The organism is Rhodococcus sp. IEGM 1379 (assembly GCF_030056815.1).
GTDB lineage: Bacteria > Actinomycetota > Actinomycetes > Mycobacteriales > Mycobacteriaceae > Rhodococcus_F.
Window position 1 is genome coordinate 4,692 of sequence record NZ_JASHKR010000035.1, and the last position, 42,117, is coordinate 46,808.

The following is a 42,117-nucleotide window of genomic DNA, read 5'->3' on the forward strand; positions in this document are numbered from 1 at the left end:
GTCGAGGTGGGTGAGGTCGATGCCTGAGCGATGAGCCGTGGTCATTTCTCCATCCTTACACGATCATCACATTCCGCTCAGTCTCACTACCGTGACCCGCTCAGAGCTTGGGCGATCTGGGCCACCACCATGTCCGGGGTGAGCGTCAGCTGATGCCACGTGAAGCGCAGAACATGCCAGCCCGCGTTCACCAACGTGTTCTGACGGTTTGCGTCGGCGTTGAACCGATCCACGTCGCGGTGCCAGGCCCAGCCGTCGACCTCGATTGCGAGGCCGTGAGCGGCAAATGCCACGTCGATGACGTAGCCGCAGCTGCGGTACTGGGCAGTCCAACCCGAAATCCGGTGAAGCCGCAAGAGGTGGTGCAAAATCCGTTCCGCTTCGGATTCACCGCCCTCACCCGCGGCCTTCAACAGTCGGGCTGCAGCGGCGCTTCCCGTGCGGCCGAGGTTACGTCGGTGTGCTGCTTCGAGCGCCGGGAGCGAGGTGTGGCGTTGGAGCGCTCGGTCCATCAACTCCGTTCCCCCTTCGATGGAAACCGCTGCTTCCAGCACAGATAGCGGCAGGCTGGTGACGAGGAGAGAACGGCGGTTGTCGATGTCTCGCCGGTCGAGGTCGCGTCGGCGCACCCGGACGCCGGCACACGTGACGGATCGAGACAGCGGAACTGTCACCGAGTGTTGGCGCGGCGGCTTCGTGAGTAGTCCGTGCCACCAGGCAGCGGAGGAACCGTGCGCGCATCCGCCGCTGCTGTACACGGCGCTGCGCAAATCCACTTCGGGTGTTCGTTCGCGATCCTCGCGTAGGTAGACCCCGGCCCGGAGTGCGGTCCATTCGCCGGAGATGAGGCGTCTCGAGATTGCGGCGGGGCTGAGGCCACTGGTCATCGCCTGCTCGCGGGTGATGACGCCGTCCTGAGCGGCCATGAATTTGTTGGTGTTCATGTCTTCTTGGACGCGGCACAAGGCAGCAGGTTCCATGCGCCTGCTGATCGTGAAGGATTTCGCTCGCTCAGCGAACGAAATCCTTCAGAATCAGATCAGCTTCCGTAGACGAGCGCGGGGAGCAATGATGAACCCATCGATGAACCCACGGCCGCGGACCCAACGCCGAGCGGAACGAGTAGAGACATCATGTTCTGGTAGTCAACAGCCTCGATAGGCGGAAGTCCCGGGATCGGATTGGGAACCGGAGCGTGACGTACCCAGGCTCCGCAATCGTCGGTGGTGAAACTTGTGTCGCCCCACATCACTTGGATTGTTTCAGCGCCGCCGCCGAAATTGTTGTCGATGATGTCTCGGCCGTAGCCCGTCCGCTCCCAGTAGCAGTAGCGGCCACCGGAAGTGCTCCACAGGCCTGGCAACATCTGGCCATCACCGCCGCCGACGCGGAAGGTTCCATCGGTGCCGGCGGGGATGTAGGTGCCGGCGGCGTTGGCGACACCGCCACCCGCGAGTGCCAAACCGACGGCCGATGTAGCGCACAACAGTGCCCCGACAAACTTCTTCTTCACTGATTCTCCCAATGCTCGCAAACTTGACTAGCGAACATTATCGGACCAGTCGGTCTAAATTTGTGGAGCCCTCTGATTGTGAAGGATTTCACTCGCTCAGCGAACGAAATCCTTCACAATCAGGTCAGGCGTCGATGCCTAGGTTGATGACTGCGAGGTAGGTGCCGTCCGACTGCTTTTCGACGGTCATGATCCCGGTCTGGTCGAAGATCCCGTCGCTGGCGTTGGTGGTGTTGCTCTCGCGGCCGGTGTGCTCGCTGTACGGACTGGTTGAGTACACCTCGTCGAGGAGGGTCTCGTCGAAGAAGGTCTGCGTCGTGAGGACGGTCTTCTTGTCGATATGCACCTTGACGTGAATGTGTGTGGTGCGGCCCATGTACCAGCCCGGGAAGATAGTGGTGAACTGGGCGATGCCGTTGGCGTCGGTGGTCTGGGCGCCGCGAAGGTAGGTGCCGTCGTCAGTGGTGGCGGCTTCGCTGTCGCCGACGCTGTAGGAGCCGTCGGAAGTTTCACCGGAGCCGCCCATCGAGCCACCCATGCCTCCGCCGCCTGACGGGGGTTGGCCCATGCCGCCGCCTGACGGGGGTTGGCCCATGCCGCCGCCTGACGGGGGTTCACCCATTCCGCCGGTTGGGGGAGTTCCGCCGCCACCGCCCATTGCGCCGCCACCATTTGCGCTGACGGATCCGGATTCGAAGCCGGAGTACACGCCGCCGGCGTCGCAATGCCAGATTTCGACAACCGCGTTGCTGACGGCACCGATACTGCCGTCGACGTTGCACTGGCTGTTGTCCTGCACACGCATGGCGACCTGCAGGGTGGTGCCGGGGCGGTCTTCGCGGATGTCACTGCGGATGGAGTCGACGTCGAACCAGTAGGGGCCCTGAGTTTCTTCCTTACTCATGACGCACTGAGGTGCCTTGGCAAGTAGAGCGGTGACCGAGCTACTGGAGGCAACTGCTGCGGCAGAGGAGCCGGAAGCGGTGGTTGTCGATGCCGCCGCAGTGGTCGACGTGGTGGTACTGCCACTGTTTCCGCCGCATGCGGCGATGAGGCCGCCCAAGCTGATGGTTCCGCCGAGGGCCAGGGCCCGACGACGGCTCACTCGTTGTCGGCTCGCTTCGATCTCTTTGTTCACGCGTCTACCTCCATTGTGGGCTGTTGCTTCAATGGTGGACGACCGACCTGGTTCGCACCTGCCTACTGGCTGTGAGCTTCCTGGGAGAGCATTTGGACGCTGGAGGTAGCTCGGACATAGACCTGGCCGGTGTGGTCGACGATGCGCGATTCGATGAGTGCGAGCCGTCGACCGGAGCGGATGACGTCGGCTTCGGCGCGCATGACGGGGCCACCGATGCCGGGGGAGCGCAGGAAGTCGATTTTGTGGTCGAGGACGCGGTAGTCCTGGGCGGCGTTGGTCAGGGTCTGGGCGGCGAGTCCGGTGATGGCATCGACGGCGGAGATGAGCACGCCACCCTGCACAGCACCGAGGGGATTGGCCATCCATTCCACCGGTGCGAGTTCGCCGACGACGGAACCGGGGGTCACCTCGGTCAGGGTGAGGTCGAGGAGTCCGGCGAGTGGTCCGCGTTTGATTGTTCCGGCGAGGATTCCCTCGACGACGGCAGATCCGCTCAGGCCGATCAAGTCGCTGGTTTCTTCGGGCGCCGGCACCTCGAGGGCTGGGCCGGCAATGTATTCGTCGGGTGCGACGACGGGCGCTCGCGAGACGATCATGGCGCGCCCGGCCATCACTGCCAGTGGGATGTTGTCTTCGCTGCGGAGTTGTCCCGACGCGAGCCCGACGCCGTCGTCGAGGTGTATGAGTTCGCCTGTGGCACTGACGGATCCAGTGGTGGGGATATCGGCGGCGGCACTGACCGTGACCTGTGCGAGCACCGACTGATGCCCCGAGGTGAGTCCCGAGTACACGGCTCCGCCCATGGCGCCGTCGATCATGACTCCGAGGGATCCGAGTACGGTACGGCCGCGATGATCGTGGAATCGGCCACCGATGGTCTGGACGAATGCCAGGTCTCCGGGTGCTATCGAGGCTGCACGCACATTCATCAAGGTGTTGAGGGGATCAAGTTTGACGGTGGGTGCGGGGCTGTCGATGCTCATCAGTCGAGTATTACCGGCGTGCTGGGCGCCGACTGCGGCAGGTCTCAACCACCGATACGGGCGTGCATTTCCCAGACGAGGACTTCTGCTCCGGTTTCGGAGGTCAATTGTTGTCCGCCGGAGGAGGTCAGGCGCACCGCGTCACCTTGATACAGCGTCCCGACGCCTTCCATTTCTACGGTGCCTTCGGCGACGAACACGTGCAGGAATGGTGCGCTCGGAAGTTGCACAGCCTTACCGGGGTGCATACGAGCGACGTGCAGAGCCGCATGTTTGTTGTTGATGCGGATGGCCGAATGATCCTTGTACTGAGGCATTCCCGAAGCGACGGGGATCAGGCCGCCGCGCAGGAGTTCGTCGTCGATTTCGAGTTGTTCGTATCCGGGGGTCAGACCGCCCTCGTCGGGGACCACCCACATCTGGACGAAATGCACGGGATCGGAATGCTGTTGGCCGCCGAGGCGCCAGGAATCGTTTTTTTCGCTGTGCATGATTCCGCGGCCGGCGCTCATCCGCTGCGCGAGCCCGGGATAGATGACACCGGAATGGCCGATGGAGTCCTGGTGGACCAGTGAACCGCGGAGCACCCACGTGACAATTTCCATGTCTTTGTGTGGGTGCGTGTCGAATCCGCTTCCGGCGAGCACGGTGTCGTCGTTGTTGACGAGGAGAAGGCCGTGGTGGGTGTTGTCGGGATCGTAATGCTGTCCGAAGGAGAAGGAGTGCTTCGAATCCAGCCAGGAGATGCGGGATTTCAAGCGATCGCCGGATCGGTGTACGTCGATGTGTGGGGTTGCGAGCGCCGGCATGGCGTTTCTCCTTCGGGTCTGGATCACGTCAGCCTACGAGGTGTCACCGAAATCCGGCGTGCATCTCCCAGATCAGGACTTCGGCAGATTCGGTTGCACGCATGCGGTGACCTCCGGTTCCCTTGATTCGCAAGGAATCTCCGGTCGATAGCAGGCCGATGTCTTCGACGGTTGTAGAACCTTGGGCAATGTAGGCGTGGACATACGGAGCGTCCGGCAGAATTATCGAATCGCCGGCGTCGAGTCGTGCGACGTGTAGCGCCGCGTACTTGTTATGGAGTGTGATGGCGCTGTGGTCGCGGTGCGCGGGCATCCCCGACGCCAATATGATCAAGCCACCAGCGTCGAGTTCGGCATTGACATCGAGCTCCTGATAGCTCGGGGTGATCGCGGATTCGTCTGGCGGAATCCACATTTGGACGATATGGACCGGTTCAGTGGCGCGGGTACCGTCGGCGCGCCGGGTGTCGTTGCGCTCGGAATGCAGGATTCCGGTTCCCGCGCTCATTCGTTGCGCGAGTCCGCGGTGGATGACGCCGGTGTGCCCGGCTGAATCCTGGTGGACCAGGGAACCGCTGAGCACCCACGTCACGATTTCGGTGTCGAGATGTTGATGGGTGTCGAAACCGTTGCCGACGCCGATGATGTCGTCGTTGTTGACCAGCAGAAGTCCGTGCGCGTACGCGGTGTGGTCGAAGTTTCCGGCGAAGGGGAAGCTGTGACGCGACGTGAGCCAGCCGTAGTTCAGGTGCGCACGTTCGTGCGCACGCTGAACCACTGCCGATGACATGTCAGCTCAGTGTTTCGTGAGCTGCCGGGATGGAGCCGAGGCGTCCGGCCTGGTAGTCCTCGAAGGCCTGCATGACCTCGGACTTGGTGTTCATGACGAACGGTCCGGCCATGGCGATGGGCTCGCGGATCGGCTTGCCGCCCAGGATGAAGACCTCGAGCGATTCGGTCCGGGAGTCCTGGCGATCGGAGGCTGCGATGGTGATGGAGTCGCCGCGTCCGAAGACGGTTGTCTGTCCGGCGCGAACGGGCCGACGCTCGGCGCCGACGGTACCCTCACCGGCAAGAACGTAGACGATGGCATTGAAGTCCGGGTTCCACGGCAGGGTGACGCTGGCGCCGGGTGCAATCGTCGTGTGGGACAGGGCGATCGGCGTGTAGGTCGAACCAGGTCCGGCATGTCCGGCGATTTCTCCGGCGATGACGCGTACGAGTGCGCCGCCGTCGTGGGACGAGAGCAGTGCAACCTTGCTGCCGGTGATGTCCTGGTAGCGCGGTGCTGCCATCTTGTTGTCTCGGGGCAGATTCACCCACAGTTGGACGCCGTGGAACAGGCCGCCGCTGAGGACGAGGTGCTCCGGGGGAGTTTCGATGTGGAGGATGCCGCCGCCGGCGGTCATCCACTGAGTGTCGCCGCCGCTGATCACGCCGCCGCCGCCGTTGGAGTCCTGGTGCTCCATGATGCCGTCGATCATGTAGGTGACGGTTTCGAAGCCGCGGTGCGGGTGCCACGGGGTGCCCTTGGGTTCACCGGGTGCGTAGTTGACCTCGCCCATCTGGTCCATGTGAATGAAGGGGTCGAGTGCCGAGAGATCGATGCCGGCGAATGCGCGGTGTACGGGGAAGCCTTCGCCTTCGTATCCGACCGGCGCGGTGGTGATGCTCTTGACTGGGCGGTCGACTGCCGACGCTGCCGACTCGTCGAGGCGGGGCAGGGCCAGGATGTTCTCGACTGTTACAGCAGGCATGTCGTTCTCCTCGTGCTCAAGTAGTTGACTGTTCAACTATCTCATGAGGAGTCAACAATGTCGAACAGAAGATATTCCCGGCGACGATTGTGAAGGATTTCGCTCGCTCAGCGAACGAAACCCTTCACGATCAGGTCAGAACTTGATACTCAGCACCCGCGTCTCCAGGAAATCGTGGACACCGGCCTCGCCACCTTCGCGGCCGAAGCCACTACTCTTCACGCCGCCGAAGGGGAGTTCCACCTCCAGTGCGTTGTGGGTGTTGACCCACACCTGGCCTGCGTCGATCTGCTCAGCGATCTCGACGGCGGCGGACTGCTCGCCCCAGACCGAGGCGCCGAGACCGAATTCCTGGCTGTTAAGGGTTGCGACGACGTCGTCGACATCGGTGTAGGCGACCACGGGGAATGCCAGGCCGAACTGTTCGAACTTGACGATGTCGCTGTTGTCGTCGACCCCGCGCACCAGCGCAGGCTCCATGAAGTAACCGGGCAGGGTGGTGATCCGTTCGCCGCCGGTGATGTCGGCTCCGTCGGCGCGGGCTTTGTCCAGCAGTCCTTGCACGTATTCGAGTTGCGCTGCGTTGTGCAGGGGGCCGACGGTGGTGCCGGGTACTGCGCCGTCTCCCACCACCATCGTCGACATGACGGCGGCGAAGGTGGCACAGAAGGCGTCGACCTTGTCTGCGGGAACGTACGCGCGTTTGGGTGCGATGCACATCTGCCCGCTGTTGAAGAATGCGGAGTGCGCCAAGAAGCCCGCAGCGTAGTTGATATCTGCGCTGTCGAGAATGATCGCGGGATCATTGCCGCCCAATTCGAGGGTGACCGGCGTGATGGTCTCGGCGGCCTGCTTCATGATTGCCTTGCCGACGCCGGTGGAACCGGTGAACGACACCTTGCGCACGGCGGGATGCTCGATCAGGGCCTTGCCCGTATCGGGTCCGCCGTAGACGATGTCGAGGACGCCTTCGGGAAGAATGGTCTGCAGGATGCGGACAACCTCGCCGACAACCAGTGACACCGACTCGGCCGGTTTGACCAGCACCGTGTTACCGGCGGCCAGTGCGGGCGCGATCTTGGCCATCATCAGGAAGATCGGAAAGTTCCACGGCACGATGGCTGCGACGACGCCCAAGGGCCGGTGCTGAATTCGTGCTTCGCGGATCGGCGATTCTGGTGCTGGTGATTCGTCGGCCCAGTCGAGACGAGCGAAGTGCGCGAGGCAGCGGGCCGAGATCCAGACTTCACCGCTCGAGTCGCTGAGGGACTTACCCTGCTCGGAGGTGAGGAGCGCCGAGATCGCGGAACTCTGCCGCATCAGTTCGTAGGAGCACGCGGCGAGCATGCCCTGCCGGACGCTCCGCGAGGTGCGCCAGCTCTGGAATGCCGATTGGGCGGCAACAGCTTTCGCGTCGAGTTCGGCCACGGTGGTGACCGGGGTGCGTCCCACCTCTTCCAGCGTGGCGGGGTTGATCGAGATCAGGTCGTTGTCGATGCTCATGAGAAGTGCTCCTGACTAGGCGGTGGTGCCGGCGGCGGCCATGGCTGGTGCGATGTACGAGCGGAAGATCATGGCGCTGAATCCGCCGTCGATGGGGATATCGGCCCCGCTGATCCACGACGCGTCGGACGAGGCGAGGAAGATGATGGCGTCGGCAATCTCACCGGGCTCGGCATGACGTCCGGCCCAGGTGACGGCGCCGGAGATTGCCGCGTCACCCATGGTGGCGGTGAAGTCCTTCAGTAGCGGTGTCCCGACGGTGCCGGGGGAGACAGAGTTGGATCGTAGGCCGATGTGCTTGCCGTCGACGGCGAGGTTACCGGCATTGATGATGGCAGCTTCCTTGGACAGGTTGTAACAAACGTCCTCGACGCCGGGGAAGTCTGCGAGTGATTCCAGTGCTTCGTCCCAGTTGTCAATGGCAAGAAAGGTATTGAGTCGCCCGAAACTCTGCTGCCACATGAATCCGGCTTGCGACGCGGTGGTGACGACGGCCGGGTCGAGGGAGAACTTGGGCAGGAGTAGACGGGTGAGGTCCCGCGGTGCCAGCGCATTGATCGACATGACTGTGCGCCATGGCAGTGTGGCTGCGACGCCGGCGTTGTTGATCAGGACGTCGACGGGGCCGTTGATCTGCTCGGCGATTGCCGCGACGCCTGCCTGGGTCGAGAGATCGCCGACAATCATCTGGCTGATCGAGGCGTCGGTCGAGGCAACGCGGTCGACTCCGATGACGTGGGCACCCAGAGCGGCGAGCTTGGTGGCAGCCTCGGCGCCGATGCCGGACGAACATCCGGTGAGGACAACGGTTTTGCCGGTGAAACTGATCATGCGTAGTGCTCCTGAGGTGAGGGGTGGGCTACCAGGTGACGGGAAGGGAGAAGACGCCGTTGATTCCGGACCACATCTTGAACTGCAATTCTTCCGGTTCGACGGCGAGCTTGAGTGTCGGTACGCGGCGAGCGAGGGTTTCGAAGATGATCTGCAGTTCGAGGCGGGCCAAAGCTTGGCCGATGCACTGGTGGACTCCGTAGCCGAAAGCGAAGTGATCGCGCGCTTTTCGGTGGATGTCCAGTGCGTCGGCGCCGGGGAAGTGGGCGTCGTCGCGGTTGGCGGAGAGGTTGAGTGGAATGATGGCCTCGCCGGCGGGGATGGTGACGCCGCCGATTTCTATGTCCTCGGTGGAGCATCGGAGGATGACCAGGTGAACGACGGTCAGGTAGCGCAGGAGTTCTTCGACGGCGTTGCGGACCAGTGCCGGGTTCTCCTGCATCTGCGCCCACTGCTCGGGGTGCTGGAGCAGGGTGTACATGCCGAGGGCGGTCATGTTGGTGGTGGTGTCGTGGCCGGCGATGATGAGCAGGAAGCCGGAGTTCTCGACGTCCATCATTGTGATGGTTCCGGCGCGCTCGGCGGCAACAAGCTGACCGATGATATCGTCGCCCGGATCATCAAGCTCTGCACGCTCGTTCGCGATCTTGCGAATGTAGCCGCGTAGATCGTTCATGGCGGCGATAGCGCGGCCCATAGCGTCGGGGTTGGTGAGGTCATTGGCCATCAAGGCCTCGTCGGCGGCCTTGTTGAAGAATGCGCGGTCTTCGGCGTGTACACCCAGGATCCAGCTCAGAACGGTGCTGGGGATGGGGAGGGCAAGCGACTTCACGAAGTCCGTCTGGCCTTCGGGCTGAGCGAGCATCTCGTCGATCGTGGTGTCGACGAGTTCCTGCAATGCCGGACGGATCTTCTTCATAGCGGTGAGGGTGAAGTTCTTGGAGAGCAGATTTCGGAAGATCTCGTGCTCGGCGCCGTCCATGCGCAGGAAGAGGCGCTGGTCTTCGGGTTCTTGTGGTGCGCCGAACCGGGGGTATCCGGGGTTGCGGCTGTCTGCACTTACGCGAGGGTCGGACAGGATGGAGCGCACGTCGTCGTAACGGGTGATGAGCCAGGCCTTTTCGCCGCCGATGAGGTCGACGCGGGAGATTGGGGCGTTTTCCCGCAGCCACTGGTACTCCGCCGGCGGGTCGATCGGGGGACGCGGCCACGGGAACGGGGCGGCGGGGTGTTCAGTGACGGGCGGCGCTGTATTGGTCACGGTGATTCCTTTGACTCTGGTTGAACCGCACGGTTGTGTCGAGACGCCGCGGCGGGCAGTGAGTGAATCGAAATATCTAGGTGCAGTGCAGATTTGCAACTTCCCGGATGTGAATAGTGGAGAGAAAACCGCATTTGACGCAGCGGCAACATGGGCATTCCCGGTGAGCGGGACTGAGGCTTTTCGAGTGGCGGACGGGTCGAATCCAGCACTATTGACACGTGTCAAAACTGTGCCTACGATGTGGTCTGGCTCACTTGACTGGTCTGATGAAGGTGGAATGTGGATTCGGCAGTGCGAGACGGCGTTGAGGCCGGGAGATCAGACAAGGGTGAACTTCGTCGCGAGTCTATTCTGCGTGCCCTGGAAAATCTTTTGGAGACAACAACTCTCAACGAACTCAATGTCCGCGACATCTCCAAAGCTGCCGGTGTCACACGATCGGCGTTTTACTTCTATTTCGAGAACAAAGCTGCCGCCGTCAGCGAACTCAGCAAGGTTGTGGACGAAGAGGTGGCAGCGGCGTCTGCCATCTATTCCGGTGGTGCTGCCGACCCGGCCGGACAGGTCGAACAGATGATCTGCGCGGTTCGGGATACCTGGATGCGTCACCCACACCTGTTTCGGGCGATGCGAGATGCCCGGGCATCCGATCCCGGGGTCGATGACCTCTGGAACAACGGGCTGGAGGGTTTTGTGGAACCCGTTGCAGCAGTGATCGACTCGGAACGTGCAGCGGCGCGGGCCCCGGTGGGCGCGGACAGTCGGATGGTTGCCCTCATTCTCCTCGAGAGCATCGTCCGTCTGGGTAATCGCTACTGGATCGGTGATCAGAAATCGACCGACGTGGCTGCGGCAACGCAGGCCCTGAGTGAAGTATGGGTGGGTACGATCTATGGACGTCACTGAGCAGCAACAACGTTGGAGCAACGACGATGCGGCGGTGGTGCTTCGCCGTTACGCCCCGGAGGCGTCGGAGATTCTGCATCGCATGATCTTCACCAGTCCGGGTGTTCTCGGCACGCTAGCCCGCACAACGTGCGCCGAGGCCCTGAGGCTGTAGGCTTTGCCGGTACCGTCGCCGATCGAGATCGCGCCGGATTCGTCTGCGCGGGGCTTTGCGGAACAGTTCAGTATCGACGTCTCGAACGTCGACGACGCCTTGCGCGCGGCAATGATGAACGAGTTAGGCGGCGCAGCCAAGGAATTCGTCTTCGGTGTGTATGTTGCGGACTGGGTTCCGCGACTGCTGCACGTTCTGGAACTGTTGTTCGGTCCGCCTGCTGAGGTATGGCCGACGCCGCAGGAGTGGCTAGAATCCGAATTGTCGGTGGAGACCGCCGTTTTCTCACGCGGCGTGGCGCGGTTGCGGAATCTCGATCCTGTCACCACGGAACTGGTGCGATTCCGCCAAGCCCGCCAGCATAATTGCCGGTTGTGCAAATCTCTTCGAATCAACTACCCGGCCCTGAAGGGCCAGGTTTGCTGCTCACCAACCTAACTGGATGCTAGGGCGGTGGCTGCTATAGGCCGGTTGACTGAGCGACCCAATACTTCTCATGCCCGAGCGCGGCAATGTTGAGGGCAGCATTATGGTCCGCATGCCCCGCCCACCCACACTCCCGGCACACGAACACCGATTGACTGCGACGATTCTTGACATCACAGAACCCACACTGCGAGCAGGTACGGGACGTGTTTCGCGGGTTGATCACCGCCACCGGCACCCCCGCCATCTCCGCTTTGTAGTCGACGAAGTTGCGCAACTGGGAGTATGCCCAGCTATGCACCTGTGCTCGTTGTTTCTTGGCCAGCCGTACCCGATCGCGGATCCCCGATAGGTCTTCTATCGCGATACCGCGGTCGGTGCGTTGTGCCTGAGCGACAATTGTTTTCGACAGTTGATGGTTGATGTCGGTGGCGAACCGATGTTCCTTCCGTCGCCGAGTCTTCAACTTCCGCTTCGCGGACTTCGTTCCGACCTTCTGCAGGGCCGTCCGCATCACTAGGTTCTTCTTACGGCGCGCGGTGACCGCGCCGCCGGACCACCGGACGTCGAGCTCAGCAGGGTCGTCGTCGGTGGTGACCGCGAGGTTCACGATCCCCAAATCCACTCCCACCCAACCAGCCACCGGATCTTTCGCCGGTACGACAGGTGTCGGGGAGGGTTGATCAACGGTCGCATACAGATAGAAATTGCCGTCGCGGAAAACGAGATCGGATTCGCCTTTGCGGTCCGTCAGAAGTTTCTGTTGCCAGGGCGCGCATGCGAAGGGCACACCCTTCATCCGGCCCGAGGTGGTCCAGATGGAGACGGTCGAGGAATCGAGTTGCCAGGACAGGCACCGGTCGTCGAACGGTTGCGCCGACAACGGCCGGAAGTGAACTGCGGTATCCGCCACTGACACATACCGTTTCGACCCGACCCGTCCGTAGTTTCCGGCTTTGAGATTCGCCGACCGCGCGGTGTAGGCGTCGGACACCTTTTTGATCACCCGGACCGCTGGCTGCGCCGACAACCCGAGCAACTTGATCTGGGTGTACACCGAATGGTGCAGCGTGAACGCGCGACGATCAGAGGATTGTTGAGCGACATCGGAAACGAAATCTGCTGCACGGTTGCAGGTGAGCAGTGTCTGCTTCAAGGCGGCAGCTTGCTCGTCGGTGACGGCGAGTTTGATCATCACGATCCGCTTCACTTTCACCACCACCCCAAAAAAGTGTTCGCACCGGACCCCACAACCCGATACGACAGATCATTGCATGGGGGTCCGACGCGAATCCGAATCCGACACAGTCGCAGTTGTGTCTACGTCCCACGAACAGCACGACACCCCGAACCAGTCACACCCGCACCCCGCGGTTTCTGCGCAATCCCGAGCGGCTTCCTCCCGGCCCTGAAGGGCCAGGTTTCCGCCGATCTTGCTGATGAACTCTGCGCTGGAAGCCGGCGCGGATGAGGCGCTCTTCGACAAGGTGGACAACTATGCGAACAGTGGTTTGTCGCCTCGTCACAAGGCTGCACTTTCGTTGGCCGATGCGATGGTGTGGCAGCCCGGCTTCGTCCCGGTCGACGTGATTGCTGCAGTACGTGAACAGTTCTCGCCTGCGGAGGCCGTCGAACTTGTGCTGGATATGACCAGAAATGCAAGTTCGAAGGTGGCAGTCGCATTTGGTTCGGATACCCCGCATGTTGCCGAAGGCGTGGAAATCTATGACGTGGACGTGGAAGGAATCGTCACCTTCGGGTTGGATTTCCGCGAGAGGGTCTAACGACCAAGGCCAGAACCGCTACGGCGACCAGCGCGATCAGCACGGCCGCGTCCAACCATGCCGTGGCGTTGTCGGAATGTCCCAGCTACATCCGGGCGATGCCCGCACACAGGAGTTCGACCAAGCGCCGATAGGTGCGGTCGGGATCGGCTCCGGCGGGATGGCCTTCTTGAGCTTCCAGTACACAGAAGCCGTGGAGGGCGCTGCGCAGGGACCACGCGGCCTGCTCGGAATCGTCGTCGCTCAGTCCGTAGCCCGCGATGACGCGGTTGATGACGTCGACCACCTCGCCGACGGCGGCCACGAGGTCGGCGTGCGGGGCGGTGGGGTAGCGGTCGGTGATGGCGTACAGGCCGGGGTGGGTGCGGACGAAACCGCGCCACGCGTCGGCGAGCGCGAAGACCGCGTCGTCCTTGGCGAGTCCGACGGCAGCGGCGCGGAGGTGTTCGGCGAGCATGTGACGCGCGAGCAGGCTGAGTCGATGTTGGACGTCGTCGACACCGTCCACATGCTTGTAGAGAGCTGACTGACGGACGTCGAGAGTTTCGGCGAGTTGACTGAGAACCAGGGCGTCGGGGCCGCGACTGTCCACGAGTTCGGCGGCGGTGGCGATGATGCGTTCGCGGGTGACCGGGATTCTCATCAGTACATCTTCCCTTGTGGGGGCAGCGGCATCTAGGTGATAGTTTATCACCATGAGTGATGATGTATCTTCGGGGGCTGCTGCCGCTGGAACCGGCGATTCGCAACGGCGCCGAGATCTGCAGGTAGTTGTCACCGGCGCCACCATCCTGGGGATGACGTCAATCCTGTACGACCTGTCCGGCACTTCGCCCGCGACCGGCGCGTTCTTTCGGTGCCTTTACGCCTTGATCCCGCTCGTGATCGTGGTCCTCGTGCAACGACGGCGCCCGTCGGCACATCCGTCGAGTGGCGGGTGGGTGATCAAGGCCGTAGTTGCCGGAGTATTCCTGGGAATCGATCTGGTTCTCTGGCACGAGGCGATTCACTCGATCGGCGCAGGTTTGTCGACGGTTCTGCTGAACCTGCAGGTGGTATTCGTGGCTATCCTCGGGTACGTGGTTCTGCGACAGCGCATCACTCGGGAACTCCTGACGAGCATGCCTCTGCTCTTTGTCGGCGTTGCACTTGTCGCGGGAATGAGTACCTCGCTGACTGGAGCCAACCCGGCGGTCGGTGCTTCCTTTGCTGTCATCGCGGCGGGAGCCTATGCCGTGTACATCTTCATGATGGGCTTGGCGACGCGTGCTGCCGGTAGGACTGGGCTGCCGATGCTGGTCTCCACTGCGGCCACCGGTGCGACGGCCGGATTGTTCGGTGTGGTCACCGGAACTCTTGATCTTGCACCACCTTTGGCGGCGCAAGGTTGGCTCATTCTGTTGGCCTTGGTTTCTCAGGTAGTGGGCTGGCTGTTGGTAGCGAGTGCCAGCCAGCGCCTGCCGGCGGGAAATATCGCTGCCAGCCTGGTATTGCAATCGGCGTCGGCATTGCTGTTCGGCGCCGTCCTTCTTTCTCAGATTCCCAGCATCGTGCAGATTGTGGGTGCGGTGTTGATTCTTGCCGGAGTGGTTGTCGCGACGCGCCAGCCTGCAGTGAAATCGCCGACGCCTGGTGTCGGACAACGAACGGAGATAAAGGCATGACTTTGGCGGCCGACCGTATCTACATCAACGGCAACATCAAAACCATGGACGACGACACCGTTGGTGCGTCGACGGCTCTTGCCGCCAAGGACGGCAGATTCGTGGCGCTCGGATCCGACGCCGAGATCACTGCATTGGCCGGCCCTGACGTACCGGTTGTGGATTTGGCCGGGGCAGTGGTTGTTCCCGGATTCATCGAGACGCACCTGCACCCGATCATGTGGGGGATGATGCTCGGTGACGTCGAAGCGACGACGGGTGCGTGCCCCACGATCGAGGCGGTCGTAGCCGCGCTGAGTGCGCGTGCGGCGACAACGCCGGCCGGCGAACTTGTCCAGGCGTGGGGATTCGACGACAGCCTGGTTGCCGAAGACCGGGGATTGACAACGGCTGATCTGGACCGGGCGTCGACGAAGCATCCGATCTTGGTGCGGCACTTGTCTGCCCATGGCGTCTATGTCAACTCCTTCGCTTTGGAGAAGTCCGGTATCGATGCTACGACGGTCGATCCGGAGGGCGGTGTCATCGTCCGCGACGCCGACGGCGTTCCGACCGGCGAACTGTGCGAAGTGCCGGCAATGTCCCTGGTGCATCACCTGACCCCGGCCATGGACGGCGATGCTTCCAAGCTCGCGGTACTGCGTGCTCAGAGCGTCATGGCATCGGTGGGCGTGACGAGCTTCCACGACATGTATGTCACGGCGGAGATGTACGACACCTACCGTGAACTCGACGAGGTGGGTGAGCTGCGTCTGCGTGCGCGCTTGTACCTCGGTCATGGGGTGCATGATCAGTTGGGTGAGATTCCCGAACCGACCGCCTTGGTGAATGTGGGTGGTGTGAAGCTGATTTCGGACGGTTCGATTCAGTTGCACACTGCGGCATTGACCAAGCCGTACCACGATCTGGGTGGTTGCCATTGCGGCGGAATGGCTATTCCGTCGGGCTCACTCAATGTGCTGGTTGACGAGCATCATGCTGCGGGACGGCAGGTCGCTATCCACACGAACGGTGATCAGGCCATCGACTTTGCGCTCGACGCGATTGAGGCGGCACAGGCTGCGCACCCTGAGATTGATATCGCGCATCGCCTCGAGCACGTACAAACGCTGCGTGACGATCAGATTTCTCGGATGGTCGAATTGGGCGTCGTGGCATCGATTTTTGTCAATCACGTCTACTACTGGGGCGATCGCCATCGTGATCGTTTCCTGGGTCCGGGGCGCGGCGAGCGGATCAGTCCCGTGGCATCTGTTGTTGCTGCCGGTCTTCCCTTTGGCCTGCATTGTGATTGCCCGGTTACTCCGGTCAATCCACTCTTCACCATGAACACAGCTGTACACCGGGTAACCCGTGAAGGCCACGTTCTGGGCGCCGATCAGCGGGTGAGCGCGTACGTTGCGTTGTCCGGCTACACAAGTTCCGCCGCGCGTATTACGGGTGAGGCAACCGACAAAGGTCGGATAGCCGTAGGACTTTTGGCGGATTTTGTTGTGCTCGAAGGAGATCCGTTGGACGGTAATGAAGGTGACCTTTCGGCACTGAAGGTTCTTCGTACTGTTGTCGGCGGCGACACGATCTTCGAGGCGTAGTTCCTCGCCCTTCTCCTCGGGCGTGATAATTGCCGCGCCCGAGGAGAACGCGTCGGCGGCGATGGCCGCATTTTAGCCCGAGATGGACAATCGTGGCAAATGGCCGAGTGTTGACACTTCGGACAAATCTGTTGGTGGAGTGCAGATTCCGTAAGGACGATTCCTGCAATCGTCCTGTGTGCATTGTCAGTGCGCGTCGCCGGTTGTGGGGCGATCCCACCCTGGACGTCGACACTTCTCCGTCGATAAGCTCGAATTTTCCGTACGTGGCGATGTGCTTCGACGGCGAGACTTGTCGATTCGATCTGGCCATTGAATCTGATGCTCAATGGAATTGGCTATTGGTCGAATGAGGTTCGCTAAATTGCGTTTATCTTCAGGCTAATTGGAGTCAGGGTAATTCTTCGATCGTGAATCATGGCCGCATGCAATTGAGTTGCGAGTGTTGCCGGTAGTCGTCTGCCGGAGGCCGTGTGCCGCTACGACTACGCGGCAGCGTGCTGTGACAGCGAAGACGCGTAGGTAGTGCCGGCCGGCAGGGGTGCCCTGGTAGGCGTCAGTTCGACGGCCTGTCTGTTTGCTGAAATGTCGCTACGCTCGGGATTGAAGTACGGACTATGTCATTGAAACAAACCAAAAGTTTGTTAACTGTTCGATTATGTCAATCGAAACGGCGACTCGGTTCGTTACCGATTTTTCTTTCTTCGGTGAATTAGTTATGACGCATAGCTAACTATTTCTTACCTTCCTGGTTAGCGGACTGAAACTCCCCGCGTCGGTCATTCGCAGGGCAACTGAACATCTGACCAGAAAAGCTGACACATAAGTTGAAACGTGTGGTAGAAATTGATCCGATGCAAATTGCTGGCTATGTATGAGCGAGGGCATACAGGGATAGTGGTTCGGCTCGAAAGCTTTCCGCAACGTGTTTGGCACTAACGACAGGCGCCTGTTCTCTACCCCCGCTCCGGGGCGTACGTGAACTGGATCTGGCGTCTTTCAATCCACATGCCCGGTAACGGGACAGACGAAATGAGTCTTCACATGTCTCGATTCTTCCCGGTCGGGGGCGGACGCGTAGCCCGTCTTCCTCGGCGCACCGCGGCGGTGTTCACCGCGCTGCCGGCTGCACTGCTCCTCGCGGCCTCGGGTGCACTGCTCGCACCCAGCCTGGCCTCAGCCGCTCCGGGTGACGACATCACCGACACGTGCCTGCAGATGTCCCAGAACGGCGGGGCCTGGGTCGCTCCGAGCGCCTTCGGCCCCGTCGGCACCGGCTACATCCCGGTCCCCGGGGACTCCGGCACAGTGCTGACCTTCGATGTTCGCAACATCTGCGACGTACCCGCGACCCTCACCCTCTTCAGCCAGGGCTGGTCGGTTACCGACGGCGGCACCGCGACCGTGCAGGGTCAGATCGGCAGCCAGAAGGGGCAGCAGGTTCAGATCGGTCCCGGTGTGAACTCGGCAACTCGCATTGAGTTGGCGAAGAAGCCTGTCACGACGAACGTCGGTGTGCAGGTCGGTTTCATCCTGGGCATTCCCGGTGGTGAGGTTGTGCAGGGCAACCAGATCGACGGCGGTTGGAACCTCGAGCTCATCGAGGACGAGCCCGTCGTGGTGGTGGCACCCGCTGCTCCCACCGGCCTGACCCTCGACGCGGCCGAGGTCGAGACCGGTACTCCGGTCACGGTTTCCGGTACGGCTGAGCCCGGCAGCACTGTCACCGTGACCGGCGGCGGCAAGAGCTGCACCGCCACGGCGGACACGAACGGCAACTTCAGTTGCCAGCTGACGATCACCGAGGTCGGTAGTCATCCGATCACCGCTACCGCGAGCAACGCCGGCGGCACCGGCCCGGCGTCGACTCCCGTCACCGTGACGGTCGCGGCAGAGCCCACCGATCCCGGCGGCAGCAGCGGCAGCAGCACCGGTTCCCTCGGCAGCTTGGACGTCTTCGGTAGCTTCGGCAGCTAGTCGTTCACGACTCGCCGGACTTTCGGCATTACCCGGACAGGGGCGAGAGCCCCTGCCCCCCAAAAAACTTCAGCTGATGCGCCCAGGCGCGTTGCACAGCTGACCCGACCCGCGCAATCGGGTTGGACCACGAGGCACGGCCGATTGGTGGCCGGAACTCTCGATGTACCGACAGTGCACTTCCGCACTGGCGTTGGTTGTTCAAGTAAAGGACACATCAGATGAACAAGACCACCAAGGGCGCCATCGCTGCCGCTTCCGCCGCACTGCTCCTCGCCGGCGGCGCGGGCACCATGGCCGCATGGAACGCGTCCACCGCCACCACGGGCGCCGGTACGGTGACCGCTGGCTCCATGGCCGTCTCGGAGACGTCGGCCGGCACCTGGAAGTGGGTCAACGGTACTAAGGCCGGCGCGGCATACGTGCCCGGCACGGACCTGCTGGTCCCCGGCGACAAGGTCTCCTACACCTCGGTGTACGCCGTGACGCTCAACGGCACCAACCTGAAGGCCAACCTCACGCCCACGCTCGGCAACCTGACCGGCTCGCTGGCGACGACCCCGGGTCTGCTCGCCGTAACCGCGTCGAACACCAACGTCTCGCCGATCACCGCGTCCGGCCCGATCTCGTTCACCACCGAGGTGGAGTTCAAGCCAGCTACCGCCGGTCAGGTCGGCGCCGGCGGCACCGCCACCATCGGTGCCGGAACGATCGTCCTCGAGCAGGTCATTACGCCTGTCACCCCGTAGTTAATCCGTAACCAGAAGAAGGTCACGTGAAAACCCAGTACAAATGGGCGATCGCAGCGTCGTCGGTTTTGCTCATCGGGTTCGTCTCGGTGCAGCAGACCGGCGCGCTGTGGCGCGATTCAGTTGAATCACCCGGCGGCGCTACCATTACAGCCGGTCTGCTCGACATTTCCGCTGGTACCAGCGGGGTCAAGCAGTTCAACCTCGCCGGATTCAAGTTGGAGAACAAGGGCCCGGGCGACAGCATTCAGATGCCGCTGCCGGTAATCAATTCCGGCAACGTGCAGATGAGTTACTTGCTGGATGATGTGGCTCTCAACAGTGCTACCCCGCCGCCGCTGACCCTGCGGGTTGCCAAGGTGACTACCGAGGCTGCGTGCACGGCAACCGGCAATGTGGGCACCGAGCTCTACAACGGTCCCATGGATGGGGCGGCCTTCACCGCGCAGCTCGTCCCGGCGGGGCAGATGCAGGTGCTGTGCCTGCGGGCCACGCTGGGTTCAGCTGCGGCTGCCGCTCAGACGAGCGACGCCACGTTCACCTTCGCTGCAAGTTCGGTTAGCCAGTAATGACCATCACCGCGAGAAGTCGCCGCGCGGGCGAGCATGCCGAGGGATCTCCTCGGCATGCTGCCCCCGCACGAGTACCTGATCGGCAGGAGCACCCACGAGACGATGCAGATGAGAAGGCCACGATCTGGTGGTGGACTCGAACCATCGTCTCGTGGGTGCTCCTGCTGCTGATGGTCGGGCTTCTCGCGGTGATGGTCGTTATCCCCCGGCTCACCGGCTCGACCGCGTACACGGTGCTCACCGGCTCGATGGAACCGACGATGCCCCCAGGCACGCTCATCGTCGTCAAGCCGACTGCCAACGAAGACCTGAACACCGGGGACGTGATTACGTTCCAGCCGGTTTCCGGCGAGCCAGCAGTGGTGACTCACCGCATCGAGGGCATCTACTACACCGGGGAAGGCGAGCGTCGCATCCACACCCGCGGCGACAACAACCCCATCGCAGACTCGTGGTCGCTTGTGCCGGAACAGATTCGGGGTCGAGTCATCTATTCGGTGCCGCAGCTCGGTCGGGTGAACACGGTGATCAACGGCCAGTCGCGGTCGATTCTCATCACGGGCGTTGCGGTGGCCTTGGGTGGATACGCGGTGTGGATGGTGATCAGCGGGTTGCTCGACAAGCGCCGTGAGAACGGTGTGGACGGGGGACCGGCCGATGAACAGGGTTCCGATGCAGACGACTTGCAGGCTCATGCCATGCCGGTATCAACCACTGAAACGAAAATAGGACACGAGAATGTCTAACAACCAGCAATCGCGCGATAATGCGCGCTTCGGGTCGGGGATGCGCGGCCGTTTAGGCGAAACCGGCTGGACCCGTGCGCGTGCCGTTCTCTCCCTCGGCATGGTCTTGGGTCTCGGTGCGGTGGGAACGATGGCGGCGTGGTCCGACAGCGCTACTGCTACTACCGGTATTTTCAGTACGTCGTCGGTCCAAATGAAGGTCGACAATCAGCGGCCGACGCACCAGTTCACCGAACTCAAACGCAACAGCATGCTGCCAGGCAGCAGTGAGGCTGGCTCCCTCACTGTTCAGAACACCGGAACGGTCTCCTTCAACTGGGCGGTCTCCGCCGCCGCCACCGGTTCTCCCGCGCTGATCGGCAAGCTCAAGGTTTCCCTCTATCAGACTGGAGCCAACAACGGCACCACCTGTTCGGGACCGATCATCGGTACGGAACAGGCTTTCTCCGGCAACCCGACGCTCGCCTCGGGCAGGACACTCGCGGCCGGTGCCTCCGAGCAGGTGTGCGTAAAGGTCACCGTTGATTCCACCGCAGGTGCGACCGCGCAATTCAAGATCGCCAATCTCGGCTTCAACTTTACCGCCGAAGGGCTGTGATTATCGAGATGGTCAGCACTGATGAGGAGGTGACGGTGGGGCGTAGTCGTGGCAAGGAGATCACGCTGAATGTAGCTGCGGTCGCCGGACTCATCTGCATCGTCGCCACTCTCGCTTCACTTGTGTTCGGCATCAAACCTCTGGTGTTTCGCTCCGGTTCGATGGAACCGGAAATCTCCACCGGCGCATTGGCTTTGGCTAAAACCGTCCCCGCGACAGAACTGGCCATCGGCGATGTAGTCAGCGTCTACAACGACCAGGGCGTGCGGATCACCCACCGCGTGGACAGTCTCGAGCCGACCGGTGGGGAGCAGGTGGTTGCCACGCTCAAGGGCGATGCCAACAACGCTCCCGACCGTGTGCCCTACACGATCACCGAAGCCGACCGCGTGTTCTTCAGCGTTGGAGGACTCGGCTACGTCGTGGCTTGGCTGTCCAGCCCGCTCGCGACCTTCCTCGGCGGCGGATTGGTAGGTGCGGTGCTAGTCATCGCATTTGGACGAACTAAAGACCGGCGTCTGGAAAATAGCCGCGCCGCCACTACAAATGATGCCCGCGTCGATGCTGACGAAACTCGCGGGGAGCTTCAGGAGGCTAATAATGGTTGAAATGCGACGGGCTCGCACCCGCATGAAGTCGCTGCGGTCGTTGATCGCTATCGGCGGCGCTGCCGCCATGGCCCTCGGAGTTGCCCAGGCCACGGGGACGATGGCCAATCCGGCTGACGCGGTCAACTCGACCGGCGCGCAGGTGGCGACGGGCAACTTCTACCCGACGCCACTGCCATCAACCGCATCGTGTGGAAACAGCGGAACCGCTGGTTTTCGCAGTGCCACCATTTCTTGGCCTAGTGCTGGGGCAGGCATGAAATACAGGGTTGTCGTGGTGCGCAACAACAATGAGATTATGTCAGATACCTTCGAGACTGGCCTAAACAAGAAATTCAATTTTAGTAGGACTGCTCAAACGTTTATCGCGCGTGTCTACACGGTGAATATCGCCAGTGGTGCAACAGATGCAACTAGGAAGACGTCTTCCGGTTGGATTGGGCAAGGGATTTATACTTCGACAACGTCGGACACCTATTGCTCGGGCGGACTCTCCAACTGGGCGGTCAACGAGCTGTGGGAGGACACCAACATCTGGGATCCGACTACCCCGGCCCCGAACGGGCAGTCGCCTCTGAGCAGGTCGCAGCCACCGACCGAGGAGGACGCGATCGGGGTAGACAAGTCCACTTCGCAGGCCCCGTCCACGAGCGAGACGGCCGAACCGACCACGTCTACGGAGCCGACCAGCACCACGACTACTCCCGGAACGACTACTCCCGGAACGACTACTCCGGACGCGACTACTCCGGACGCGACTACTCCGGACGCGACTACCTCGCCGGAGACCACTCCGACCGAAGCGCCGAAGCTGGTGCTGACGGACACCGTCGAGAGTGGCGGTCTCACTGCCGGCTGGACCGTGGGCGGGAACAAGGTCGCAGTTGTCGACGCTGACGGCAACGAGTTGGCCAGCGGTCGCGTCGAGGCCGGCTCCACCCTGCACTGGAACAACGGCCAGCTGTGGATCGTCGGAGGCGCCCAGGTGTACCGCATCATGGAGTCGCCGCAGGATGGCAAGTGGAAGTTCTACACGGACAGCGGGCAGAACATGCCTGACTTCGGGTAGCAGCTCACCGCTGGACCCCTCGGCTGTGCCCCCGAGTCACTCGACCCGGGGGCACAGCCGTACGTCGGCTCGTTCCCGGTGGTTCTCGTTGTCGGGGACGGTGGTGTTGGCGCACACTCGTATCTACGGATAAGTCTCGGCGGCGACACGCAGATCACGCTTGAGGACCTTGCCGGCAGCAGAAAGCGGCAGTGCGTCAACGAACTGGATCGATCGCGGTGCTTTGTAGCCGGAGACAAGGGATTTCGCGTGTGCACGAAGCTCGTCGAAATCTGCCCGGGCGCCCGGGTGTAGAACAACAACGGCGTGTACTCGTTCGCCCCACTTCGGATCTGGCACGCCCACAACGGAACAGGCGGCTACGGCGGGGTGCTGCGCCAAGGCATTCTCGACCTCGGTGGAGTAGACGTTCTCGCCACCGGTGATGATCATGTCCTTGATTCGATCGACGATGAACAGATACCCGCGCTCGTCGAGATACCCGGCATCGCCGGTGTGCATCCAGCCGCCGGCGAGGGCCACAGCCGTCTCATCCGGCAGGTTGCGGTATCCGAGCATCAGATGATCACCGCGAGTGACGATTTCGCCCACTGTTCCGGATGGAACTTCGTCTCCGGCCGGGTCGACAATCCGCACTTCGCAATGGGGGAGTGCACGGCCGGCCGATCGCAGCAGATCGCCACCAACGAGGTGATCGGCGGCGCTCAGTACGGTGATATGCGCGGTCTCGGTCATTCCGTAGCCCTGCGTGAAACCACTACGAGGGAAAGCCTTCATCGAACGTTCCAGTAGCGCCGGTGAAATGGGGGAGGCCCCGTAGCGAACCACCTGAACACTCGAACGGTCGTAAGCATCGAGATCGGTTGCGGTAACCAACATGTGAAGCATGGTCGGAACGACGCCCACCGTGGTGGGCCGGTGCCGGTCGATGGCCTCGAGCATTGCCTGCGGTGAGAACACGGGGAGAAAGACCTGCGTGCCTCCCATCATGTTCTGCGCCATCCAACTCGCGATGCCGGCGATATGGAACAGCGGATTCGCAAGCAGGTTGATACCGTCGGCGACGGCAGGCTTGCCGGCGGCGAGTGTTCCCAGCGTCGACGTCATCAATCCCTTGTGGCTGACCATCACGCCTTTGGAGCGCCCGGTTGTTCCGCCGGTGTAGAGCAGAAGTGCAACGGCGTCGTCGCCGATCCTGAGATCCGGGACAGGCTCCGATTCGGCAATAAGCTTGTCGTAGTCGATCATTCCCGTCGGAACCGTTCCGGAACCACAGAACACGACGCGCCCCAGATCGGGGCAGAGTTCGCGTAGTTCCGGTACCAGTGGGGCTGAGTTCTCGTCGACGATCAGAATGGTTGATCCCGAATCGTTGAGTGCATACGCTATTTCCGCGGCAGACCATCGAGAGTTGAGCGGGCTGACCGTGGCACCCGACCACCAGCCGGCCAAAATTGTCTCGTGACAGCGGTCTGAATTCAACGCAAGAAGCGATACGCAGTCGCCCGTGCCGCTGCCGAGTCCGCTCGCCAACCGCGCCACACGATCGACGGACTCGGCCGTCGTGAACACTCGATCTCCGAAGACGGTCAGGGGAAGTCCCGGTGATTCGCGCAGGGCACGATGAATGAACTGGGTCAGAAACACGACTGTCCTCCGGAACTGTGAACGAACTACTCCAGAATCATCGCATCAGCACGGAATGCGCTGCTTCGAGGATCAAAAGCGAACTGGTCAAAGCGACCACCTGATGGCCGCTGACGTGCGAAAGTTCTCGGGTGCGCAGATTAGGTGTGGTGTTGCTCGGTGCCCTCGTCCTCCCTCTGGCGGGATTCGGGGTGGCTATGGCAGTACCCGGAGAGACATCGTTTGGTGATACGACGTCTGTCGGCGTGCACAACTCCTACGAGAAGTCGACCTTCCCGTATTTTGCGGACGCTCTCGACTCGGGAGCATCACTCCTCGAACTTGATCTGTGGACAAACGGTGGTGGTGTGGACTGGCGGGTTTCGCACTCGAATCCGTTTGCCAGTGAAAGCAACTGCGTCGGCACGCAGGATGCGACGGGACCGCGAGCAGGGAGCAGTGGGAGCAGCAGCAGCGGTCAGGGTTTCGCGGGGTGTCTGGAGGACATGCGTGCCTGGCATGATTCCCACCCCGAGCATCCGCCGGTGATGATCAAGCTCGAACTCAAAGACGGATTTACAGCCGGGTACGGCCGGGGGCCGGCCGATCTCGATGCGCTGATCCTCAACACGCTGGGCGACGCCGTCTTCACCCCCGCCGATCTGGTGGGCGATCAATTTGCGACACCGGACGACGCAGTCACGCAGCGAGGTTGGCCTTCGGTGAACGCGATGGCCGGCAAGTTCATCTTCGAGCTGATTCCGGGAACCATCGAGGAAAAGAATCCGCTCGATACGTGGTGGACCGATGTCGAGTACGCGACGCACCTGCGCGACCTCGCTGCTGCGGATCGGCTCGGGTACGCAGCGGCGTTTCCCGCCGTGCACGGCGCCGAAGTCGGTGATCCGCGCATCGCCCGGTATGCGGATCCATCGGTGCGACCGTGGTTCGTGATCTTTGACGGGGATGCAGCTAAATACGTAAGCGGCGCAATAGATCTGAACTGGTACAACGAACGTGGGTACCTGCTGATCATGACGGACGCTCAGAACGTGACGCCCGCAATCGACGGGACACACGCGTCGGAAGGCGAGGCGCAGGACCGACTTGATCGCCTGGCCGGCGATCATGCCAGTTACATCACCTCGGATTGGTCGAGACTTCCGAGCGTGCTGGCCACGGTGGTTCCGCGCCGGTAACTTTTCATGCCCGGTACTCCGGTTCATGGCGTCGCACAATTTGGTATACATTTTTGTATGCCAAGTCTGCATTCCGGCAATTCGACTGATCGGAGACGTTCATGCGTTTCGACGCAACAGAATTGACGGCCGAGGAACTCGACCTTCAAGCTGAAGTACGCGAGTACCTCGACAAGCGGCTGACGCCCGGAAGCTATCCGCTCGGACTCGGAATGTCAGGAGCAGTGGATCCCGAGTTCTCCCGAGATATCGGAAGCCGCGGCTGGCTGGGTATGTCGCTGCCGCAGAAATACGGCGGCAGCGGACGCTCGGCAGTGGACCGCCTGGTCGTCGTCGAAGAACTTCTCGCCCGGGGAGCGCCGGTCGGCTATCACTGGATCGGTGACCGCCAGTCCGGTCCGAGTATCGCGGCCAACGGAACCGAAGAGCAGAAGCAGTACTTCCTGCCCGGCATCGCGCGCGGTGAGTTCTCGTTCTCGATCGGCATGAGCGAACCCGATTCCGGCTCGGACCTAGCGTCACTGCGAACTCGCGCCGAACGCGTCGACGGTGGCTGGAAAGTCAACGGCACCAAGATCTGGACCACCGGCGCGTTCCACGCGACGCACATCCTTTCGCTGCTGCGGACCTCCGCCGATAAACACAGCGGGCTCACCCAACTGATCATCGATCGTCACAGTGAGGGCCTGACGGTCTCACCCATCCCGTTCATCGACGGAAGCGAAGACTTCTGCGAGGTGTCGTTCCAGGACGTCTTCGTTCCCGACTCACGTCGCCTCGGCGACGTCGGAGCGGGCTGGGGTCAAAACACCGGAGAGCTCGCACTCGAACGTGGTGGCGTCGACCGGTGGATGTCATTGATGCCGGTGCTCGAGCATTGGGCAGCCAATCAAGCCGCTGCCGGCGGCCCGGCCGCACTAGCCGATCTGGGTTCGATTACCGCGCGCTGCTGGGCTTTCCGCGGAATGTCGCTCTCGATCGCCCGGATGGTCGACGACGGCCGCTCGCCGGTCACGGAAGCGGCGTTGATCAAGGAGATGGCAACACGATTCGAGCAGGACTGCGTCGCGACGGTATCGCGGCACCTTGGCAGAGCCCCCGACTTGGCGTCCGAAGATCCGTACGAGTCGCTGCTGGCCCGCGCGGTACTGGTCGCGCCGTCATGGTCGATCCGCGGCGGTACCAACGAGATACTCCGCACCGTGATCGTCAAGGGGTTGAACCGATGAATTCTGTACCACAGCACAATGATTACGCATGTGATGCCGATCTCGAAGCGATGGTCGAGCAATTCTTCGCCGAGAAGTCCGACGCCGATGTCGTTGCCAAAGCTGAAGCTGACGGATTGCCCACCGGATTATGGGACGCGGCGCTTGAACTGGGCCTGCCGCTGGTCGGCCTTCCCGAATCCGCCGGCGGCTCCGGTGGTTCCATCCTCGACGTCGTGACCGTGCTGCGCGCCGCAGCGCGTCACGCAGCGCCGCTGCCCCTGGTCGAGACCTACCTGGCCGGCCGCTTGGCGGTCGCATCAGGGCTGCCGGTGCCGGCCGGCATAACCACAGTGGCACCGGGATCGCACTGGGACACTGCAACATTCGACGGCACAGTCTCGGGAACCTTGTACGACGTGCCGTGGGGCAGTGCCGCGGCAGTAGTGGCAGCGATACTCGGCGACCGAGTGGTGCTCCTGAATGTCAGTGACGCCAAGATCGGTGCCGGAACCGATTTTGCCGGACAGCCGCGACAAAGCCTGACCTTCACCGGCGCACCGGCCGTGATCGGTGATACCCCGGTGGATACGCGGCTGCTCAGTAGGCTCGGTGCGTTCCTGCGTTCGGTGCAGATGGCCGGAGCCATGGAAGCCGTCTCGACGCTGACGCAGCGCTACGTATCCCAACGAGTCCAATTCGGCAGTCCCGTCGCACAGTTTCAGGCAGTGCAGCAGCACATCGTCACACTCGCCCAAATGGCGTCCATGTCGACGCTGGCCGTTGACCGCACGGCATGTGCTCTCACTGCCCGCGAAGCCGAATTCGAAGTGATCGCAACAAAACTGGTGGTCTCGCAGAATGCACTGCTCAGTGTGCGCGCCGCACATCAGGCTCACGGAGCCATCGGCATGACGCAGGAATACCGCTTACAGCAGCTGACCCGTCGCCTGCACGCGTGGCGATGCGAGTTCGGAGACGAGATTGCACTGGCGACGCAACTCGGGCGAGGCGTCGCCGCCGCGCCGTCACTGGCACGTTTGATCACCAATCCGAAACCGATTTTGGAGCTGACCTCATGACTGATGCCGTTCGCGTTGACATTGACGGACACGTCGCGACCATCGAGTTTTCCCGCCCGCCCGCCAACTTCTTCGATCAGGACCTGCTCAAGCAGATTGCCGATGCAGCAACAGAACTCGTCGAAACCAGCGACATTCGGGCGATAGTTCTCGCGTCGGCCGGCAAGCACTTCTGCGCCGGAGCAAACTTCGGCGAGGGTGGGCTGGGACCGGACCGCGCAGATATCGTGCGCGACATCTACACCGAGGCCCTGCGACTGTTCGAGATCCCGGTTCCCGTGATCGCCGCAGTGCAGGGATCGGCAGTGGGCGGCGGCCTCGGATTGGCTTGCGCCGCAGACTTCCGAGTGGCCGGACCGTCGACTCGGTTGCATGCGAACTTCGCCGCGCTGGGTTTCCATCAGGGATTCGGACTCAGCGTCACTCTGCCTCGCGTCGTGGGAGCTCAAACCGCAGCCGATCTGCTGTACACCGCGCGGCGGCTGACCGGCACGCAGGCGCACGAACTGGGCCTGGTGGACCGCCTGGCGGAAGACGCGAACATTCGTGAGCAGGCGCTGGCTTACGCCCACGAAATCGCTGCCAATGCACCGCTGGCCGTGCGCTCGATGAAGGAAACACTGCGCGGCGGACTGCGCGACGAGGTGGCCGCGGTGCTGGGGCGTGAGTTGGCCGAGCAGGTTGTGCTGTGGGGGACCGAGGACTGCGTAGCGGGCATCGAAGCCAACCTTGCGCGGCAACAACCGCAGTTCCACGCCAAGTGAGCATGGTGACACCACTATCGTGTTCACCGTGAAGGAACCCACTGGTGCGCAACGATGCTTGCAACAGATCCGGCAGATGATCGTCTCCGGTGAGCTTCTGCCTGGGCAAAAAGTCCACCAGGCAGAGCTCGCCGAGAGATTGAACGTCAGCCGAATCCCGGTGCGGGAAGCGCTCTCGACCTTGCAAGCCGAGGGTGTGCTCGAACATAAGTCGAATACCGGCTACGCCGTCGCCAGGTTCAGCAGTGAGGATCTTTTCGAGCTGTATCTGATGCGGCGCCTGCTCGAAACGGAAATCCTGGCCTCGATCGACCTGAGTAGCGTCGACGTGGCCGAGTTGGAACGGATTCAGAAGCAGGTCGACGGGGCAGAACCGGCCGAGGAGGGTCCGGAGTTTCAGATAGCCAACCATCGGTTCCACTTCCGGCTCTTCGAATATTCACCTCTGCAGCGAGTACGGCAGGAAGTGGAACGCCTGTGGTACATGTCCGACTTCTACCGGGCGCTCTACATTCACGAATCATCCTCTCGCCAGCAGATTTCCGAGGACCACGAGCGGATTCTGCAAGCTGTCCGCGACCAGGATACGGCCGAGCTGATCCGAGCGAGCGACGAGCATCGATCTGTTACCGAAGTTCTTGTCGTGACAAGGTTGGGCCGCTCTCGACCACGCTGACCCCCCAGTCCTCCAACAAGAAATGCGCGGTATCCGAGAGAATTCGGATACCGCGCATTTGCCGGGCTTGTGTGTGGGGCGTGCGGGTATTTTCGTCCACTAGTTGGTTTTGTGTGTGGGTTCCCGTGCGTCGGAGGAAGTTGTGTGCGCTCAGGCACGGATGTGGCGGCGTCGACGTGCCGTGATGGAAGTTCGGCCCAGAAGTTGGCTCGGCGCGAGCGGAGGCTGGAAGTTCGGAAACGGAATCGACTGTTGCAGCGGTTGATACGGGTGTGTGCGAGGGTGCTGATGCGCGACCTTGCTGAGTCCCCGACGTGGAATAACCGCGTGGGTGGGATGCTTCGCGGACCCGAAGGTGTCGACGACCCCGTTCCGTCGGATCTTCTGTGTGGGACGAAAGCGGTGACTAACCGGCTGTCACGAAGCCTTCCGAGACCATCCAGTCGCGGGCAACTTCGGCAGGCTCCTTGCCTTCGACATCGACCTGTCGGTTCAGTTCCGTCATCACCTCGTTGGTGAGACGCTCCGAAATTGGTGCCATGATCTCGGCTACCTGCGGATGTGCGTCGGCAAAACTCTTCTTCATCACCAGTGCCGGATTGTATTTCGGGAAGAAGGAAAGATCGTCGTCGAGCAGTACGAGGTCGAGGGCGATGATGCGGCCGTCAGTGGTGAATACTTCGCCGAACTTGCACTGATTTCCGTCGGCGGTTGCCTGATAGATGATGCCGCCCTGCAGAATCTGTCGCTGCGCCCGGCTTGCATCGAATCCGTATTTGGCTGCCAGGCCGGGGTATCCGTCCTGGCGTACGTTGAATTCGGTTTCCACACAGGTCACGGCAGCTCCCGGATCTGATTCGACCAGTCGTGCGTAGTCCGAAATCGTTTTGACTCCGGTCTTTTCGGCAGTTTCCTTGTTCATCGCCAAGGCATAGGTGTTGTTCATCGGTGCCGGATCGATCCAGACCATGTCGTTCTTGGCCAGATCTTCATCTCGCACGGCATCGAACTGTGCCTGCGGGTCGGGTAACGGGATCTCGTTGCCGAGGTGATTGATCCACCCCGTGCCGGTGTATTCGTAGGTGAGGTCGATCTGCCCGTTCAGTTGGGCATCCCGGGTGCTGTTGCTGCCCTGAATATTTGTGAGGTCACGAACGTCGGCGCCGGCTGCAACCATGGCGAATTCGATGATGTATCCCAGGATTATCTGTTCGGTGAAATCCTTGGACCCCACGGTCATCTTCACACCCTCGAGTTCCGGAACCGGACGGATGGTGCCCGGGCCCACTGCCAGGGGAACTGCGCCACCGGATTCGAGACCACACGATGCAACAAGAGTGAGACCAAGTGCGGCGACGACGACCTTCCAGCCGCGCTTGTTTTTCGACATCATCGTAATCCCTTGGGGCCGAGGAACTGTTCGGCTAATGCGCCCAACCAGTCCAGCAACAAGGCCAGTGATACGGCAAGTACCGCACCTACCACCAGCGTGACATTGTCGCGAAGTTTGTATCCGGTGTCGATCATGATTCCCAGGCCGCCGGCGCTGACGAGGAAACACAGCGTCGCTGTTCCCACAGCCAGCACCAACGAAGTGCGAAGGCCGGCAAGAATATAGGGGACAGCCATGGGGAATTCCAGGTGTCGCAGGATAGTGAACGAGGACATTCCCTGGCCGCGCCCGGCGTCGATCAGGGTCTTGTCTACCTGCTGATAGCCCAGAATTGTATTGCGCAGCACCGGAAGCAACGAATAGAACGCGATGGGCAATACTCCGATCCAGAAGCCAGTGGTTCGGGTTGCCAGATAGAACAGGACGAGCAAACCGACAGCTGGCGCCGCCGCTCCGATATTGGCTATTCCCACAATGATCGGGGCCAATCGGGTGAAGCGGGGCCGGGTCAACAGGGTGCCGAGCGGCACTGCCAGCGCAACTACGATGATGACGACCGCGGCGGTGAGCATGACATGCTGCCACGTCAATGTTGCGATGTTGCTTGCGTTGATACTGGCCTTCTGGGTGGTGGTCAGATCTCGGGTGAATGCCCAGATCAGTACGCCGACTACAAGAATCAGGACGATGATCGGCTGAACGAGCAGTCGCGCCCGCTCCGCTCTACGCGTCGCCGCATTTTCCGCGTCGCCCAGATCGACGGTCGCAGCAGCGAGTTCTGCCGTCGGCGCGCTCACTCCGCTTCCTCGTCGTGATCGTGTTCATGTTCTGCACGCATCTCCGAAAGATGGCTGACCAGAGAGTCGATGGTGATGAGTCCGACGTATTCGCCGCGTAGGCCGGTGACAACCGTGGATGCATTGCTCTCGGCAAGAAGGGCTTCGAGCGCGTCCTGCAAGGTCGACTGAATCGAGACGGCCTCGCCGAGTTCGTTGCCGACACCGCGCAGCGACGTCGCGTGAGCGAGGTGCATCGGCGACACCCAGCGGAGGGGACGGTCGCGCTGGTCGAGGACCAGGGCCCACTTCCATTTACGATCTGCGAGTTTACTTCTCAAACTTTCGACAGAGTCGGTCTCGCGTGCTGTGATGCACTGCTTGAGCTTGATCTGACGCACGCGAGTCAACGTCAACTGTTTGAGCGAAGCGTCGGCGCCGACAAAACCGGCCACCATGTCGTTGGCGGGGTTGGCGAGAATAGCCTCGGGAGTGTCGTATTGCATGATGCTGGATTGGTTGCCCAGCACGGCAATCCGATCGCCGAGTTTGACGGCCTCGTTGAAATCGTGGGTGACAAACACGATGGTCTTCCCGAGTTCCGATTGCAGACGCATCAATTCGTCTTGTAGGAGTCCGCGCGTGATCGGATCCACGGCGCCGAAAGGTTCGTCCATCAACAGAACCGGGGGATCGGCGGCAAGTGCTCTCGCAACCCCGACGCGCTGCTGCTGACCGCCGGAAAGTTGTCGCGGGTAACGATCACGGTAGGTATCCGGATCAAGGCCGACCAGATCGAGCATTTCGTCGACACGCGCTGTGATTCGTTTCTTGTCCCAGCCGATGAGGCCGGGGACAGTGGCCACGTTCTTGGCGATCGTGAAGTGCGGAAACAGGCCGGCTTGCTGGATCGAGTAGCCGATACCGCGTCGTAGCTTGTCCGGGTCGATGGACAGTGCGTCTTTGCCGTCGATGGTGATTTTGCCGGACGTGGGCTCGATGAGGCGGTTGATCATGCGCATTGTTGTCGTCTTGCCGCAACCGGACGGTCCGACGAAGACGACGATTTCGCCCGCCGGAATCGTCAGAGAGACGTTGTCGACGGCGGCATCCTTCTGTCCCGGATAACGCTTGGTCACGGATTCCAGGACGATCTCAACGCCGGAAACCTTGTGAGCTGCGGAGATGGCGGACGGGATGGTTTCAGTCATGAAAGACCCCTCGAAGTAGTGAGACGACCGATGATGACGTAGATACCGTCGAGAATCAGGGCCAGAATGACGATGAGAACGGTGCCGGTCAGAGCCTGAGGTACCGCATTGGGGCTGCCGACGCGAGACAGTCCGGAGAAGATCAAGTTGCCTAGTCCGGGGCCTTTGGCGTACGCGGCGATAGCGAGGATGCCCATCAGCATCTGGGTACTGACGCGCATTCCGGTCAGTATCGACGGCCAGGCTATGGGTAATTCGATACGACTCAGAACGCGGAGTCGGTTCATGCCGACGCCACGGGCTGCGTCCGTGATCGCCGGATTGACCGCGGCGAGTCCGATGATCGTATTTCTGATGATCGGAAGCAGCGCATAGAGAATCAACGCAGTGATGGTGGGCGGGACACCCAACCCGAGAATCGGAATCAGAAGTCCGAGAAGAGCAAACGACGGAACGGTCAAAATCGTGCTGGCCAGTGCCGTCGCCAGTGACGAACCAACTGGACTGCGGTACACAAGAATTCCGATGAGCACCGCAGCGATCGTTGCGATGATCACCGACTGGATAACGGCTGAAACGTGGAGATAGGAGTCGGTCAATAGCTGTTGTCGTCGTTCGACGACAAAATCCCACAGTGCGCCCATATTTCCGAACCCACTTTCTTTCGGACATCTGCTCGCTCGAAGGCGTACCCCTCGCACACATCCGCTACACAAGCCGTGTTCGGAGCGCAAGGGGTTTCCGTCGACTTTCGTCCTAAAAACTCAGGACTGCAACTAATTCCGAAGGCAGCGTGTCGGATGTTGTTCTGGATGAGGGATTTTCCCGGAGACTTTGCTGCGAATGTGCGGAAACGGGCATATGGTAAATCGACCAATTCGCCTGTTTTTGGAGTGTGAGATGGACAAACCTACGAGTGGGCCCACGGCTGAACCGGAGAGCGCAGTACCCACGAACAAGTGGGCGGCGCTGATAGTTCTCGTCGGTGGACTGGCGATGATCGTCATCGACGGAACCATCGTCGGAGTTGCACTACCCGTTTTGGTCGACGACCTGAACTTGAACTTCAACGACGCCCAGTGGATCAACAGTCTCTACTCGGTGATCTTTGCGGCGCTGCTGCTCACCTCGGGTCGCCTCGGTGATCGATTGGGCCGCCGACGCCTGTACATGGTGGGCATTGCCGTCTTCGTGATCGGCAGCCTCATGGCGTCGATGGCAGACAGTGCGACCACCCTGATCCTCGCTCGCGCTATCCAAGGCGTCGGTGGAGCCTGCGTTCTACCGGCCACGTTGTCCTCGATGAACTCCATCTTCCGGGGCAAGGACAGAGCTATGGCCTTCGGTGTGTGGGGCGCTGTCATCGCCGGCGTCGCGGCCATCGGTCCGCTGCTCGGCGGTTGGATTACCACCTACTTCACCTGGCCGTGGATCTTTATCATCAACGTTCCGATCGGCATCGTCCTGCTGATCGCCGCCTATCTGGTTGTCCCGGAAACTCGCGCGGGAGTGATCGACCCCGGACTCGATATTCCGGGTCTTCTGTTGAGCGCCTTCGGTTTCGGAGCGGTGATTTTTGCGCTCATCGAAGGCGACAGTCTTGGTTGGTGGACGCAGAAAACAGATCTGAATGTTCTGGGGATTACCTGGTCGGCTGATGCGCCACTGCCCGCTGTTCCTACCATCGGTGCGATCGGGATCATGCTGCTGATCGGATTTGCATTCTGGGAGCGGCATCGCGGACGGATTCACCGCTCCGCAATCCTGGACATGAATCTGTTCTTCACGCCTACGTTCAGCTGGGGCAACGTGACCGCCATGATGGTGGCGATCGCAGAGTTCGGGCTGCTGTTCGTGCTGCCCCTCTACCTCGTCAATGCATTGGGGCTCTCCACGATGGGCGCCGGATTCGTCCTCGCCGCTATGGCCGGCGGAGCATTCATATCCGGCTCTCTCGCACGGCATCTCACAGCACTGATCGGTGCCCCCGGGACAGTGATCCTTGGACTGCTCCTGGAAGTTGTCGGCGTCATCGTTGTTGCGGTATTCGTGAGTTCGACGGTGGCACCGTGGCTTTTGGCCCTGCTTTTGGTGATCTACGGAACCGGGCTCGGTCTGGCATCAGCTCAGCTCACCGGAACCACCCTGGCAGACATACCGCCCGAAGAGTCCGGCCAAGGTTCCGCAACGCAGAGTACGGTCCGTCAATTGGGTTCGGCAATCGGAAGTGCCCTCGTGGGCGCAGTATTGGCGTTCGGATTGTCGAGAAATATGCCGGGCACCCTTGAATCAGGCGGAGTGCCCGCGCCGGAGGCCAACCAACTGTCCGACGCCACCCGCGAATCTGCCGGCAGCGCTATCGGTGTGCTGAGAGATCAAGGCGCACAAGGGAAATTGGGTGAAGCCGGTCCGGACGTAGTGCGCTTGCTGTCAGACGGATTTGCCGAGGCTACGCGCTACTCGCTTTACGTGTCAGCGGCGTTCCTGGTGCTAGGACTGATCGGCGCGCTCAGAGTAAAAGCAAGTGCGCAAAAAGTTGCTCGAGATAGAGAAACGGGAGGGTTCGATTAACGAACCCTCCCGCAGTAATAACTGTGGACTCAAGCCCAGCTGAGTGCGTCCTCGTTGGCCAAACGCGGCAGGCGATCGAACCACGGGTTCTCGCCGGGGTGGCCGATGTTCACGACGAGGCTGGTCTTGAAGCGGCCGTCGGCGAAGAACTCTCCGTCGATGCCGGCAGCGTCGAAGCCGGCCATCGGGCCGGCAACCAGACCCTGGGCGCGGATAGCAAGAATCAGGTACCCGGCCTGGAGTGCAGCGTTGAACTGGCTGGTCGACGTACTTGCGGCTTCGTTCGACGCGAAGTGGTCCTTCATCTCAGGACGGATGGGGAACAGAACCGGGATGTGCTCGTAGAACTTGGTGTCGACAGCCAGAACGGCGACGGCGGGAGCTGTCGCGGTCTTGGCCTTGTTTCCGTCGGACATGTGCTCGACGAGGCGAGCCTTGCCCTCTTCGGTGCGGACGAACAGAACGCGCAGCGGGTTGGTGTTGGCCGCAGTGGGTGCCCACTTCGCGAGCTCCCAGATGGCGGTGAGTTCAGCGTCGGTGACAGGCTCGTTGGAGAAGGTATTTGCGGTGCGGGCCTCGGTGAAGAGGAGTTCGCGACCTGCTGCGTCGAGTTGCTGCGAAGTGAAGGATGCTGCGTCGAGCGACATAGTGGTGTCCGTTCCGTGGCGCCCTGCCGGTGAGTCCGGTAAAGCGAGTTGCTAGTAAAATCAAAGTGACTATGGACACGGTAGCACTGCCGTTAGGGTGGTGGCATGGCGAGCAAGAATGAAACAGAGCACCCACCCCGCGCCTGCGACGGCGCGCTGGCCCGTGCGTTCGGGTTTCTCGGCAAACGCTGGAACGGCGTCATTCTTGCTACTCTGCTCAACGGATCGGCTGGATTTGCCGAGCTCAAGCGCGCCGTCGGCGGAATCAGTGACTCGGTGCTCTCCGATCGACTTTCCGAATTAGCCGGCGCCGGACTGGTGGTTCGCACTGTCGATGCAGGTCCGCCCGTCTCGGTGGAATACCAGCTCACCGCGTCAGGGCAGGCGTTGCTGCCGGCGCTGAACGAACTGACAACCTGGGCTGCCGAGAACCTGCCTGCGGCGGACTGCCCGGAGTCGTGACTGCGCCCTCCGAAGTCGCAACGTAGTTGCAACCTGAGGGCTATTAGTGTCCTGGATCACATCAAGTTCGCGGTGATTCGCGGTGATTCGCGATCGAACAAGATGCGCGGTCCAGGGTCGCAACCGGTGGCGATTGTGGACAAGGCTCCGCGGGGGGGGGTTGAGACCACAGCTCGCGGAGCCGTTCCTTCGCGGTCTACCCTCGTTGGCGATGTGCCTGACGGAGCCGCCGCGAGGCCTGGCAGATATCGCGTCGTTACTCCTGGCCGCGCCGTGGCTACTTCGATCGCCACGCGGTACCGAATGGGCACAGGGGCAGCCGCTGCCGGTTCCGTCGACGGCGCTCTACTCCAAACACGACGGTGTGGTTCCCTGGCAGCTCAGCGGAGGAGGAACTCGGTCGTGACTCGCTCGAAGGCTTCCTTGGCTTCAACCATCACCCAGTGACCACAATGGGGAAAGATGTGCAGCTCGGCGTTGGGGATGAGCCGCATCGGGATCATCGGCATATCCGGCGGGCACTGCCTGTCCTCGAGACCCCAGGTGAGCAGGGTCGGGCACTGCACCTTGTGCATCATCGACCAGTACGGCGGCACGTCCGACTTGGACATCATGTGCTGTTGCGCTGCAAATGCTTTGGAGCCGTACATCGCCGCCAGACTCTGGTGTGACGCCGGATCGTTCGCGGTTTCCCAGCGTTCCTCGATCCGTTCCTCGGTGATGACGCTCGGGTCGAACACCATGCATTCGAGCCAGCGAACCAACCCTTCGCGGCTGGGGGCGTCGGCAAACTGCTGCAGTAGACGCGTTCCCTCACTCGGGTTCTGGCTGAAGATGTTGGGGCCCACTCCGCCGATGGTGACCAGTTTGCTTACCCGGTCTGGATGCCGCATGGCCACGTTGACCCCGACGACACCGCCCATCGAATTACCGATCATCGCCGCCGACTGAATGTCGAGTGCGTCCATGAAGCGGATAACTGCAGAGCTGGCAGTGACAACCGGGTGTCCGTCGACGGGATCGCTGACGCCGAAACCCGGGAACTCCACTATGTAGCAATGGAAGTGCTCGGCGAAGACCTCCAGGTTTCCGCGGTAATTTCGCCATCCGCTGACTCCGATGCCAGAGCCGTGCAGCAGGATCAGCGGTGGGCCGTCGCCGGCCTCGTGATAGCGCAACGTCCCCTTGTCTGTCGCTACTTCTCGCTTTGTTCCCTCGTAGCTCACGTCCATTCGGCAATACTAGAACATGTTGCAGTTTTATGGGCGGATAGTGGCTTATCGCTTCCGTGCCTTCAGTAGTTGCTTGGCCTCGTGCAGTTCGTCGGATGACAAGGGCGGCAGGGGGAGTGGGTCGCGGTGTAGTCCCTCGGCGCGGAGTCCGTCGAGCATTACCGACATGTATCGACGCCACACCGTCGGATTAACGGGTTGGGCGAACTCGGTGACGGCGCCGACCATGAAGATGAGGCCGAAGATGTCGGTGGGCACTGCGTCGGGGCGCAGCATTCCGGCGTCTTGTGCCCGCTTGAATATTTCTTCGATAGCCGGTTCGATAATGGATCGCTGGCCCGCGACCTGCTCGCACCCTTCGTCGGTTCCGTTGAGAACGTCTTTGAGTCCGCGGTTGACCGACATACGGCCACAAGCAAATTCGGCAAAAGTGACCAGTGCGTCCCAGGGATCGGGATTGGCGAGAGAAGCTTCGGTAGCAGCAGCCATATCGGCAAAATTCTGCTGGAAGACGCCGTCGATCAACTCTTCCTTGTTGGAGAACCGTCGGTACACCGTTCCGACGCCGACACCCGCGCGGCGAGCGACGTCGTCCAGCGTGACGTCGATTCCTTCTTCGGCGAACAACTCGCGTGCGGCATCGATGATCAACTGCCGATTGCGTGCGGCGTCGGCGCGAAGCGGGCGTTCCATTGCGGTGCTCATGGTGTCCAGTTTACTCGCCAAGTGGAGACAACATCTCCGTTTGGGTGTACCGTTTTTGCTAACCGGAGAAGCCATCTCCGCATAGGTTGGGCGAGGGAACATGTCAGACATTGCTGAGTGGACTGAAACCGAGCAGTCCCCGGCGCCTTCAGGGGACAACCACGCAAAACGGTGGCTGATTCTCGCGGTTCTGGGAATTGCGCAGCTCATGGTGGTCTTGGATGCCACCATCGTCAACATCGCGCTGCCGGCTGCGCAGCGCTCACTGGAGTTCGGTGATTCCGATCGCCAGTGGATCATCACGGCCTACGCCTTGGCCTTCGGCAGCTTGCTGCTGCTCGGCGGTCGGCTGAGCGACCTGTTCGGTCGCAGGCGCACCTTCATCGTCGGCCTGATCGGCTTTGCGGTCACCTCCGCAATCGGTGGTGCCGCCGTCAACTTCGAGATGCTTGTCGCCGCGCGTGCGGGTCAAGGTGTCTTTGGTGCACTTCTTGCACCGGCTGCGCTGTCCTTGCTGACGGTGACCTTCACCGACCCGGCGGAACGCGCAAAGGCCTTCGGAATCTTCGGTGCCGTCGCCGGCGGCGGTGGCGCTGTCGGACTGCTGCTCGGCGGTGCGCTCACCGAATGGGTCGACTGGCGCTGGTGCCTCTTCGTCAATCTCTTCTTCGCGGCAATCGCATTGGTCGGAGCCGTGATCCTGTTCGCGCCCCACGTCGCGACCAGTGACAGGCCGAAACTCGACATCCCCGGAACAATCCTGGTTGCGATCAGTCTCTTCAGCATCGTCTTCGGATTCTCCAAGGCAGAGTCCGACGGCTGGAGTTCGGGCTCCACCATCGCGTGGCTGAGTACGGGCGTCGTCTTCATGGCCGCATTCATTTACTGGCAGACCAAGTCCGACCATCCGCTGCTCCCGCTGCGTGTGGTGGCCGACAGGATCCGCGCCGGCGCGTACCTGGCCATATTCCTTTCCGGCATAGGCATGTTCGCGGTCTTCCTGTTCCTGACCTACTACATGCAGCTGATCCTCGGCTACACGCCGATCGCAACCGGACTGGCCTTCATGCCGATGGTTGCGGGAATCGTCACCGCGGCAACACTGTCGACGGCAGTGCTCCTGCCCAGATTCGGTCCGCGACTTCTTATCCCGAGCGGAATGGTGATCGCTGCAATCGGATTGACAATTCTGGCGCAGATTTCCGTCGACAGCACCTACGCCGTCCACATCATGCCCGGACTTATCGTGACGGGCCTCGGCATGGGCACCATCTTCGCGCCGTCGATGCAGGGCGCCACCTCGGGAGTTCGATACGAAGACGCCGGAGTTGCCTCGGCGACGGTCAATACGATGCAGCAGGTAGGCGGTTCCATCGGTACCGCACTGCTCAGCACTATCGCAGCGTCGGCGTCCACCAAGTACCTGGTTGGCCGTGAGATGAACCCGCTGACACAAGCGCAGGCGGCCGTCGAAAGTTACACGACGACGTTCTATTGGGCCGCAGCTATTTTCGTGGTCGGCGCAGTGTTGACCGGGCTGGTAATCCGCAGCGGTCTTCTTCCGTCGGCACCCGAGGGTGAATTGGTCCTCGCACACTGACGAACGTGCTGGGGTCACCTCCGTGTGCGGGGTGGCCCCGGCAGGTGCGGGATACTTCTGGTCATGAAGTGGAAAAGTCCGACCGACACCGGTTGGTCTGTGCGAATCGCGGCAGACCTCTCGTCAGTGGCTATGTTCGATCCGGCCGGTGTACTGCGCGGCGAACTCTTTCCGGCTTCGGATAGCGAGTTCACAGCGCATTTCGGCAGTTGGAAACGCGAATCCACGGCCGAACGTATCGATCGATACGGTCCGGCCCTGATCAAAGGCAAGCCTGCGACCTTGCGGTTGCCGGGTGGGGGCGACGTGAGCGTCTCGGACGGAAGGCTGGGCGCGATGCGGCGTCGGAACAAATTCTGCGAAGTTGCGGTAGCCGGACGTCGGTATCGGTTCGAACATTCGTCGGGGCGTAAGGCAACGGCACTGCGCGACGGAACCACGTTGGCACGGTACGTGCGTGCACACGGTCTACGTGCAATCGAGGTGTCGCGCAAGAGTTTTGCCGCGACGGACGAACTCGACGAGTGCGTGCTGACGCTGTTTCAGAAGGTCATCTTGCCGGGGCGCGAAGGTGCATTCAGCGAGACTATGTCGGCGCTGAGTATCTAAGGCGGGTATCTAAGGCGGGTATCTGATGCGCGGGTATCTCGTCGCGTCAGCAATTACGTTCGGGCGTTGCCCCGCAGCGGTGCATGACGTGATCGAGCTGCTCGATCGTCAGGGCCGGAACCGGAAGTTCGCGGTGTCCGGACCGTGAGCTGCACAGCCCGTCGATCATGAACCCGAGCACTCGTCGGTATGCCTGAGGGGCTTCGTCGCCGCCGAAGTTCTGCGCCATCTTGATGGTCTGCATCAGGAGGGGGATGTCATTGATCTCGAAATCACTGCGCAGCGTCCCCTGCTCCTTGGCGCGATTGACGAGGGCAGCGGTGTTGCGAGTGATGCTTGCGCGGGCCTTGGAAAACGCGGCGGACTCGAAGCGGCTGTCCATGAGGAGGTCGCCGAAACCGCGGTTGTCGGACATGCGCAGTGAAATTTCTTCGAGATAGTGGACGAGACCGGCCCAGGCGTCGGGTGTCTCGAGTGACGTGGTTGCGAGGGATTCGATCTCGGCGCAGCGGGTGTCGAAGAGAGCCTGGATCAGTTCGTCTTTGCTGGCGAACCGTCGGTAGACGGTTCCGACTCCCACGCCGGCATGGCGGGCGACGTCGGCCAGGGTGGCGTCGAGGCCTTGGGCTCCGAAGACTGCTCGAGCGGACTGGAGGATGCGCTCGAGGTTGGCTTTTGCGTCGGCGCGCAGGCGCGGTGGCGTGCAGTCGGCCGAGACTCCCGCACCAGGCGCGTCGGGGTGTGTTGTCGGCATCCTCACAGTCTACGACACTAAGCGGAATGAATGGTTCCGCTAGTGCTATATTGCTAAGCGGAACGTATGGTTCCGATTAATTTCACGAGAGAAGCTACATATGAGCATGTCTGACATCTGGGTCGGGAGCAATCCGACCTCGGTGGTAGGTAGGCAAAAGAGCGGCATCTCGGCGAGATTGATCGGCCTCCTCACCGGTGATCGCGCATTCGTTCAGCTCATTCGCTTCGCCCTTGTCGGCGGAATCAGCAACATCCTCTACTTCGGTGTCTTCCTGGCCGTTCACAGTGACGGCGTCCTCGTCGCCAACGCGATCGGCGCAGTGCTCAGCACCATCCTCGCCAACGAACTTCACCGTCGGCTCACCTTCCACGCTGCAGATCGTGTCCACTGGTTCACGGCACAGTGGGAAGGTGGCGGACTCGCTCTGATCGGACTGATCGCCAGCTCGGCCGCGATCAGTGCCCTCGGAGTCCTCTTTCCGGGATCGAGCGGCGTACTGCAGGCCGCACTCGTGATCGGAGTCAGCGCCCTCGTCGGAGGCCTGCGCTTTGTCGCCCTTCGCGGTTGGGTGTTCTGAGTTCACAGCGGTTGGGTGTTCTGACCTCACGCGTCGTAATGGGTAACACTGAGACCCATGAGCATTTCGATCGCCGACTCCGGTATCCGGTTGGGACTGCTCTGCCTCGTCATGGCCGTACTGGCGGCTGTGGTCTATCGCTTTGCTCACCTCGGTAGCGTCCGCACCGTTCCCGGCGCGGTGGTGCGCGGAGCATTGCAGCTCGCTGCGATTTCCGTGATCTTGGCTGCGGCCCTCGCGCACATCTGGTCGGCGGTGCTCGTTCTCATCGGAATGTTCGGTGCCGCATCCTTTACCGCGGCACGACGATCCTTGGCCGGAATCTCCGGTGCCTGGTTGAGCGTTGCGGTGGCATCGGGAGTCGGTGTTGTCCTTC

46 protein-coding genes are annotated in these 42,117 nt (G+C 61.6%); 25 read left to right on the forward strand and 21 right to left on the reverse strand.

The window, feature by feature from the left end; translation table 11 throughout:
- Positions 1-86: 86 nt before the first annotated feature.
- The 10 genes from QM600_RS18180 to QM600_RS18225 all read right to left on the reverse strand — a co-directional run bounded on the left by QM600_RS18180 (position 87) and on the right by QM600_RS18225 (position 9,798).
- Positions 87-944, reverse strand: a complete 858-nt coding sequence (locus QM600_RS18180; protein ID WP_283262892.1) for a type IV toxin-antitoxin system AbiEi family antitoxin domain-containing protein — start codon at positions 942-944, stop codon at positions 87-89.
- Positions 945-1,039: 95 nt separating this feature from the next.
- Positions 1,040-1,513 (reverse strand): Rv1352/Rv1906c domain-containing protein, encoded by a 474-nt coding sequence (locus QM600_RS18185; protein ID WP_283262893.1) that lies wholly within the window; start codon positions 1,511-1,513, stop codon positions 1,040-1,042.
- A 124-nt stretch (positions 1,514-1,637) separates the two neighbouring features.
- Complete coding sequence (locus tag QM600_RS18190) at positions 1,638-2,651, reverse strand: peptidase associated/transthyretin-like domain-containing protein (protein WP_283262895.1); 1,014 nt, start codon at positions 2,649-2,651, stop codon at positions 1,638-1,640.
- A gap of 62 nt (positions 2,652-2,713) precedes the next feature.
- On the reverse strand, positions 2,714-3,637 hold the full coding sequence (locus QM600_RS18195) for a PaaI family thioesterase (protein WP_283262896.1): 924 nt from the start codon (positions 3,635-3,637) through the stop codon (positions 2,714-2,716).
- A 44-nt stretch (positions 3,638-3,681) separates the two neighbouring features.
- Positions 3,682-4,446, reverse strand: a complete 765-nt coding sequence (locus tag QM600_RS18200; protein ID WP_283262897.1) for a pirin family protein — start codon at positions 4,444-4,446, stop codon at positions 3,682-3,684.
- 43 nt (positions 4,447-4,489) lie between these two features.
- Complete coding sequence (locus QM600_RS18205; protein WP_283262899.1) at positions 4,490-5,236, reverse strand: pirin family protein; 747 nt, start codon at positions 5,234-5,236, stop codon at positions 4,490-4,492.
- A gap of 1 nt (position 5,237) precedes the next feature.
- Positions 5,238-6,203: a pirin family protein gene (locus QM600_RS18210; protein ID WP_283262900.1), complete on the reverse strand. Its 966-nt coding sequence runs from the start codon at positions 6,201-6,203 to the stop codon at positions 5,238-5,240.
- A gap of 135 nt (positions 6,204-6,338) precedes the next feature.
- Positions 6,339-7,706 carry an aldehyde dehydrogenase family protein gene (locus tag QM600_RS18215; protein WP_283262901.1) on the reverse strand — a complete coding sequence of 456 codons (1,368 nt, stop codon included), beginning with the start codon at positions 7,704-7,706 and terminating at the stop codon, positions 6,339-6,341.
- A gap of 15 nt (positions 7,707-7,721) precedes the next feature.
- On the reverse strand, positions 7,722-8,537 hold the full coding sequence (locus QM600_RS18220) for an SDR family oxidoreductase (RefSeq protein ID WP_283262902.1): 816 nt from the start codon (positions 8,535-8,537) through the stop codon (positions 7,722-7,724).
- Between the two features lie 28 nt (positions 8,538-8,565).
- The gene (locus QM600_RS18225; RefSeq protein ID WP_283262903.1) at positions 8,566-9,798 is read right to left on the reverse strand and encodes a cytochrome P450; all 1,233 of its coding nucleotides are present in this window, start codon (positions 9,796-9,798) and stop codon (positions 8,566-8,568) included.
- 294 nt (positions 9,799-10,092) lie between these two features.
- Here QM600_RS18225 and QM600_RS18230 point away from each other — a divergent pair, with 294 nt between their 5' ends.
- The 3 genes from QM600_RS18230 to QM600_RS18240 are packed head-to-tail and all read left to right on the forward strand — an operon-like array spanning position 10,093 to position 11,299.
- Positions 10,093-10,707: a TetR/AcrR family transcriptional regulator gene (locus QM600_RS18230; RefSeq protein ID WP_283262939.1), complete on the forward strand. Its 615-nt coding sequence runs from the start codon at positions 10,093-10,095 to the stop codon at positions 10,705-10,707.
- The gene (locus QM600_RS18235) at positions 10,694-10,861 is read left to right on the forward strand and encodes a hypothetical protein (RefSeq protein ID WP_283262904.1); all 168 of its coding nucleotides are present in this window, start codon (positions 10,694-10,696) and stop codon (positions 10,859-10,861) included. Before QM600_RS18230 ends, QM600_RS18235 begins: the two co-directional genes overlap by 14 nt.
- A gap of 3 nt (positions 10,862-10,864) precedes the next feature.
- Positions 10,865-11,299: a hypothetical protein gene (locus tag QM600_RS18240; protein ID WP_283262905.1), complete on the forward strand. Its 435-nt coding sequence runs from the start codon at positions 10,865-10,867 to the stop codon at positions 11,297-11,299.
- 22 nt (positions 11,300-11,321) lie between these two features.
- Here the strand turns inward: QM600_RS18240 and QM600_RS18245 are convergent, their stop codons facing one another.
- The gene (locus tag QM600_RS18245) at positions 11,322-12,509 is read right to left on the reverse strand and encodes an RNA-guided endonuclease InsQ/TnpB family protein (RefSeq protein WP_283262906.1); all 1,188 of its coding nucleotides are present in this window, start codon (positions 12,507-12,509) and stop codon (positions 11,322-11,324) included.
- 217 nt (positions 12,510-12,726) lie between these two features.
- Here QM600_RS18245 and QM600_RS18250 point away from each other — a divergent pair, with 217 nt between their 5' ends.
- Complete coding sequence (locus QM600_RS18250) at positions 12,727-13,071, forward strand: carboxymuconolactone decarboxylase family protein (RefSeq protein WP_283262907.1); 345 nt, start codon at positions 12,727-12,729, stop codon at positions 13,069-13,071.
- A gap of 85 nt (positions 13,072-13,156) precedes the next feature.
- On the opposite strand, the gene QM600_RS18255 is transcribed toward QM600_RS18250, so the two are convergent.
- Positions 13,157-13,714, reverse strand: coding sequence for a TetR/AcrR family transcriptional regulator (locus tag QM600_RS18255; protein ID WP_283262909.1), 558 nt, complete (start codon positions 13,712-13,714; stop codon positions 13,157-13,159).
- Between the two features lie 52 nt (positions 13,715-13,766).
- On the opposite strand from QM600_RS18255, the gene QM600_RS18260 reads away from it, so the two are divergent.
- From QM600_RS18260 to QM600_RS18300, 9 genes are all read left to right on the forward strand, one after another.
- The gene (locus QM600_RS18260; protein WP_283262910.1) at positions 13,767-14,735 is read left to right on the forward strand and encodes a DMT family transporter; all 969 of its coding nucleotides are present in this window, start codon (positions 13,767-13,769) and stop codon (positions 14,733-14,735) included.
- Positions 14,732-16,327 (forward strand): amidohydrolase, encoded by a 1,596-nt coding sequence (locus QM600_RS18265; RefSeq protein ID WP_283262911.1) that lies wholly within the window; start codon positions 14,732-14,734, stop codon positions 16,325-16,327. The genes QM600_RS18260 and QM600_RS18265 overlap by 4 nt, the downstream gene beginning before the upstream one ends.
- 1,044 nt (positions 16,328-17,371) lie before the next feature.
- Positions 17,372-18,304, forward strand: a complete 933-nt coding sequence (locus QM600_RS18270; protein WP_283262912.1) for an Ig-like domain-containing protein — start codon at positions 17,372-17,374, stop codon at positions 18,302-18,304.
- Positions 18,305-18,525: 221 nt separating this feature from the next.
- Positions 18,526-19,053 carry an alternate-type signal peptide domain-containing protein gene (locus tag QM600_RS18275; RefSeq protein WP_283262913.1) on the forward strand — a complete coding sequence of 176 codons (528 nt, stop codon included), beginning with the start codon at positions 18,526-18,528 and terminating at the stop codon, positions 19,051-19,053.
- A 26-nt stretch (positions 19,054-19,079) separates the two neighbouring features.
- Positions 19,080-19,622 carry a hypothetical protein gene (locus tag QM600_RS18280; protein WP_283262914.1) on the forward strand — a complete coding sequence of 181 codons (543 nt, stop codon included), beginning with the start codon at positions 19,080-19,082 and terminating at the stop codon, positions 19,620-19,622.
- Positions 19,622-20,371, forward strand: coding sequence for a signal peptidase I (locus QM600_RS18285; RefSeq protein WP_283262915.1), 750 nt, complete (start codon positions 19,622-19,624; stop codon positions 20,369-20,371). The genes QM600_RS18280 and QM600_RS18285 overlap by 1 nt, the downstream gene beginning before the upstream one ends.
- Positions 20,364-20,969, forward strand: coding sequence for a SipW-dependent-type signal peptide-containing protein (locus QM600_RS18290; protein ID WP_283262916.1), 606 nt, complete (start codon positions 20,364-20,366; stop codon positions 20,967-20,969). Before QM600_RS18285 ends, QM600_RS18290 begins: the two co-directional genes overlap by 8 nt.
- Complete coding sequence (locus QM600_RS18295) at positions 20,966-21,577, forward strand: signal peptidase I (RefSeq protein WP_283262917.1); 612 nt, start codon at positions 20,966-20,968, stop codon at positions 21,575-21,577. The genes QM600_RS18290 and QM600_RS18295 overlap by 4 nt, the downstream gene beginning before the upstream one ends.
- Positions 21,570-22,646 (forward strand): hypothetical protein, encoded by a 1,077-nt coding sequence (locus QM600_RS18300; protein WP_283262918.1) that lies wholly within the window; start codon positions 21,570-21,572, stop codon positions 22,644-22,646. Before QM600_RS18295 ends, QM600_RS18300 begins: the two co-directional genes overlap by 8 nt.
- Before the next feature lie 123 nt (positions 22,647-22,769).
- Here QM600_RS18300 and QM600_RS18305 read toward each other — a convergent pair whose 3' ends face one another.
- Positions 22,770-24,293 (reverse strand): AMP-binding protein, encoded by a 1,524-nt coding sequence (locus QM600_RS18305; protein WP_283262919.1) that lies wholly within the window; start codon positions 24,291-24,293, stop codon positions 22,770-22,772.
- A gap of 131 nt (positions 24,294-24,424) precedes the next feature.
- On the opposite strand from QM600_RS18305, the gene QM600_RS18310 reads away from it, so the two are divergent.
- From QM600_RS18310 to QM600_RS18330, 5 genes are all read left to right on the forward strand, one after another.
- Positions 24,425-25,471 carry a phosphatidylinositol-specific phospholipase C domain-containing protein gene (locus QM600_RS18310; protein WP_283262920.1) on the forward strand — a complete coding sequence of 349 codons (1,047 nt, stop codon included), beginning with the start codon at positions 24,425-24,427 and terminating at the stop codon, positions 25,469-25,471.
- Between the two features lie 101 nt (positions 25,472-25,572).
- The gene (locus QM600_RS18315) at positions 25,573-26,700 is read left to right on the forward strand and encodes an acyl-CoA dehydrogenase family protein (RefSeq protein WP_283262921.1); all 1,128 of its coding nucleotides are present in this window, start codon (positions 25,573-25,575) and stop codon (positions 26,698-26,700) included.
- Positions 26,697-27,761 (forward strand): acyl-CoA dehydrogenase family protein, encoded by a 1,065-nt coding sequence (locus tag QM600_RS18320; RefSeq protein ID WP_283262922.1) that lies wholly within the window; start codon positions 26,697-26,699, stop codon positions 27,759-27,761. The genes QM600_RS18315 and QM600_RS18320 overlap by 4 nt, the downstream gene beginning before the upstream one ends.
- Complete coding sequence (locus QM600_RS18325; RefSeq protein ID WP_283262923.1) at positions 27,758-28,525, forward strand: enoyl-CoA hydratase/isomerase family protein; 768 nt, start codon at positions 27,758-27,760, stop codon at positions 28,523-28,525. Before QM600_RS18320 ends, QM600_RS18325 begins: the two co-directional genes overlap by 4 nt.
- 28 nt (positions 28,526-28,553) lie before the next feature.
- A complete protein-coding gene (locus QM600_RS18330; RefSeq protein ID WP_283262924.1) occupies positions 28,554-29,201 on the forward strand; it encodes a GntR family transcriptional regulator in 648 nt (215 codons plus the stop codon).
- A 406-nt stretch (positions 29,202-29,607) separates the two neighbouring features.
- Here QM600_RS18330 and QM600_RS18335 read toward each other — a convergent pair whose 3' ends face one another.
- From QM600_RS18335 to QM600_RS18350, 4 genes are read right to left on the reverse strand one after another with little or no spacing between them, the layout of a single operon-like run.
- The gene (locus tag QM600_RS18335) at positions 29,608-30,591 is read right to left on the reverse strand and encodes a glycine betaine ABC transporter substrate-binding protein (protein WP_283262925.1); all 984 of its coding nucleotides are present in this window, start codon (positions 30,589-30,591) and stop codon (positions 29,608-29,610) included.
- Entirely contained in the window at positions 30,591-31,349 is a 759-nt protein-coding gene (locus tag QM600_RS18340; protein ID WP_283262940.1) for an ABC transporter permease, read from the reverse strand. The genes QM600_RS18335 and QM600_RS18340 overlap by 1 nt, the downstream gene beginning before the upstream one ends.
- A 38-nt stretch (positions 31,350-31,387) precedes the next feature.
- Positions 31,388-32,581, reverse strand: a complete 1,194-nt coding sequence (locus QM600_RS18345) for an ABC transporter ATP-binding protein (RefSeq protein ID WP_283262926.1) — start codon at positions 32,579-32,581, stop codon at positions 31,388-31,390.
- Complete coding sequence (locus QM600_RS18350) at positions 32,578-33,225, reverse strand: ABC transporter permease (RefSeq protein WP_094269972.1); 648 nt, start codon at positions 33,223-33,225, stop codon at positions 32,578-32,580. Before QM600_RS18350 ends, QM600_RS18345 begins: the two co-directional genes overlap by 4 nt.
- Before the next feature lie 256 nt (positions 33,226-33,481).
- On the opposite strand from QM600_RS18350, the gene QM600_RS18355 reads away from it, so the two are divergent.
- Positions 33,482-35,152 carry an MFS transporter gene (locus QM600_RS18355; protein ID WP_283262927.1) on the forward strand — a complete coding sequence of 557 codons (1,671 nt, stop codon included), beginning with the start codon at positions 33,482-33,484 and terminating at the stop codon, positions 35,150-35,152.
- Positions 35,153-35,181: 29 nt separating this feature from the next.
- Here QM600_RS18355 and QM600_RS18360 read toward each other — a convergent pair whose 3' ends face one another.
- The gene (locus QM600_RS18360; RefSeq protein WP_283262928.1) at positions 35,182-35,799 is read right to left on the reverse strand and encodes a malonic semialdehyde reductase; all 618 of its coding nucleotides are present in this window, start codon (positions 35,797-35,799) and stop codon (positions 35,182-35,184) included.
- A 105-nt stretch (positions 35,800-35,904) separates the two neighbouring features.
- Between QM600_RS18360 and QM600_RS18365 the strand changes: the two genes are divergently transcribed.
- Positions 35,905-36,261, forward strand: coding sequence for a winged helix-turn-helix transcriptional regulator (locus tag QM600_RS18365; RefSeq protein WP_283262929.1), 357 nt, complete (start codon positions 35,905-35,907; stop codon positions 36,259-36,261).
- Between the two features lie 211 nt (positions 36,262-36,472).
- Positions 36,473-36,667 (forward strand): hypothetical protein, encoded by a 195-nt coding sequence (locus QM600_RS18370; protein ID WP_283262930.1) that lies wholly within the window; start codon positions 36,473-36,475, stop codon positions 36,665-36,667.
- Here QM600_RS18370 and QM600_RS18375 read toward each other — a convergent pair.
- Positions 36,642-37,493, reverse strand: a complete 852-nt coding sequence (locus QM600_RS18375) for an alpha/beta fold hydrolase (RefSeq protein WP_283262931.1) — start codon at positions 37,491-37,493, stop codon at positions 36,642-36,644. The genes QM600_RS18370 and QM600_RS18375 overlap by 26 nt on opposite strands.
- Before the next feature lie 45 nt (positions 37,494-37,538).
- Positions 37,539-38,198 (reverse strand): TetR/AcrR family transcriptional regulator, encoded by a 660-nt coding sequence (locus QM600_RS18380; protein WP_283262933.1) that lies wholly within the window; start codon positions 38,196-38,198, stop codon positions 37,539-37,541.
- Positions 38,199-38,298: 100 nt separating this feature from the next.
- On the opposite strand from QM600_RS18380, the gene QM600_RS18385 reads away from it, so the two are divergent.
- Positions 38,299-39,798 (forward strand): MFS transporter, encoded by a 1,500-nt coding sequence (locus QM600_RS18385; protein WP_283262934.1) that lies wholly within the window; start codon positions 38,299-38,301, stop codon positions 39,796-39,798.
- 63 nt (positions 39,799-39,861) lie between these two features.
- Positions 39,862-40,407 (forward strand): hypothetical protein, encoded by a 546-nt coding sequence (locus QM600_RS18390; protein WP_283262935.1) that lies wholly within the window; start codon positions 39,862-39,864, stop codon positions 40,405-40,407.
- 46 nt (positions 40,408-40,453) lie between these two features.
- Here QM600_RS18390 and QM600_RS18395 read toward each other — a convergent pair whose 3' ends face one another.
- Positions 40,454-41,161, reverse strand: a complete 708-nt coding sequence (locus tag QM600_RS18395; protein WP_283262936.1) for a TetR/AcrR family transcriptional regulator — start codon at positions 41,159-41,161, stop codon at positions 40,454-40,456.
- Between the two features lie 100 nt (positions 41,162-41,261).
- Here QM600_RS18395 and QM600_RS18400 point away from each other — a divergent pair, with 100 nt between their 5' ends.
- Both QM600_RS18400 and QM600_RS18405 read left to right on the forward strand, forming a co-directional pair.
- Positions 41,262-41,741, forward strand: coding sequence for a GtrA family protein (locus QM600_RS18400; protein ID WP_283262937.1), 480 nt, complete (start codon positions 41,262-41,264; stop codon positions 41,739-41,741).
- A 57-nt stretch (positions 41,742-41,798) separates the two neighbouring features.
- Positions 41,799-42,117: ABC transporter permease (locus QM600_RS18405; protein ID WP_283262938.1), on the forward strand; the 319-nt coding region annotated here is incomplete at its 3' end.

Coding starts and splice junctions, on each gene's coding strand:
- QM600_RS18385 (WP_283262934.1), top strand. CDS start 38,299: ATGTCAGACATTGCTGAGTGGACTGAAACCGAGCAGTCCCCGGCGCCT.
- QM600_RS18285 (WP_283262915.1), top strand. CDS start 19,622: ATGACCATCACCGCGAGAAGTCGCCGCGCGGGCGAGCATGCCGAGGGA.
- QM600_RS18205 (WP_283262899.1), bottom strand. CDS start 5,236: ATGTCATCGGCAGTGGTTCAGCGTGCGCACGAACGTGCGCACCTGAAC.
- QM600_RS18250 (WP_283262907.1), top strand. CDS start 12,727: ATGAACTCTGCGCTGGAAGCCGGCGCGGATGAGGCGCTCTTCGACAAG.
- QM600_RS18325 (WP_283262923.1), top strand. CDS start 27,758: ATGACTGATGCCGTTCGCGTTGACATTGACGGACACGTCGCGACCATC.
- QM600_RS18220 (WP_283262902.1), bottom strand. CDS start 8,537: ATGATCAGTTTCACCGGCAAAACCGTTGTCCTCACCGGATGTTCGTCC.
- QM600_RS18270 (WP_283262912.1), top strand. CDS start 17,372: ATGTCTCGATTCTTCCCGGTCGGGGGCGGACGCGTAGCCCGTCTTCCT.
- QM600_RS18235 (WP_283262904.1), top strand. CDS start 10,694: ATGGACGTCACTGAGCAGCAACAACGTTGGAGCAACGACGATGCGGCG.
- QM600_RS18350 (WP_094269972.1), bottom strand. CDS start 33,225: ATGGGCGCACTGTGGGATTTTGTCGTCGAACGACGACAACAGCTATTG.
- QM600_RS18365 (WP_283262929.1), top strand. CDS start 35,905: ATGGCGAGCAAGAATGAAACAGAGCACCCACCCCGCGCCTGCGACGGC.
- QM600_RS18265 (WP_283262911.1), top strand. CDS start 14,732: ATGACTTTGGCGGCCGACCGTATCTACATCAACGGCAACATCAAAACC.
- QM600_RS18215 (WP_283262901.1), bottom strand. CDS start 7,706: ATGAGCATCGACAACGACCTGATCTCGATCAACCCCGCCACGCTGGAA.
- QM600_RS18260 (WP_283262910.1), top strand. CDS start 13,767: ATGAGTGATGATGTATCTTCGGGGGCTGCTGCCGCTGGAACCGGCGAT.
- QM600_RS18380 (WP_283262933.1), bottom strand. CDS start 38,198: ATGAGCACCGCAATGGAACGCCCGCTTCGCGCCGACGCCGCACGCAAT.
- QM600_RS18290 (WP_283262916.1), top strand. CDS start 20,364: ATGTCTAACAACCAGCAATCGCGCGATAATGCGCGCTTCGGGTCGGGG.
- QM600_RS18375 (WP_283262931.1), bottom strand. CDS start 37,493: ATGGACGTGAGCTACGAGGGAACAAAGCGAGAAGTAGCGACAGACAAG.
- QM600_RS18395 (WP_283262936.1), bottom strand. CDS start 41,161: ATGCCGACAACACACCCCGACGCGCCTGGTGCGGGAGTCTCGGCCGAC.
- QM600_RS18400 (WP_283262937.1), top strand. CDS start 41,262: ATGAGCATGTCTGACATCTGGGTCGGGAGCAATCCGACCTCGGTGGTA.
- QM600_RS18390 (WP_283262935.1), top strand. CDS start 39,862: ATGAAGTGGAAAAGTCCGACCGACACCGGTTGGTCTGTGCGAATCGCG.
- QM600_RS18360 (WP_283262928.1), bottom strand. CDS start 35,799: ATGTCGCTCGACGCAGCATCCTTCACTTCGCAGCAACTCGACGCAGCA.
- QM600_RS18345 (WP_283262926.1), bottom strand. CDS start 32,581: ATGACTGAAACCATCCCGTCCGCCATCTCCGCAGCTCACAAGGTTTCC.
- QM600_RS18195 (WP_283262896.1), bottom strand. CDS start 3,637: ATGAGCATCGACAGCCCCGCACCCACCGTCAAACTTGATCCCCTCAAC.
- QM600_RS18370 (WP_283262930.1), top strand. CDS start 36,473: ATGTGCCTGACGGAGCCGCCGCGAGGCCTGGCAGATATCGCGTCGTTA.
- QM600_RS18200 (WP_283262897.1), bottom strand. CDS start 4,446: ATGCCGGCGCTCGCAACCCCACACATCGACGTACACCGATCCGGCGAT.
- QM600_RS18180 (WP_283262892.1), bottom strand. CDS start 944: ATGAACACCAACAAATTCATGGCCGCTCAGGACGGCGTCATCACCCGC.
- QM600_RS18335 (WP_283262925.1), bottom strand. CDS start 30,591: ATGTCGAAAAACAAGCGCGGCTGGAAGGTCGTCGTCGCCGCACTTGGT.
- QM600_RS18300 (WP_283262918.1), top strand. CDS start 21,570: ATGGTTGAAATGCGACGGGCTCGCACCCGCATGAAGTCGCTGCGGTCG.
- QM600_RS18355 (WP_283262927.1), top strand. CDS start 33,482: ATGGACAAACCTACGAGTGGGCCCACGGCTGAACCGGAGAGCGCAGTA.
- QM600_RS18275 (WP_283262913.1), top strand. CDS start 18,526: ATGAACAAGACCACCAAGGGCGCCATCGCTGCCGCTTCCGCCGCACTG.
- QM600_RS18315 (WP_283262921.1), top strand. CDS start 25,573: ATGCGTTTCGACGCAACAGAATTGACGGCCGAGGAACTCGACCTTCAA.
- QM600_RS18210 (WP_283262900.1), bottom strand. CDS start 6,203: ATGCCTGCTGTAACAGTCGAGAACATCCTGGCCCTGCCCCGCCTCGAC.
- QM600_RS18255 (WP_283262909.1), bottom strand. CDS start 13,714: ATGAGAATCCCGGTCACCCGCGAACGCATCATCGCCACCGCCGCCGAA.
- QM600_RS18320 (WP_283262922.1), top strand. CDS start 26,697: ATGAATTCTGTACCACAGCACAATGATTACGCATGTGATGCCGATCTC.